The sequence below is a fragment of the Methylobacterium sp. TK31 genome, assembly GCF_055361545.1.
This window is the reverse complement of sequence record NZ_CM143964.1, coordinates 2,606,838-2,662,376: the sequence shown is the minus strand read 5'-3', so window position 1 is coordinate 2,662,376 and position 55,539 is coordinate 2,606,838. Positions and strand designations below refer to the sequence as shown.

At 70.8% G+C, this 55,539-nt stretch carries 53 protein-coding genes and 1 tRNA gene (2 of these 54 running past the window's edge); 27 read left to right on the top strand and 27 right to left on the bottom strand.

Going from position 1 to position 55,539, the window contains the following annotated elements:
• Both ACXJY8_RS12305 and ACXJY8_RS12300 read right to left on the bottom strand, forming a co-directional pair.
• Positions 1-923: the 5' portion of an alpha/beta fold hydrolase gene (locus tag ACXJY8_RS12305; protein WP_463769249.1), read on the bottom strand. 61 nt of this gene lie to the left of the window's left edge; 923 of the gene's 984 nt are visible here — the first part of the coding sequence; its start codon is at positions 921-923; its stop codon lies beyond the left edge, outside the window.
• A gap of 449 nt (positions 924-1,372) precedes the next feature.
• Positions 1,373-3,247, bottom strand: a complete 1,875-nt coding sequence (locus tag ACXJY8_RS12300) for an ABC-F family ATP-binding cassette domain-containing protein (protein ID WP_463769247.1) — start codon at positions 3,245-3,247, stop codon at positions 1,373-1,375.
• A gap of 183 nt (positions 3,248-3,430) precedes the next feature.
• On the opposite strand from ACXJY8_RS12300, the gene ACXJY8_RS12295 reads away from it, so the two are divergent.
• From ACXJY8_RS12295 to ACXJY8_RS12280, 4 genes are read left to right on the top strand one after another with little or no spacing between them, the layout of a single operon-like run.
• A complete protein-coding gene (locus tag ACXJY8_RS12295) occupies positions 3,431-4,123 on the top strand; it encodes a Crp/Fnr family transcriptional regulator (RefSeq protein ID WP_055952878.1) in 693 nt (230 codons plus the stop codon).
• Between the two features lie 16 nt (positions 4,124-4,139).
• The gene (locus tag ACXJY8_RS12290; protein ID WP_463769244.1) at positions 4,140-5,222 is read left to right on the top strand and encodes an ABC transporter ATP-binding protein; all 1,083 of its coding nucleotides are present in this window, start codon (positions 4,140-4,142) and stop codon (positions 5,220-5,222) included.
• A complete protein-coding gene (locus tag ACXJY8_RS12285) occupies positions 5,219-6,094 on the top strand; it encodes an ABC transporter permease (RefSeq protein WP_463769242.1) in 876 nt (291 codons plus the stop codon). Before ACXJY8_RS12290 ends, ACXJY8_RS12285 begins: the two co-directional genes overlap by 4 nt.
• The gene (locus ACXJY8_RS12280) at positions 6,091-6,864 is read left to right on the top strand and encodes an ABC transporter permease subunit (protein ID WP_463769240.1); all 774 of its coding nucleotides are present in this window, start codon (positions 6,091-6,093) and stop codon (positions 6,862-6,864) included. Before ACXJY8_RS12285 ends, ACXJY8_RS12280 begins: the two co-directional genes overlap by 4 nt.
• 10 nt (positions 6,865-6,874) lie before the next feature.
• Here ACXJY8_RS12280 and ACXJY8_RS12275 read toward each other — a convergent pair whose 3' ends face one another.
• The gene (locus ACXJY8_RS12275) at positions 6,875-8,749 is read right to left on the bottom strand and encodes an AsmA family protein (RefSeq protein WP_463769238.1); all 1,875 of its coding nucleotides are present in this window, start codon (positions 8,747-8,749) and stop codon (positions 6,875-6,877) included.
• Between the two features lie 366 nt (positions 8,750-9,115).
• Here ACXJY8_RS12275 and ACXJY8_RS12270 point away from each other — a divergent pair, with 366 nt between their 5' ends.
• The 4 genes from ACXJY8_RS12270 (at position 9,116) to ACXJY8_RS12255 (ending at position 11,377) form a co-directional block, all read left to right on the top strand.
• Positions 9,116-9,844 (top strand): CoA transferase subunit A, encoded by a 729-nt coding sequence (locus tag ACXJY8_RS12270; RefSeq protein ID WP_463769236.1) that lies wholly within the window; start codon positions 9,116-9,118, stop codon positions 9,842-9,844.
• Between the two features lie 23 nt (positions 9,845-9,867).
• A complete protein-coding gene (locus tag ACXJY8_RS12265) occupies positions 9,868-10,527 on the top strand; it encodes a 3-oxoacid CoA-transferase subunit B (protein WP_463769234.1) in 660 nt (219 codons plus the stop codon).
• A gap of 155 nt (positions 10,528-10,682) precedes the next feature.
• Positions 10,683-10,856, top strand: coding sequence for a hypothetical protein (locus ACXJY8_RS12260; RefSeq protein WP_181259557.1), 174 nt, complete (start codon positions 10,683-10,685; stop codon positions 10,854-10,856).
• Positions 10,857-11,089: 233 nt separating this feature from the next.
• A complete protein-coding gene (locus tag ACXJY8_RS12255; protein ID WP_463769232.1) occupies positions 11,090-11,377 on the top strand; it encodes a hypothetical protein in 288 nt (95 codons plus the stop codon).
• Between the two features lie 125 nt (positions 11,378-11,502).
• Here the strand turns inward: ACXJY8_RS12255 and ACXJY8_RS12250 are convergent, their stop codons facing one another.
• Positions 11,503-11,997, bottom strand: a complete 495-nt coding sequence (locus ACXJY8_RS12250) for an HD domain-containing protein (RefSeq protein ID WP_463769230.1) — start codon at positions 11,995-11,997, stop codon at positions 11,503-11,505.
• Between the two features lie 208 nt (positions 11,998-12,205).
• Between ACXJY8_RS12250 and ACXJY8_RS12245 the strand changes: the two genes are divergently transcribed.
• Entirely contained in the window at positions 12,206-12,619 is a 414-nt protein-coding gene (locus tag ACXJY8_RS12245) for a hypothetical protein (RefSeq protein WP_463769228.1), read from the top strand.
• Positions 12,620-12,952: 333 nt separating this feature from the next.
• Complete coding sequence (locus ACXJY8_RS12240) at positions 12,953-13,303, top strand: DUF3140 domain-containing protein (RefSeq protein ID WP_463769226.1); 351 nt, start codon at positions 12,953-12,955, stop codon at positions 13,301-13,303.
• Between the two features lie 79 nt (positions 13,304-13,382).
• Here the strand turns inward: ACXJY8_RS12240 and ACXJY8_RS12235 are convergent.
• Positions 13,383-13,458, bottom strand: a tRNA-Ala gene (locus tag ACXJY8_RS12235).
• A gap of 121 nt (positions 13,459-13,579) precedes the next feature.
• On the opposite strand from ACXJY8_RS12235, the gene ACXJY8_RS12230 reads away from it, so the two are divergent.
• Together ACXJY8_RS12230 and ACXJY8_RS12225 are read left to right on the top strand one after the other, a co-directional pair.
• Positions 13,580-13,882 (top strand): YggT family protein, encoded by a 303-nt coding sequence (locus tag ACXJY8_RS12230; RefSeq protein ID WP_463769224.1) that lies wholly within the window; start codon positions 13,580-13,582, stop codon positions 13,880-13,882.
• Between the two features lie 91 nt (positions 13,883-13,973).
• The gene (locus ACXJY8_RS12225) at positions 13,974-15,020 is read left to right on the top strand and encodes a MaoC family dehydratase (RefSeq protein ID WP_463769222.1); all 1,047 of its coding nucleotides are present in this window, start codon (positions 13,974-13,976) and stop codon (positions 15,018-15,020) included.
• A gap of 334 nt (positions 15,021-15,354) precedes the next feature.
• Here the strand turns inward: ACXJY8_RS12225 and ACXJY8_RS12220 are convergent, their stop codons facing one another.
• Complete coding sequence (locus ACXJY8_RS12220; protein ID WP_463769220.1) at positions 15,355-16,155, bottom strand: TSUP family transporter; 801 nt, start codon at positions 16,153-16,155, stop codon at positions 15,355-15,357.
• A 77-nt stretch (positions 16,156-16,232) separates the two neighbouring features.
• Positions 16,233-16,805 (bottom strand): L,D-transpeptidase, encoded by a 573-nt coding sequence (locus ACXJY8_RS12215; RefSeq protein WP_463769218.1) that lies wholly within the window; start codon positions 16,803-16,805, stop codon positions 16,233-16,235.
• A 265-nt stretch (positions 16,806-17,070) separates the two neighbouring features.
• On the opposite strand from ACXJY8_RS12215, the gene ACXJY8_RS12210 reads away from it, so the two are divergent.
• From ACXJY8_RS12210 to ACXJY8_RS12200, 3 genes are all read left to right on the top strand, one after another.
• The gene (locus ACXJY8_RS12210) at positions 17,071-17,502 is read left to right on the top strand and encodes a hypothetical protein (protein ID WP_463769216.1); all 432 of its coding nucleotides are present in this window, start codon (positions 17,071-17,073) and stop codon (positions 17,500-17,502) included.
• A gap of 344 nt (positions 17,503-17,846) precedes the next feature.
• On the top strand, positions 17,847-19,190 hold the full coding sequence (locus ACXJY8_RS12205; protein WP_463780571.1) for an efflux RND transporter periplasmic adaptor subunit: 1,344 nt from the start codon (positions 17,847-17,849) through the stop codon (positions 19,188-19,190).
• A gap of 3 nt (positions 19,191-19,193) precedes the next feature.
• Complete coding sequence (locus ACXJY8_RS12200; protein WP_463769214.1) at positions 19,194-22,358, top strand: multidrug efflux RND transporter permease subunit; 3,165 nt, start codon at positions 19,194-19,196, stop codon at positions 22,356-22,358.
• 153 nt (positions 22,359-22,511) lie between these two features.
• On the opposite strand, the gene ACXJY8_RS12195 is transcribed toward ACXJY8_RS12200, so the two are convergent.
• The 15 genes from ACXJY8_RS12195 to ACXJY8_RS12125 form a co-directional block, all read right to left on the bottom strand.
• Complete coding sequence (locus ACXJY8_RS12195) at positions 22,512-23,315, bottom strand: succinate dehydrogenase iron-sulfur subunit (RefSeq protein WP_055952937.1); 804 nt, start codon at positions 23,313-23,315, stop codon at positions 22,512-22,514.
• A gap of 62 nt (positions 23,316-23,377) precedes the next feature.
• Positions 23,378-25,198, bottom strand: coding sequence for a succinate dehydrogenase flavoprotein subunit (gene sdhA, locus ACXJY8_RS12190; protein ID WP_447675613.1), 1,821 nt, complete (start codon positions 25,196-25,198; stop codon positions 23,378-23,380).
• A gap of 29 nt (positions 25,199-25,227) precedes the next feature.
• Positions 25,228-25,641 carry a succinate dehydrogenase, hydrophobic membrane anchor protein gene (gene sdhD / locus ACXJY8_RS12185; RefSeq protein ID WP_463769211.1) on the bottom strand — a complete coding sequence of 138 codons (414 nt, stop codon included), beginning with the start codon at positions 25,639-25,641 and terminating at the stop codon, positions 25,228-25,230.
• A 12-nt stretch (positions 25,642-25,653) separates the two neighbouring features.
• Entirely contained in the window at positions 25,654-26,055 is a 402-nt protein-coding gene (sdhC, locus tag ACXJY8_RS12180) for a succinate dehydrogenase, cytochrome b556 subunit (RefSeq protein ID WP_056474844.1), read from the bottom strand.
• Positions 26,056-26,220: 165 nt separating this feature from the next.
• Positions 26,221-27,543 (bottom strand): SLC13 family permease, encoded by a 1,323-nt coding sequence (locus ACXJY8_RS12175; RefSeq protein WP_463769209.1) that lies wholly within the window; start codon positions 27,541-27,543, stop codon positions 26,221-26,223.
• 100 nt (positions 27,544-27,643) lie between these two features.
• On the bottom strand, positions 27,644-29,869 hold the full coding sequence (locus ACXJY8_RS12170) for a glycosyltransferase family 2 protein (RefSeq protein ID WP_463769207.1): 2,226 nt from the start codon (positions 29,867-29,869) through the stop codon (positions 27,644-27,646).
• A 120-nt stretch (positions 29,870-29,989) separates the two neighbouring features.
• Complete coding sequence (gene atzF / locus ACXJY8_RS12165) at positions 29,990-31,795, bottom strand: allophanate hydrolase (protein WP_463769205.1); 1,806 nt, start codon at positions 31,793-31,795, stop codon at positions 29,990-29,992.
• 4 nt (positions 31,796-31,799) lie between these two features.
• On the bottom strand, positions 31,800-35,474 hold the full coding sequence (locus tag ACXJY8_RS12160; RefSeq protein ID WP_463769203.1) for a 5-oxoprolinase/urea amidolyase family protein: 3,675 nt from the start codon (positions 35,472-35,474) through the stop codon (positions 31,800-31,802).
• A complete protein-coding gene (locus tag ACXJY8_RS12155) occupies positions 35,474-36,091 on the bottom strand; it encodes an urea amidolyase associated protein UAAP2 (protein WP_463769201.1) in 618 nt (205 codons plus the stop codon). Before ACXJY8_RS12155 ends, ACXJY8_RS12160 begins: the two co-directional genes overlap by 1 nt.
• A gap of 13 nt (positions 36,092-36,104) precedes the next feature.
• A complete protein-coding gene (locus ACXJY8_RS12150; protein ID WP_463769199.1) occupies positions 36,105-36,926 on the bottom strand; it encodes an urea amidolyase associated protein UAAP1 in 822 nt (273 codons plus the stop codon).
• 102 nt (positions 36,927-37,028) lie between these two features.
• On the bottom strand, positions 37,029-38,402 hold the full coding sequence (glnT, locus tag ACXJY8_RS12145) for a type III glutamate--ammonia ligase (protein WP_463769197.1): 1,374 nt from the start codon (positions 38,400-38,402) through the stop codon (positions 37,029-37,031).
• Positions 38,403-38,415: 13 nt separating this feature from the next.
• Positions 38,416-39,189, bottom strand: a complete 774-nt coding sequence (locus ACXJY8_RS12140) for a creatininase family protein (protein WP_463769195.1) — start codon at positions 39,187-39,189, stop codon at positions 38,416-38,418.
• Positions 39,189-40,142: an ABC transporter ATP-binding protein gene (locus ACXJY8_RS12135; RefSeq protein ID WP_463769193.1), complete on the bottom strand. Its 954-nt coding sequence runs from the start codon at positions 40,140-40,142 to the stop codon at positions 39,189-39,191. Before ACXJY8_RS12135 ends, ACXJY8_RS12140 begins: the two co-directional genes overlap by 1 nt.
• Positions 40,139-41,194, bottom strand: a complete 1,056-nt coding sequence (locus tag ACXJY8_RS12130) for an ABC transporter permease (RefSeq protein ID WP_463769191.1) — start codon at positions 41,192-41,194, stop codon at positions 40,139-40,141. The genes ACXJY8_RS12135 and ACXJY8_RS12130 overlap by 4 nt, the downstream gene beginning before the upstream one ends.
• 23 nt (positions 41,195-41,217) lie before the next feature.
• A complete protein-coding gene (locus ACXJY8_RS12125; RefSeq protein WP_463769189.1) occupies positions 41,218-42,231 on the bottom strand; it encodes an ABC transporter substrate-binding protein in 1,014 nt (337 codons plus the stop codon).
• Between the two features lie 154 nt (positions 42,232-42,385).
• On the opposite strand from ACXJY8_RS12125, the gene nikR reads away from it, so the two are divergent.
• Positions 42,386-42,835, top strand: a complete 450-nt coding sequence (nikR, locus tag ACXJY8_RS12120; RefSeq protein ID WP_463769187.1) for a nickel-responsive transcriptional regulator NikR — start codon at positions 42,386-42,388, stop codon at positions 42,833-42,835.
• A 6-nt stretch (positions 42,836-42,841) separates the two neighbouring features.
• On the opposite strand, the gene ACXJY8_RS12115 is transcribed toward nikR, so the two are convergent.
• Entirely contained in the window at positions 42,842-43,675 is an 834-nt protein-coding gene (locus ACXJY8_RS12115; protein ID WP_463769185.1) for an urease accessory protein UreD, read from the bottom strand.
• Between the two features lie 30 nt (positions 43,676-43,705).
• The gene (sseA, locus tag ACXJY8_RS12110; protein WP_463769183.1) at positions 43,706-44,554 is read right to left on the bottom strand and encodes a 3-mercaptopyruvate sulfurtransferase; all 849 of its coding nucleotides are present in this window, start codon (positions 44,552-44,554) and stop codon (positions 43,706-43,708) included.
• A 229-nt stretch (positions 44,555-44,783) separates the two neighbouring features.
• On the opposite strand from sseA, the gene ACXJY8_RS12105 reads away from it, so the two are divergent.
• The 5 genes from ACXJY8_RS12105 (at position 44,784) to ACXJY8_RS12085 (ending at position 47,225) form a co-directional block, all read left to right on the top strand.
• On the top strand, positions 44,784-45,065 hold the full coding sequence (locus ACXJY8_RS12105; protein WP_463769181.1) for a hypothetical protein: 282 nt from the start codon (positions 44,784-44,786) through the stop codon (positions 45,063-45,065).
• A 136-nt stretch (positions 45,066-45,201) separates the two neighbouring features.
• The gene (locus ACXJY8_RS12100) at positions 45,202-45,456 is read left to right on the top strand and encodes a hypothetical protein (RefSeq protein WP_245436051.1); all 255 of its coding nucleotides are present in this window, start codon (positions 45,202-45,204) and stop codon (positions 45,454-45,456) included.
• Between the two features lie 12 nt (positions 45,457-45,468).
• On the top strand, positions 45,469-45,822 hold the full coding sequence (locus tag ACXJY8_RS12095; RefSeq protein WP_463769179.1) for a hypothetical protein: 354 nt from the start codon (positions 45,469-45,471) through the stop codon (positions 45,820-45,822).
• A 34-nt stretch (positions 45,823-45,856) separates the two neighbouring features.
• Positions 45,857-46,246 (top strand): tautomerase family protein, encoded by a 390-nt coding sequence (locus ACXJY8_RS12090; protein ID WP_463769177.1) that lies wholly within the window; start codon positions 45,857-45,859, stop codon positions 46,244-46,246.
• 211 nt (positions 46,247-46,457) lie between these two features.
• Positions 46,458-47,225 (top strand): prephenate dehydrogenase/arogenate dehydrogenase family protein, encoded by a 768-nt coding sequence (locus tag ACXJY8_RS12085; protein WP_463769175.1) that lies wholly within the window; start codon positions 46,458-46,460, stop codon positions 47,223-47,225.
• Positions 47,226-47,242: 17 nt separating this feature from the next.
• Here the strand turns inward: ACXJY8_RS12085 and ACXJY8_RS12080 are convergent, their stop codons facing one another.
• Together ACXJY8_RS12080 and ACXJY8_RS12075 are read right to left on the bottom strand one after the other, a co-directional pair.
• The gene (locus ACXJY8_RS12080) at positions 47,243-48,469 is read right to left on the bottom strand and encodes a GNAT family N-acetyltransferase (RefSeq protein WP_463769173.1); all 1,227 of its coding nucleotides are present in this window, start codon (positions 48,467-48,469) and stop codon (positions 47,243-47,245) included.
• Positions 48,466-49,884, bottom strand: a complete 1,419-nt coding sequence (locus tag ACXJY8_RS12075; protein ID WP_463769171.1) for a lipopolysaccharide biosynthesis protein — start codon at positions 49,882-49,884, stop codon at positions 48,466-48,468. Before ACXJY8_RS12075 ends, ACXJY8_RS12080 begins: the two co-directional genes overlap by 4 nt.
• 413 nt (positions 49,885-50,297) lie before the next feature.
• On the opposite strand from ACXJY8_RS12075, the gene ACXJY8_RS12070 reads away from it, so the two are divergent.
• The 5 genes from ACXJY8_RS12070 to ACXJY8_RS12050 all read left to right on the top strand — a co-directional run bounded on the left by ACXJY8_RS12070 (position 50,298) and on the right by ACXJY8_RS12050 (position 53,470).
• Positions 50,298-51,788 (top strand): DEAD/DEAH box helicase, encoded by a 1,491-nt coding sequence (locus tag ACXJY8_RS12070; protein WP_463769169.1) that lies wholly within the window; start codon positions 50,298-50,300, stop codon positions 51,786-51,788.
• 243 nt (positions 51,789-52,031) lie between these two features.
• Positions 52,032-52,217, top strand: coding sequence for a YegP family protein (locus ACXJY8_RS12065; protein ID WP_463769167.1), 186 nt, complete (start codon positions 52,032-52,034; stop codon positions 52,215-52,217).
• A gap of 148 nt (positions 52,218-52,365) precedes the next feature.
• Positions 52,366-52,662 (top strand): hypothetical protein, encoded by a 297-nt coding sequence (locus ACXJY8_RS12060; RefSeq protein WP_463769165.1) that lies wholly within the window; start codon positions 52,366-52,368, stop codon positions 52,660-52,662.
• A 190-nt stretch (positions 52,663-52,852) separates the two neighbouring features.
• A complete protein-coding gene (locus ACXJY8_RS12055) occupies positions 52,853-52,978 on the top strand; it encodes a hypothetical protein (RefSeq protein WP_463769163.1) in 126 nt (41 codons plus the stop codon).
• A 96-nt stretch (positions 52,979-53,074) separates the two neighbouring features.
• Complete coding sequence (locus tag ACXJY8_RS12050; RefSeq protein ID WP_463769161.1) at positions 53,075-53,470, top strand: acyl-CoA thioesterase; 396 nt, start codon at positions 53,075-53,077, stop codon at positions 53,468-53,470.
• Positions 53,471-53,500: 30 nt separating this feature from the next.
• On the opposite strand, the gene ACXJY8_RS12045 is transcribed toward ACXJY8_RS12050, so the two are convergent.
• A complete protein-coding gene (locus ACXJY8_RS12045; protein ID WP_463769159.1) occupies positions 53,501-54,649 on the bottom strand; it encodes a zinc-binding metallopeptidase family protein in 1,149 nt (382 codons plus the stop codon).
• 434 nt (positions 54,650-55,083) lie between these two features.
• Here ACXJY8_RS12045 and ACXJY8_RS12040 point away from each other — a divergent pair, with 434 nt between their 5' ends.
• On the top strand, positions 55,084-55,539 hold the beginning of the coding sequence (locus ACXJY8_RS12040) for a transglutaminase family protein (RefSeq protein ID WP_463769157.1). 2,829 nt of this gene lie beyond the right edge of the window; 456 of the gene's 3,285 nt are visible here — the first part of the coding sequence; its start codon is at positions 55,084-55,086; its stop codon lies beyond the right edge, outside the window.

Sequence of the window (55,539 nt, the reverse complement as noted above, 5' to 3'; positions counted from 1 at the left end):
AAATGCGGGAAGGCGCCCGTCTCCAGCACGTCGACGGTCCAGTTCGGGTCGCCGCGAAAGCGGTCGGCGTGGCGGTAATTGACGAAGTCGCCCCGGGTGCCGTGGACCATCCAGACCGGACAGTCGAGGCGCGGATAGACCCGACCGGTCTCGGTGGCGAAGAGATGCCCGGCCAGGAACGAGAACGGCGCGAATTCCGCTCCGGGCTGGTGGGCCGAGATCTGGTCGTATTCCAGCAGGCCTTCGTCGATGTCGCGCGAGCCCCAGGTCTTTTCGAGGAAGAACCGCATGCTCGGGCGGCTGACGAGGAGGTCGAACAGCGCCCGGCCCCAGAGGGGATAGGCGGCGACCGTGCGGGCCCTGTCGCTGCCGGATGGGTTGCGGCGCTCGTAGCGCCTGTCGAACCCGGTCGGGCTGATCAGCCCGAGGCTGCGATAATCGCCCGGCCGGTCCAGGGCGGCCCGGGCCAGGAATTCGGCCGAGAGGGAGAGCGCCACCGCGTCGATGGCGGCGCCCCTGTGCCGGTGCCGGATCTCGGCCGTCATGACGCGGATCGCGGCCGTCATCAGTTCCGGCGTGTAGATCCGGTCGCTGCGCTCGGAGAAGCCGAAGCCCGGCAGGTCGAGGGCATAGACCGGGCGCGATCCCGCGTAGTGCCGGTAGAGCGGTCGGACCTCGTAGGCATTGGCGGCCGCGTTGACGGAATGGATCAGCAGCAGCGGCACGCCCTCGGCCGGCCCGTCGGCATAGAACGACAGCCCACCCGCCTCACCGCCGAGGCATTCCTGCCGCCCGGGGAGGGCGGGCGGCATCCGGCGATGATGGTCGATGCCGAGGCGGCTATAGGCGATCCAGGCCCCGGCGGCGCCGAGCGGCAGCAGCGCCAGCAGGGACCCGAGCCGGCGGCGGTGGGCATCGGGCATCGTCGTGGTCCCCTCGGATTGCGCGGTCGGAAACGCCCCGGGGCGGGGGATGTTTCCGGGTCGGGGATCGCGGGTTCGTCGACTCGTGACGCCGTCCGATAAGCGCTCCGGCTTTATCGAGACCACAACGCGTCCCTCTCCCCCTTACGGGGAGAGGTGAGGAGTGGGGGTGGTTCCGCCTGCCTCCGCCAGCCTCCGCCGGTCGTGGGGGGATGCGTGCGTAGCGCCCATCACCGGAAAGGCAGCCGACACCGCACCGTCATTCCGGGGCGCCGAAGGCGAGCCCGGAATCCAGAACCGCCGACAGCGTAAAGTCTTGCGCAACCTGCGTTTCTGGATCCCGGGTTCCGCTGCGCGGCCCCGGGATGACGCAGTGCTGGGCGCGGATTTTCCAACATGGGGCATTCGCGTGGACCATCGCTGGACCACGGGAAGCGGCTCGACCCCGCTCAGGCCGTCGCGCCCTCGATCTCGCCGCTGAGCTCCAGCCACTCCTCCTCGGCCGCTTCCAGGGCGGTGGCGGCGTCGGAGCGCATCTTCATCAGTTCGCCGGCCTTGGCCGGGTTGGCCTGGAAGGCGGTGCCGTCGGCGAGCGCGGCGTCGATCTTGGCCATGGCGTCGGTGAGCTTCTTCATGCGCGCCTCGACGGCCTCGAGCTTCTTGCGCAGCGGGGCGAGGGCGACGCGGCGGTCGGCGTTGGAGCGGCGCTCCACCGCCTTGGCCCCGCCGGTGGAATCGGCCGCACCCTTCTCGGCCTCGCGCTCCGGCCCGGCCAGGACGAAGCGGCGGTAATCGTCCATGTCGCCGTCGAAGGCCTTCACGCTGCCGTTCGAGACGAGCCAGAGCCGGTCGGCGCAGGCCTCCACCAGGAAGCGGTCGTGGCTCACCAGGATGACGGCGCCCTCGTAGTCGTTGATCGCCTCCACCAGGGCCTGCCGGCTCTCGATGTCGAGGTGGTTGGTCGGCTCGTCGAGGATCAGGAGGTGCGGGCCGCGGAAGGCCGCGAGCCCCATGAGCAGGCGCGCCTTCTCGCCGCCGGAGAGCTGCGAGACCGGCGTCTCCGACTTGGTGCCCGAGAAGCCGAGGCGCGCGGCCGCCGCGCGGGCCTTCGATTCCGGCACGTCCGGCATCAGGTCGCGGACATGGGCGTAGGCGCTCTCGGCCGGGCGCAGCTCGTCGAGCTGGTGCTGGGCGAAGTACGCGACCTCCATCTTCGAGGAGCGGCGCAAGTCCCCGCTCAAGGGCGGCAGCCGCCCGCCGATCAGCTTGCAGAAGGTCGACTTGCCGTTGCCGTTGGCGCCGAGGAGCGCCACCCGGTCGTCCGGGGCGAGGCTGAGGTTGAGGCCCGAGAGGACGATCCGGTCCGGGTAGCCGGCCTGCACCCGCTCCATGGCGACGATGGGGGGCGAGAGCGGCCGCTCCGGGCTCGGCAGGCGGAAGGCCGGCACGTCGTCCTCGATCACCGAGGCGATGATCTCCATCTTGGCGAGGCGCTTGACCCGGGACTGGGCCTGGCGCGCCTTCGTGGCCTTGGCCTTGAAGCGGTCGACGAAGCTCTGGAGATGCGCCCGCTCGGCGTCCTGCTTCTGCTTCGCCTTGGCCTGGAGCACGCGCTTCTCGGCCACCTGCCGGGCGAAGCTGGTGTAGCCGCCCCGGTAGATGCTGAGCTTGCCCCGGTCGAGGTGCAGGATGTGGTCGACGCACTCGTCGAGGAGGTCGCGGTCGTGGCTGATGATGACGGCCGTGCGGGGATAGCGCTCGAGATAGTCGTAGAGCCAGATGGTGCCCTCGATGTCGAGGTAGTTGGTCGGCTCGTCGAGGAGCAGCAGGTCGGGCTCGGAGAACAGCACCGCGGCGAGCGCCACGCGCATGCGCCAGCCGCCGGAGAAGTCGGAGCAGGGGCGGCCCTGCGCCTCGGCGTCGAAGCCGAGACCGTGCAGGATGGCCGCCGCGCGGGCCGGCGCCGAATGCGCCTCGATGTCCACGAGCCGGGTCTCGATCTCGGCCCGCCGGATGCCGTCCGCGTGCTCGGCCTCGGCCATCAGCCGGGCGCGCTCGGTGTCGGCGGCCAGCACCACCGCGTGCAGGGTCTCGGGGCCGGCCGGCGCCTCCTGGGCGACCGCGCCGATGCGCATGCCCTTGGGCATCGATACCGTGCCGCCCTCGGTGGGCAGTTCGCCGAGAATCGCCTTGAACAGGGTGGTCTTGCCGGCGCCGTTGCGCCCGACGAGGCCGACGCGGGCGCGGTCCGGGATGACGAAGGTGGCGCCGTCGAGGATCAGGCGCTCGCCGATGCGGTAGGTGAGGTCGTTGACGCGGAGCATGGCGCGCTTTTGCGGGGTCGGCGCCTCACTGGCAAGCGGCCGGTGCGGCCCGCGCCGCGCCAGGCACACCGGTTGGCGCGGACCTCGCATCCACGCCTATCGCAAGGCGGGACGGGCGGGACAGCTTGACCCAGGAATTGCACGGCGTATCGATCAGTTGCGAACGACGAGGGGGCAGGACGCGTGACCACAGGACGGCTGACGACCATCCCGTTCTTCAAGGAGCCGGGAATCGAGCTGTCCGTCTACGAGACGCGCTGCCACTGGCGCCGCTTCGACGAGAACGAGGTACTGGTCGATTACGACGACGTCTCCACCGACGTCTATTTCCTGGCCTCCGGCGAGGTGCGAATCCTCAACCGTTCGCAATCGGGCAAGGAAGTGATTCTGGGCGAGATGCGCGGCGGCGCCTTCTTCGGCGAGCTCGCGGCGCTGGACGGCATCGGCCGGTCGGCCAACGTCACCGCGCTGACCCGCGGCGAGGTCTGCGTCGTGCCCGCGCCCGTGTTCCGGCAGATCATCTTCGCCTCGGAGGCCATCGCCGACCGGCTGTTCCGGCTGTTGGCCAAGCGCGTGCGCGAGCTGAACACCCGCCTGATGGAGCACGCGCTCCTCGACCTGCGCCACCGGCTCTATGCCGAGCTGCTGCGCCTGTCCGTGCCCCGTGCCGGCGGCGACGGCGAGCGGGTGGTGACGCCGCCGCCCTATCACCACGTGCTGGCCGCCCGCATCGGCTGCCGCCGCGAGCAGGTGACGCGGGAATTCACCGTGATGGCCGCCGACGGGCTGATCGACCGCACCCGCGGCGCCCTGGTGATCCGCCGGCCCGACCTCCTCGAGGCCCGCGTGGCGGAAGCCCTGCGCGAGGACAGCTGAGGGCCCGGCATCCGCCATGGCGTCGACGCCCGTCCCAGACCCGGCCGGCCTGCTCACCTGCGCCGGCCTCGGCAAGCGCTTCGGCGCGCATGCGGCGGTGGCCGACCTCGACCTGACCCTGCAGCCCGGCGAGTTCGTCTGCCTGCTCGGCCCCTCGGGCTGCGGCAAGAGCACGCTGCTGCGCCTGATCGCCGGGTTCGAGACCCCGAGCGCGGGCACGATCCGCCTCGGCGGCGCCGACATCACCGCCGATCCGCCGCATCGCCGGCCGGTCAACATGATGTTCCAGTCCTACGCCCTGTTCCCGCACATGAGCGTGGCCGCCAACATCGCCTACGGCCTCGCCGGGCTCGGGCGCGCTGCCCGGACCGCGCGGGTGGAGGAACTCCTGCGCCTGGTGCGGCTCGACGGGTTCGGTCCGCGCCGGCCCGATACCCTGTCGGGCGGGCAGCGGCAGCGGGTGGCCCTGGCCCGGGCGCTGGCGCGGTCCCCGCAGGTACTCCTCCTCGACGAGCCGCTCGGCGCCCTCGACCGGGCCCTGCGCGAGGAGACGCAGGGCGAGCTGCGCGCCCTGCAGCGGCGCCTCGGCACGGGCTTCGTCGTGGTCACGCACGACCCGGCCGAGGCCCTGGCGCTGGCCGACCGCATCGGCGTGATGCAGGCCGGCCGCCTCGTGCAGATCGGCGACGGAGCGAGCCTCTACGAGCGCCCGGCCAACCGCTTCGTCGCCGGGCTCCTCGGCGACGTGAACCTGATCCCGGGCCGGGTCCTGGGGCGGAAGGCGGGCGGCCTCGCCGGCCTCGACACCGCCCTCGGGCCCCTGCGCGCCCTCGGCGCCGCGGACGGGGAAGGCGTCATCGCCCTGCGGCCCGAGCGGATCGCGCTGGCCCGCGCCCCGTCCGGGGACGGACCGGCCCTGCCCGGGCAGGTGGTCGAGACGACCTATCTGGGCGACCGCATACGGCTCCAGGTCCGCCTCGCCGACGGATCGGTCTGGCGGGTGAGCGCGCCCGCGGATGCGGGGAGCCCCGGCGCCGGGGAGACCGTCCACCTGTCCTATCCGCCGGAGCGGGCCTGGCTGATGCCGGCGGCGGCATGAGGCGGCTGCTCCCGGTCCTGCCGGCCCTCTGGCTCACGGCCTTCGTGCTGCTGCCGGTGATCCTGACCCTGAAGATCAGCCTGTCGACGCCGGCCACCGCCCAGCCGCCCTACCTGCCGGTGCTCGACTGGAGCGCGGGCATCGAGGGCTGGGGCAGCTTCCTCGAAGCCCTCGACTTCACCAATTTCGAGACGCTAGCGAACGACGCCCTCTACCGCGACGCCGCCCTGTCCTCCCTGACCCTGGCGGCCGTCGCCACCGCGATCCTGGCGCTGATCGGCACGCCGGTCGCGCTCGCCATGGCGCGCGCGCCGGAGCGCTGGCAGCCGTTGCTGGTGGCGCTCCTCATCGTGCCGTTCTGGACGAGCTTCCTCATTCGGATCTACGCCTGGATCGCGATCCTGAAGCCCGAGGGCCTGCTCAGCGCCGGGCTGATGAAGCTCGGGCTGATCGCGCAGCCCCTGGAGATCCTGAACACCCAAGGGGCGGTGCTGATCGGGCTGACCTACGCCTACCTGCCCTTCATGGTGCTGCCGCTCTACGCGGTGCTGGCCAAGGCGGATCCGCGCCTGCCCGAGGCCGCGGCCGATCTCGGCGCCGGACCCGCCCGGGTGTTCTGGACCGTGACGCTGCCGCTCGCCCGGCCGGGCCTCACCGCCGGAGCGCTGCTCTGCTTCGTGCCGATGGTCGGCGAATTCATCATCCCGGACCTGCTTGGCGGCTCGGACACGCTGATGCTCGGACGCGTGCTGTGGAGCGAGTTCTTCTCCAATCGCGACTGGCCGCTCGCCTCCGCGGTGGCGATCCTCGTCCTCGTGCTGGTGGTCGGCCCGCTGATCCTGTTCCGCGAGGACGGGGAGGCCGGCCGGTGAGGGCGCTCGACCGCGTCGCCCTGAGCCTCGGGCTCGGCTTCCTCTATGCGCCGATCCTGATCCTGGTGGTCTACTCCTTCAACGCCTCCGCCCTGGTCACGGTCTGGGGCGGGTTCTCGACCCGCTGGTACGGGGTGCTCCTGGCCGACGTGCCCCTGCGGGAGGCGGCCGGGGTTTCGCTCGTGGTGGCGCTGGCCTCGGCCGCGCTCGCCACATTGTTCGGGACCCTGGCGGCCCTCGCCCTCGACCGGGGCGGGCGCTTCGCCGGCCGCCGGGTCTTCACCGGGCTGATCTATGCGCCCCTGGTGATGCCGGAGGTGATCTCCGGCCTGTCGCTGCTGCTGCTCTTCGTGGGCTTCGGGCTCGATCGCGGCCTCCTCACCCTGATCGTCGCGCACGCCACCCTCGGGCTCGGCTTCGTGGCGGTGATCGTCGGGGCGCGCCTGCGCGGGCTCGACCGCTCGCTGGAGGAGGCGGCGGCCGATCTCGGCGCGCATCCGGGCCGGGTCTTCACCAGCATCACCCTGCCGCTGATCGCCCCCTCCCTGGCGGCGGCCTTCCTCCTCGCCTTCACCCTGTCGCTCGACGACCTCGTCATCGCGAGCTTCGTCTCGGGCCCGGGGGCGACGACCCTGCCGATGCGGCTCTACAGCCAGGTCCGGCTCGGGGTGAATCCGGAGATCAACGCCGCCTCGACGCTGCTGGTCGGCACCGTCACCGCCATCGTGCTCACGGCCTCGTGGCTGACCGGGCGGAAGGGCGTGGCGTGAGCCCCCGGCCTCACGGGGCGTAGGCGCGGACCCCAGCCGGAAGCGCCAGCCCGGCGGCGGGCCGGCGCAGGGGATTGGCCGGCGCCATCGCCCCGCCCCGCAGGTCCGGCGCCGCGTCCGGGGCGAGACCGGTCACGTCGAGGCTGCCGAACGGCCCCGCGATCAGGATGCGCATCGGCGGCCGCCGGTCCGGGGCGGCACCGCGGGCGGAGACCTCGGCGAGCGCGTCGCAGTGGCGGTCCGGCAGCGACACGGTCCCGCGCAGGGAGGCGGCGAGGAGGTTGCCCTCCATCGCGCCCTCGGTGATCTCGCCGACGCCGTCGCGGAAGCGCAGGCTCAGGGTCGCGCGCTCGAAGGCGGTGCGGCCGACGCGCCCGGCCGGCACGCGGCTGCGCAGGGCCGCCTCGGCGAGGTCGATGCCGACGAGGGTGCCGCCGTCCACCGACAGGGCCGCATGCCCGTCGAGGTGCTGCAGGAACCCCTGCAGGTCGGCCCCCGACCCCTCGGCCTGGAACTGGCCCTGGGCGCCGCCGAGGATCCAGTTCTCCGGCCGCAGCTCCACCGGGAGGGCGGCGAGGTCGAGCCGGTCGAAGGCACCCTGGACCTTGGCCTCGGTCACGGCCGCGTCCCCGGCCGCGGAGGCGAGGGCGAGCCGGCCCTTCAGGGTTCCGCCGCCGAGAGTGGCGCGGCCCAGGGACGCCTCGATGGCCCCGTCGCGCACCAGGACGCTGGCGGCGAGGTCCTCGGCCAGGATCGGGCCGAACCGGGCCGCGCCCGCCGAGATCCGCAGGTCAAGGTCGCCGCCCGTATAGGGCGCGAGGGCGAGGGCGCGGCGGCGCCAGTCCGGGGCGCCGGCCGGGGCGGCGGTGACGCCGAAGGTCCGCAGCAGGTCCGCCAGCAGGGGGGCGAGATTCAGCGACTCGGCGGCCAGGGTCGCCTGCACGGCGGGGCGGTCCGGCCCGAACGCGACCGCGCCGGCGCCCTCGAGCCGGTTGCCGCCGAAGGCGACGCGGACGTTGGGCAGCAGGAGTTGGCGCCCCCGGATCTCGAAATTGCCGGTCATCCCGAAGGCGCCGACGAAGGGCGACAGGGCGACGCTGCCGCCCGCCCAGGCCAGGGTCTCGGGCAGGGAGCGGGTGTCGAACTGGCCGAGGCCCGTGAGAATCAGGCCTTCGGCCCCGACGAGGCCGCTGCCCTCCGCCGTCAGGGTCCCGCCGGACCAGCTCGCGCTGAGCGAGAACGGCGTCGTGCCGCCGTCGAGGAGATCGACCACGCGCAGGCCGGACACCGCGAAGCGCGTCGGCATCGCGCTCCACTGGAAGCTGCCGAAGAGCTCGGCCTGGGCGCTCCAGAGCGGCCAGGACATGGTGAGGTCGAGGTCGCGCGCGGTCTGGGGCGAGCCGTCGCGGGGATCGAGCCCGATGGCGGTGGCCCGCGACAGGCTGATCCGGCGCGGATGCGCGGTGCCGTCGGCGCCGAGCCGCAGGTTGAGGAGGCGGACCGGCTCGGCCCAACGGGTGTCGTCCTCCCCGGACGGCAGGTGCAGGGTCGCGCCGTCGAGGCCGAGCGTGCTCACCTCGAAGCGCCCGGTGAGCAGGCCGAGGAGGTTGAGCTGCAGCGAGAGCGCGCCACCCTCGGCCAGCACCGGACCGTCGATGCGGCCGGCGGCGAGCCGGACGTCGCGGAAGCCGAGGCGGGGCAGGGGCAGCAGGGTGACCTCGGTCCGGCCGGCCGCGCTCATGGCGAGCCCGTAGGAGCGGACGAATTCCCGCGCCACGTAGGCCCGCAGGCGCGGCGTCGCCACCGACCAGGGCAGGCAGGCGGCCCAGACGACGGCGACGAAGGTCCCGAGGCTCAGGAGCGAGAGGAGGCGGCGCAGCGGCATTCCACTCCATCCGGTGGGTGGGACGCGCGGCGAAGCACGCGATCGACGATGGGATGGGCGCGTGCGGCCCCGGCAGCCGCGACGCGCGGGGGAACCGGCGACCTGTCCCTGATAGTCCTCGGCGCGGCGCTTGTCTCCCCGGGCCGGCCCGGGCGGCCCGCGCCATCCACGGTCGAGAAGAGCGCCGCGATCCGGGCGGCCGGGACGCGGCCGGCCCGAGGGCGGGGCGCAGGCCTCTCAGACCATGGGCCGGCCGTACCGTGCCATGCAAAATGTAACCACCGCATCGCCGCAAGGGCTTGGCAGGACGCCGCTTTCGCGTGACGGTCGCGCTGACCAAGAACAGAACCACACTGGAGGGCATCCATGAAGAAGGTTTATCCCGACGCCACGGCGGCGCTGGCCGGCGTGCTGAAGGACGACATGATGATCATGTGCGGCGGCTTCGGCCTCTGCGGCATTCCCGACGCCCTGATCGACGCGATCCGCGAGTCGGGCGTGAAGGGCCTCACCGTGGTGTCGAACAATGCCGGCATCGACGGCGTCGGCCTCGGCAAGCTCCTCGAGACCCGCCAGGTCGCCAAGATGATCTCGTCCTATGTGGGCGAGAACAAGGAATTCGCCCGGCAGTATCTCGGCGGCGAGCTCGCCATCGAGTTCAACCCCCAGGGCACCCTGGCCGAGCGCATCCGCGCCGGCGGCGCCGGCATCCCGGCCTTCTACACCAAGACCGGCGTCGGTACCCTGATCGCCGAGGGCAAGGACGTGCGCGAATTCGACGGCGAGGACTACGTGATGGAGCGCGGGCTGTTCGCGGACCTCGCCATCGTGCATGCCTGGAAGGGCGACACCGAGGGCAACCTGATCTACCGGAAGACCGCGCGGAACTTTAATCCGATGATGGCCACCGCCGCCAAGATCACCGTCGCACAGGTCGAGCACCTGGTGCAGCCCGGCGAGATCGATCCCGACACCATCGTCACCCCCGGCATCTTCGTGAAGCGCATCGTCCACGTGCCGGTGCGCGAGAAGCGCATCGAGCAGCGCACCACCCGCAAGCGCGGCGAGCCCGCCGTGCCCGCCGCCGCCGTCTGAGAGCCGAGCTAAGGAGAACCATCATGGCCTGGACCCGCGAACAGATGGCCGAGCGCGCGGCGCGAGAGCTGCAGGACGGCTTCTACGTGAACCTCGGCATCGGCATCCCGACCCTTGTGTCGAACTACATCCCGGACGGGATGTCGGTGCAGCTGCAATCCGAGAACGGCATGCTCGGCATGGGCCCCTTTCCCTACGAGGGCGAGGAGGATGCCGACCTGATCAATGCCGGCAAGCAGACGATCACCGCGCTGCCGACCACCAGCTACTTCTCGTCCTCAGATTCCTTCGGGATGATCCGCGGCGGGCACATCAACCTGTCGATCCTCGGCGCCATGCAGGTGGCCGAGAACGGCGACCTCGCCAATTGGATGATCCCCGGCAAGATGGTGAAGGGCATGGGCGGCGCCATGGACCTCGTGGCCGGCGTCAAGAAGGTGGTGGTGGTGATGGAGCACACCGCCAAGGGCAAGGACGGCTCGGAGAGCCCCAAGCTGCTGGCGGAGTGCGACCTGCCGCTCACCGGCACCCACGTGGTCGACATGGTCATCACCGATCTCGGCGTCTTCACCATCGACAAGAAGGGCGAGGGCGGCATGACCCTGGTCGAGCTCGCCGAGGGCGTCACCGAGGACGAGGTCCGCGCCAAGACCACCGCCCGCTTCACCACGAAGCTCGCCTGAGCGGCGGCGTCGGGCGGAGCCGATCCGCCCGGCCCCCGCGCGCGCCGAAAGCCCGTCCGGCCCCCGCCGCGGCGGGCTTTTTTGCGATTCCGGGAGTCCCCGCCGCCCCGCGGCGCCCTACGGTAAGGCTCAGGGTCCATACGGGAGCGAACGACATGGCAGTGGTTTCAAAGACGGTGATGGAGGAGGGCAAGGCGGCCAAGCAGGCCGGCCAGCCGGATTCCGCCAATCCCTATCCGGCCGGTTCGCAGAACAGCGCCGACTGGCTCGAGGGCTACACCTACGACGAGGCCGAGCAGAACACCGACCGGGCCGAGAGCGACACCTGAGCGCGCGACGGGGGCCGGCGGCGCCGGCTCCCGGGAGCGGCGCGGCTGACCGGAAGCGTCTGTCGACCGCGTCCTCGCACCCGGCGCGCAAGGACATCGGCGCCAGCGCGGGTCGCGAGCGAAGACATGGAAGATGAATCTCGATACCGATACGGTTTCGAGAAAGAAATTGAACAATGGATCATCGATCCGCGTTGGTCGACCAGAAAACGAAATCTGGGAGACACACCATCATGTCGATCAAGACCCTCGCCTTCGCCGGTTCCATCGCCCTGGCCCTCACCGGCACCGCCTTCGCGCAGACCGCGACCGGGTCCGAGCAGAACATGAACAACCCGGGCAGCGTGAAGAGCAACAGCGAGAAGTCGATGGAGCGGATGGGCGCGCCGGCCACGACCGGTTCAACCATGGCTCCGGCCGGCACCTCCGGCGGCCCGAGCACCGCCACGGTCGGCGCCCCCGGCGGCAGTACCGGCGGCAACGGCGAGACCGGCAGCGGCGCGGCCCCCAGCGGCAAGTGATCCTTGGCTGAGATGTGATCGTCGGCTGAGATGGTCGTCGGCACATAGGTCGACCGGGCGGGCGTCGATCCGGCGCCCGCTTCCCAGCCCCGCAGCCGCGCTGCGGGGCTTCGTCATGTCCGTCGCTAACCACCGGTATAGCCGAGGGCGGCGGCGGCCGCCTTCAGGCGTTCGAAGGCCTCGGCGTAGCGCGTGCGCCGGGCCTCGCCGTCGGCCAGGGTCCGGTCGGGACTGAGATTGTCCTCGGTGTCGGACATCTTGATCAGCAGTGCCCCGAGATGGTTTTTGGCGATGAGGGCCGAGATCCGGTCCGCGTAGGGCAGGGGCTCGGCCGGCTTCGTCAGCATCACCACCATGGCGATCACGGCGTCGGAGAAGCCCTCGGCCCGCAGGGCGACCGGCGTGGTCGGGGTATCCTCGAGGACGTCGTGCAGGATGGCGGCCTGCATCACCTCCATCGGCTCGATGGCGAGGCGGTCCACCGACTTGGCGTGGCCGGTCCGGCCGACCGCCGCGTTGGCGACCCGCTCCAGGTGGCGGATGTAGGGTTGCCCGCCCTTATCGATCTGGCCCGCATGCGCGATCATCGCGAAGCTGTGGGCCTCGAAGATGGATGCCATGCCGCGCGCTCCTCTCCGGGCTCTGCCAACCCCGTAGACCATCCTCCCGGGCGATCGACAAGCGCGGGGCGGGCGGTGCGCCGCGGCCCGGAAACGGGACGGGCCCGGCCGGTAACGTTAGCTGCCCGTTAAGCGGAACCGTCGAAATCAAGGGGATGTGCCGGGCTGTTCGCCCGGCCCTTCGAGTGCAGCGTGAGGACAGTGGCGTATGGGCAGCGTTCCGGCGACGATGGACAATGTGGTCCCCTTCCGACGCGCCCTCCGCCCGCAGCCGTCGGCCTCCGCCCCGTCGGCGCCGCGCGGCGGCCTCGCGGCCCGGCGCAGCGAGCAGCGCGCCCTGATGGATTCGGTCTATGCCACGGGCAGCCTCTCGGTGGCCGCGGGCGACCGCGAGACCAAGCTGATCGCGGCCCGGCTCCAGGTCTACGGCTTCGTGCTGATCGAGGAGATCGGGGCCGACGGCACGCCCCGGCGCCTGCGCCCCTCGGAGGCCATCCGCGCCCGGACCGAGGCGCCCTGGCGCCTGTCGAAGGCGAGCTACGGCGCGGGCGCGGGCCTCGCCGTCACCATCCCGGCCATCGACGACTTCCTGTTCGACCAGCCCGCCGACCGCCCTGCCTGACCCGGCCTACCCCGGCCCATGGGGCCCTCTGTGGCCGCCGGGAGACATCGGCAATTTCCTCGTCGAAGCCGTCGTTCCGATCATCGAATTCTTAGGCCGGGCGTGAGAAGAAGGATCTCGTTTCACTCCCGGCCAAACCGCCATGCTGTCCGCCTCAGAAAACATCGTCATCCAGCACCGTGAGATCGTCGCCGTCCTGGTGACGTACGGGATATTCCTGGCCGGCGTGATGGGCGTGGCCTGGCTCATCGCCTGAGGAGACGCGCCGTCGCGGGGTCGGAACCCCGCGGCCGGCGCCCCGGTTTTCCGCCCGAGATTTCGAGGGAGAACCGCATGGCAGCGAAGGCCGACGACCACGCCGAGACCTACAAGGCGTTCCACGACGCGGTGAACATGACGCCGGCCAAGCTGGAGGCGTTCCTGGAGAGCGACGAGAGCCAGTCGGTCGGCCAGAAGAAGGCGGGCGGCGAGGCGACGGGCCACCGCGAGGGGCGGCGCATCGTCGAACTCCTGCGCACCAAGAAGGCCGATCTCAGCGACGACGACTACGCGCACATGGCCAAGGTCGTCGGCTACGTCCACCGCCACCTGAAGCAGGGCGGACCGGACGACAAGGCCAAGGTGAAGGATTCGCCCTGGCGCCTGTCGCTGATGAACTGGGGCCACGACCCGCTCAAGGACTAGCGACGGCGGCCCGCGCAGGCACCGCATCCTCTCGGTCGTCTGGACGAAACCACCGGCGACCCCGCATGCTGGGGAAACCTGGTGGAGCTGAGCGGGATCGAACCGCTGACCTCCGCAGTGCGATTGCGGCGCTCTCCCATCTGAGCTACAGCCCCGTTCCGGGGTGGCGGCCTTTTAGGCTCGCGCACGCCGACCTGTCAATTCCAGAAATCCTGCTGCTTTGCGTGCGCGTGATGCGCCCCGCGGGCGCGGGTCACGAGGACATCGTTTCCGCGCATGAACGCCTTCATCTGGCTCTTCGACACCGTCGTGCAGCTCTACATCTACGTCCTCATCGCCAGCGCCGTCCTGAGCTGGCTCGTGGCGTTCAACGTCGTGAATGTCCGCAACCCGATCGTCTCGCAGATCGGCGAGGTGCTCTATCGCCTGACCGAGCCGGTGCTGCGCCCGATCCGCAACATCCTACCCAATCTCGGCGGCGTCGACCTGTCGCCGATCGTGCTGGTGCTGCTGCTGCTGTTCGCCAGCCGCCTACTGCACGAATTCGTGCCGACCCAGGCCACCATCTACACGCGCTGAGCCGGCACGCGCCCGAGGGGCGGGCCGCAACGACGGCCCGCCCGACATAAAAACCGACGCGCAACCGCGCCGCCCTGGGGACGAGACCGTCATGAAGACCAATCCCGGCCGCTTCTTCGAGGATTATCGCCTCGGGGAGACCATCCGCCACGCCACGCCCCGCACGGTCACCCTCGGCGACGTCGCGCTCTACACCGCGCTCTACGGCCCGCGCTTCGCCGTGCAGTCCTCGGACGCCTTCGCGCGCGCCATCGGCTATCCGCAGAGCCCGCTCGACGACCTGCTGACCTTCCACGTGGTCTTCGGCAAGACCGTGCCGGACATCTCGCTCAACGCCCTCGCCAATCTGGGCTATGCCGAGGGCGGGTTCCGCCGGCCGGTCTATCCGGGCGAGACGCTCTCGACCGTCTCCGAGGTGATCGGCCTGAAGGAAAGCTCGAACCGCCAGACCGGCGTGGTCTACGTGCGCTCCACGGGCTCGGACGCCAACGGCGAGACCGTGCTGAGCTATTGCCGCTGGGTGCTGGTGAAGAAGCGCGATCCGGAAGCGGTCATCGCCCAGGAGCACGTACCGACCTTCGCCAAGGTGGTGGACCCGGCCGACCTCGCCGGCGCCCTGCCGCCCCTGGATTCGGGCGCCTACGATTGCGAGCTCGCCGGCTCGCCCCACCGCTTCGGCGACTACGTCGTCGGCGAGCGCATCGACCATGTCGACGGCATGACCGTCGAGGAGGCCGAGCACCAGATCGCCACGCGCCTCTACCAGAACACCGCCAAGGTGCATTTCGACGGCTACGCCGCCAAGGACACCCGCTTCGGCCGCCGGCTGATCTATGGCGGCGTCGTCATCTCGCTGGCGCGGGCCCTGAGCTTCAACGGGCTCGGCAACGCCTTCGCGCTGGCGGGCATCAATGCCGGCCGCCACGTCGCGCCGCTGTTCGCCGGCGACACGGTCTATGCCTGGAGCGAGGTGCTGGAGACCGCAGAGCTCCCCGGCCGCAGCGACATCGGGGCGCTGCGCCTGCGCACGGTGGCCACCAAGAACCAGCCCTGCGGCGGCTATCCCGACAAGGTCGGCGACGCCTACGACCCGTCGGTGATCCTCGATCTCGACTACTGGGCCTTCATGCCGCGTTGATGCGACTGACCTAGAGCCCGGCGGCCGCGATCGGCCGTCGGCGCGGGGCGCGCGAATTCCGTGTCAGCGCCGGACGATTTCGCGCAGACCATCGGTCGGGATGCGGCCGCCGATCGCGCCGAAGCCGAGCCCGAACGGCCCCTCGGCAGCCCGCGCCAAGCGCACCGGGATTCGCCGCACCAGCCCGGTTGCGAACAGGAGCGCCCAGACACCGTCGACTCGACGATGTTCGGATCTTCGGCCTCGTCCGAGGCCTCGCGTCGCGGCTCCGAATGGTGATCCCGGGAAACCGGGAGCCCGATGGCGGGTCGTCACAGGCGGGCTCGGAGGGCGATCAGCCGCCGAACAGCCCCATCACCGCCCGGCGCAGCGGATTGGCCGGATCGGAGAGGAGGCGCAGGGCCATCAGGCAGGCGATGGTGACGAGAAGCGGGCGAATCAGCCGGGCGCCCATGCGGATCGCGAGGCGCGAGCCGATCTGGGCGCCGAGGAAGGCACCCACCGCCATCATCAGGCCGATCGCCCAGACCACATGCCCGCCCAGCGCGAACAGGGCGAGGCTGCCGAGGTTGCTGGCGGCGTTGGCGAGCTTGGTGTGGGCGGTGCCCTTCACCACGCCGAGGCCGAGCAGGGTGACGAAGCCGATCATGTAGAAGGCGCCGGCGCCGGGCCCGAAGACGCCGTCGTAGAAGCCCACCGCCGGGGCCCAGGTCAGGGCGAACCAGTTCGGGGTGATCCGCGCGGTGGCGTCCTCGTTGCTCATCCGCTTGGCGGTGGCGAAGTAGATCGCGATGGCCACCAGCAGGATCGGCACCGCGGCGTCGAGGACTGCGCGCGGCAGCAGGCTCACGCAGAGCGCGCCGGCGACCGAGGCGCAGCCGGCGCTGACCGCGATCTTCCAGGCGTCCGGCCAGTGGATCAGGCGGCGGCGGGCGAAGGCGAGGGTGGAGGAGACGGCGCCGGCGCTGCCCTGGAGCTTGTTCGTGGCGATCGCCGAGACGGGATCGAGGCCGGAGAGCAGCAGGGCCGGCAGGGTCAGGAGGCCGCCGCCGCCCGCGATCGCGTCGACGCAGCCGGCCGCGACCGCGACCGCGAACAGACCCGCGATCAGGCCGATATCCACCCCGAAGATCATCCCGTCCTCACGTCATGGTCCAGTGAGGACCGACTGGAGGCGGGATGGAGATCGGGAAGAGGCGCCGGAGCGGCGCCTCAGTTGCGGACGACGACCTTGGTGCCGACCTTGGCGCGGTCGTAGAGGTCGACCACGTCCTTGTTGGTCATGCGGATGCAGCCCGAGGAGACGGCGGCGCCCATGGTCTCCGGCTCATTCGAACCGTGGATCCGATAGAGCGAGGAGCCAAGATAGAGGGCGCGCGCGCCCAGCGGGTTGTCCTGGCCGCCGGCCATGAAGCGCGGCAGGTCGGGCCGGCGCGCCAGCATCTGCGACGGCGGACGCCAATCCGGCCATTCCTTCTTCATGGTCACGCGCTTCTCGCCGGACCAGGAGAAGCCCTGGCGGCCGACGCCGACGCCGTAGCGCACGGCCTGGCCGCCACCGAGCACGTAGTAGAGCCGGCGCTGGCTCGTGGAGACCACGATGGTGCCGGGCTTCTCCGCGCCCTTCCAGGCGACGGTCTCCCGCGGAATCGCCTGCTCCTTGAAGATGTTCATGAAGTCGGCGATCGGGCCGCTGTCGAACGGATTTCCGGCGAAGGCCGGTCCGGTCGATACGGTCAGGGCCGCCGCCAGGGCGGATGCGACGAGAACGCGGCGCGTCTGCATGGTCTATCCTCCAGCCGAGATCCGGCAAGGACGGGCACGGGGCCCGCCCTTCCCGCAGGCACATGGTCGGGGCGAGAGCCTTGGCGGGATGGGGGAGGGCGGTCAACCGAGCCGGGACCGAACGCGCCGGCCTGTGTGATCCCGGCAACGCCCGTCGGACCCTGCCCGCCGACAGCTTTCGCGAAGGCGCCGGAGGGGCTGTTGGACCCTGACACGATGCCGCAGGAACTTGCGGCCAAGCCCGCTCGCCCCCAGACTCGGAGCGGTGAAACTCGCAGATGGTCATATCGCAAGCGCCGCCGACAGGGCCCCACGCCTGCACGACACGGCCCCGCCCCACGCGGCGCGTCCGGTCCTGCATGCCGTCGGGGTCGTCGCGTCCGGCCTCCTGGCGCTGCTGCTCCTCGTCTGCGCCGTCCTGCCCCTGCTGCGAATGGCGGGCGACGTGCCGCACGGCTTCGAGCGCCAGCCCGTCCTGTCCCAGGCTGCGCTTCCCGAGAACCGGGACCCGAACCTGCGCGTCTCCACCGCGATGGTCGATCTCGACGACAGCTACGGCAGCGTCGCGGCCCTGCGCATCCCGCTGGTGACGAAGCTCCGGGCGGATCGCCTGGCGATGCCGCGCATCCTGACCGGGCTCGCCACACGCGCGCTCGCGCCCCTGGAACGTCCACCCAGGCTCAGCCGCCCGGCTTGAGGCCTCTGCCGCTGTCCGGCGGGCACGGGATTCGACGTCGCTTTCTCGCGTCGAATACAACCTGTGTCGTCGGAACGCCCAGATTTTCGGCCACCCAGGCGACTCGTCGGACGATTCGGGTCCGGACCTCCCACGCCGTCGCGGCGTGGGCCGAGCCGCCGCACCCGCCACCCTCACCCCCCGCGACCGGCCATCCGACATGGCCCGACGCTTGCCAAAGCCCCAACCGCGCGCGGTGACGAAGGGGCCGGGACCTTGAACGCGGCGATGCCGGCCCGTGACACGCGGGCCATCCGCCGGACATTCGCAGGAGCGACGCGATCGTGACGTCTTTCAACCACCGCCTGTTCGGGGCCCGGCCGACCGCGCTCGCCGCGGGCGTCGTCCTGGTCGCCCTCTCGGCCTGCAATCAGAAGCAGCAGGCCGCGGCGCCGGTCCCGGGACCGGTGCCCGAGGTCAACATCGTGACCGTGCGCGAACAGCCGATCCCCTACGTGCGGGACCTGCCCGGACGCGTCGCCCCGCTGCGGATCGCCGAGGTACGCTCGCGCGTGGCCGGGCTCGTGGTGAAGCGGACCTTCGAGCAAGGCAGCTTGGTCAAGGAGGGCGACCTTCTCTACAAGATCGACCCGGCCCCCTTCGAGGTCGAGCTGCAGAGCGCCGAGGCGGCGCTGGCCCGGACGGAAGCCGCGCAGGTCCTCGCGAACCAGCAAGCCGACCGCCTGGAGCAGCTGCTCTCGCGGCAGACCGCGAGCCAGGCCCAGTACGACAGCGCCTATGCGGGCCTGAAGCAGGCCGAGGCCGAGGTCGCCGGCGCCAAGGCCGCGCGGGACCGGGCCAAGCTCAACCTGAGCTGGACCGACGTCCGCGCTCCGATCTCGGGCCGCATCGGCCGGGCGCTCCTCACCGAGGGCACCCTGGTGGAGCAGGGGGGCACCGCCAACCTCGCCACCATCCAGCAGTTGGACCCGATCTACGTCGACATCACCCAGTCGGTGGGCGAGCTGACCAAGCTGCGCCGGGATCTGGCCAGCGGCGAGCTCTCGCGCCTCTCGGCCGACACCGCCAACGTGCACCTCATCATGGATGACGGCTCGCTCTACGGCTCGGCCGGCAAGCTGCTGTTCTCCGACGTCACCGCCGACCCCAGCACCGGTCAGGTGACCCTGCGCGTGCTGTTCCCGAATCCCCACGACGAGCTCTTCCCCGGCATGTATGTCCGCGCCCGCATCAAGCAGGGCATCGACACCGACGCCCTCGCGGTGCCGCAGCAGGCGATCCAGCGCACCAGCGACGGCAAGGCCGAGGTCTGGGTGGTGCGCGAGGACAGCAAGGTCATGCTTCAGCCCGTGGAGGTCGGCTCCGTGGTCGGCAACCAGTGGATCATCCGCTCCGGCCTGAAGGCTGGCGACCGCGTGGTGGTGGAGGGCGTGCAGAAGATCGTCGCCGGCCAGGAGGTGAAGACCGTCGAGATCAGGACGGCCGCCGACGACAGCGAGCCGAAGCCGCGCGACACCGACACCGCTGATGCCGATGCCGACCCCAAGGCCGGGCGGCCCAAAGCCGATCCCACCAAGGGCGATCCGACCAAGGCGGAGGCCGCCAAGTCCGACCCTGCCAAGTCCGCCCCTGCCAAGTCCGATCCCACTAAGGGCGACGGGGTCAAGCCCGTGTCGCAGGTGCGCTGACCCATGGCTCGCTTCTTCATCGACCGGCCGGTCTTCGCCTGGGTCGTCGCCCTCTTCATCATCCTGGGCGGCGTGCTCTCCCTGCCCCTGCTGCCGGTGGCGCAGTATCCCGTGATCGCGCCCCCCTCGATCGCCCTCTCCACCGCCTTCCCGGGCGCCTCGGTGGAGAGCCTCTACACCGGCACGACCCGGCTCATCGAGGATGAGCTGAACGGGGCGGCCAACATCATGAGCTTCGAGTCGACCACCGATTCCTTCGGCTCGATCAACATCACCGCGACCTTCCTGCCCGGTACCGATCCGGCGCTGGCCTCCGTCGAGGTGCAGAACCGCCTGAAGCGCGTCGAAGCCCGCCTGCCGGCGGAGGTGCGCCAGCAGGGCATCCTGGTCGAGGAGGCCTCGGCGGCGACGCTCAACATCATCACGCTGGTCTCCACCGACGGGAAGATGGACGAGATCGGGCTGGGCGACTTCCTGATCCGCAACGTCATCAACGAGATCCGCCGCGTGCCCGGCGTCGGCCGCGCGACCCTCTACTCGACCGAGCGCTCGCTGCGCGTCTGGGTCGATCCCGACAAGCTGCGCGGCCTGTCGCTGACCCCCGAGGACGTCACCGACGCGATCCGCAACCAGAACATCCAGATCGCGTCCGGCGCGGTCGGCGCCCAGCCGAGCCCGAGCAAGCATCCGGTCTTCGCGCCGATCATCGTCAAGGGCCAGCTCAACACCGTCGAGGATTTCGGTGCGATCGTGCTGCGGGCGAATTCCGACGGCTCGAACGTGCGCCTGCGCGACGTCTCCCGGATCGAGCTCGGCGGCGATGCCTACCAGTTCTCCACCCGCCTCAACGGCGGCGAGGCGGCGGGCATCTCCGTGACCCTGGCCCCCGACGGCAACGCCCTCGAGACCGCCCAGGCCATCCGCGCCAAGATGGAGGAGCTGTCGCAGTTCTTCCCGCCGGGCCTGAAGTGGGACATCCCCTACGACATCACCCCGGCGGTGCAGGCCTCGATCAAGAAGGTCCTGATGACCCTGGTCGAGGCGGTGGTGCTGGTCTTCGTCGTGATGTTCCTGTTCCTGCAGAACATCCGCTACACCCTGATCCCGACCATCGTCGTCCCGATCGCGCTCCTCGGCACCGTCACGGTGATGCTGCTGTCGGGGTTCTCGATCAACGTGCTCACCATGTTCGGCATGGTGCTGGCCATCGGCATCCTCGTCGACGACGCCATCGTGGTGGTGGAGAACGTCGAGCGCATCATGAACGAGGAAGGGCTCCCGCCGAAGGAGGCCACCCGCAAGGCAATGAGCCAGATCACCGGCGCCATCATCGGCATCACCCTGGTGCTCGTCGCGGTGTTCATCCCGATGGCGTTCTTCCCCGGCTCGGTGGGTATCATCTACCGGCAGTTCTCGATCGCGATGGTGACCTCGATCGGCTTCTCGGCCCTGCTCGCCCTGTCGCTGACCCCGGCGCTCTGCGCGACCTTGCTGAAGCCGATCGAGAAGGGCCACGGCCACTCGAAAGGCGGCTTCTTCGGCTGGTTCAACCGGATCGTCGACCGCGAGACGGCGCGCTACGGCCGCGGCGTCGCCGGGCTGATCAAGCGCTCCGGCAAGGTGATGATGGTCTACCTCGCCCTGCTGGTCGGGGTCGGCTTCGCCTTCCTGCGCCTACCCGAGGGCTTCCTGCCCGTGGAGGACCAGGGCTTCTTCACGGTCGACATCCAGACGCCGCCCGGCGCCTCGTTCAACCGCACCCAGGCAGCGGTGCGCGAGGTGGAGCAGTATCTCCTCGCCCGGCCCGGCGTCGCCACCGTGACGATGCTCAACGGCTTCTCGTTCTCGGGCCAAGGCCCGAACCTGAGCCAGGCCTTCGTCACCCTGAAGCCCTGGAGCGAGCGCGACGCGGCCAATTCCGCCAGCGCCCTGGTGGCCGACACCAACGCGGCCCTCGCCGGCTACCGCGACGCCATCATCGACGCGCAGGAGCCGCCGCCGGTGGACAACCTCGGCAACGCCGCCGGCTTCTCGTTCCGGCTCCAGGACCGCGCCCAGCGCGGCTACTCGGCCCTCACGGCGGCCGAGTCGCAGTTGCTGACCCTCGCGAAGAAGAGCCCCATCCTGCAGAAGATGAAGATCGAGGGCCTGTCCCCGACGCCGCAGGCGGAGCTGATCATCGACCGCGAGAAGGCCGCCGCCCTCGGGGTGAAGTTCGAGGACATCAACAGTACCATCCAGGTCAACCTCGGCTCGGTCTACACCAACGACTTCCCGAACCAGGGCAAGATGCAGCGCGTCTACGTCCAGGCCGAGCAGCTGCAGCGCATGCAGGCGCCCGACCTGCTGAACTACGGGGTGAAGAACGCCATGGGCACGATGGTGCCGATGTCGTCCTTCGCCGACCTGAAATGGGGCGTCGGCCCCTCGCAGATCGTCGGCTTCAACGGCTACCAGTCGGTCCGCTTCACCGGCGAGCCGGCCGCGGGCTACACTTCGGGCGACGCTATCGCGGAGATGGAGCGCCTGATGCAGCAGCTGCCGAAGGGCTTCGGCTATGCCTGGACCGGTCAGTCGCTGCAGGAGAAGCAGGCGGGCTCCCAGGCCTCGCTGCTCCTCGGCCTCTCGATCCTGATCGTGTTCCTGTGCCTCGCCGCCCTCTACGAGAGCTGGTCGATCCCGTTCTCGGTGCTGCTCGTCATTCCGCTCGGCATCATCGGCTCGGTGGCGGCGGTGTATCTCCGGGGGCTGCCCAACGACGTCTACTTCAAGATCGGCATCATCACGATCATCGGTCTCTCGGCCAAGAACGCGATCCTGATCGTGGAATTCGCCAAGGACCTGTGGAAGCCGGGCAAGTCCCTGGTCGACGCCACCATCGAGGCATCGGCCCTGCGCTTCCGCCCCATCGTGATGACCTCGCTCGCCTTCATCTTCGGCGTGGTGCCGCTGGCCATCGCCACCGGCGCCGCTTCGAAAAGCCAGCAGGCGATCGGCACCGGCGTGCTCGGCGGCATGATCTCGGCCACCATCCTGGCGGTGCTGTTCGTGCCGGTGTTCTTCGTGGTGGTGATGCGGATCTTCCGCCGCAAGGAGGCCAACGAAGGCATCCAGCCCGAGGCGGAGCCCGGCGCGGTGCACGTGCCCCACCACGCGCCGGCCGAGTAGGCCAGGGCACCGGGGCTCTCCCGCGGGGAGCCCCGACGCAGAGTGGCGCGGGGCATAAAGAAGGGGCGCGCGGTCCGATCGACCGCGCGCCCCTTCTTTCGTCCGGACCCGGCCGCGGAGGCCGAGGTCCGGTTCACCGAACCGAAGTCCGGCTCAGACCTCGCGGGCGATCATCATCTTCTTGATCTCGGCGATGGCCTTGGCCGGGTTCAGGCTCTTCGGGCAGGTGTTGGCGCAGTTCATGATCGTGTGGCAGCGATAGAGCCGGAAGGGATCGTGCAGGGCGTCGAGGCGCTCGCCGGTGTTCTCGTCGCGGCTGTCGATCAGCCAGCGATAGGCCTGGAGCAGGGCCGCCGGGCCGAGGAAGCGGTCGCCGTTCCACCAGTAGCTCGGGCAGGAGGTGGTGCAGCAGGCGCAGAGGATGCACTCGTAGAGGCCGTCGAGCTGAGCCCGGTCCTCCGGCGTCTGCTTCCACTCGCCCTCGGGGGCCGGCGTCTCGGTCTGGAGCCAGGGCTCGATCGAGGCGTGCTGGGCGAAGAAGTTCGTCAGGTCGGGGACGAGATCCTTCAGCACCGGCATGTGCGGCAGCGGGTAGATCCGCACCGCGCCGGTCTTCTTGCCCTTGGCGTGCTCCTGGCACTCGTCGATGCCCATGGTGCAGGCCAGCGCGTTCTGGCCCTCGATGTTCATGGCGCAGGAGCCGCAGATGCCCTCGCGGCAGGAGCGGCGGAACACCAGGGTCGAGTCGACCTTGCTCTTGATCCACAGCAGGGCGTCGAGGACCATCGGGCCGCAATCGTCGCGGTCGACCTGGTAGACGTCGACGCGCGGGTTCTTCCCGTCATCCGGATTCCAGCGATAGATCCGGAATTCCTGCAGGTTGTTGGCCCCCTGCGGCCGAGGCCAGGTCTTGCCCTCGGTGATCTGGGAGTTCTTGGGGAGATTGAACTGAGCCATGGTTTGGCGTGCCTAAATTCGTCTCGTGAGAACCAATCTGGGGAACGACGTGAGTCGTTGCCTCAGTACACGCGCGCCTTCGGCTCGATGTACTGGATCTCGTTCGACATCGTGTAGGTGTGGACCGGGCGGTAATCGATGCTGACCTGCTTGGAGGTGTCATCCATCCAGGCCAGCGTGTGCTTCATCCACTCCTTGTCGTCGCGATCCGGGAAGTCTTCGCGGGCGTGGGCGCCGCGGCTCTCCTTGCGGTTGGCGGCGGATTCCATGGTGACGACGGCCTGACCGATCAGGTTGTCGAATTCCAGGGTCTCGAGGAGATCGGTGTTCCAGATCAGCGAGCGGTCGTTGACGTGGATGTCCGGGATGCCGGCGGCGACCTTGTGGATGAGGGTCTTGCCCTCCTCCAGCACTTCGCCCGTGCGGAACACGGCGCAGTTGTTCTGCATCGTCTTCTGCATCTCGGCCCGCAGCTGCGCCGTCGGCGTGCCGCCGCTGGCGTAGCGGAAGCGGTCGAGGCGCCCGAGCGCCTTGTCGGCGGAATCCTTGGGCAGTTCCATCTGGCGGGCGCCCGCCTCGACGATCTCGGCGCAGCGCAGCCCGGCCGCGCGGCCGAAGACCACGAGGTCGATCAGCGAGTTCGAGCCGAGGCGGTTGGCCCCGTGCACCGAGACGCAGGCGGCCTCGCCGAGCGCCATCAGGCCCGGCACCACCGTGTCGGGGTTGCCGTTCTTCAGGGTCAGCACCTCGCCGTGATAGTTCGTCGGGATGCCGCCCATGTTGTAATGGACCGTCGGCAGCACCGGGATCGGCTCCTTGGTGACGTCGACGCCGGCGAAGATCTTGGCGGATTCCGAGATGCCCGGCAGGCGCTGGTGCAGGATCGCCGGGTCGAGGTGGTCGAGGTGCAGGTAGATGTGGTCGTTGGACTTGCCGACGCCGCGACCAGCCCGGATCTCCATGGTCATCGAGCGGGAGACCACGTCGCGCGAGGCGAGGTCCTTGGCGCTCGGGGCGTAGCGCTCCATGAAGCGCTCGCCCTCGGAATTGGTCAGGTAGCCGCCCTCGCCGCGGGCGCCCTCGGTGATCAGGCAGCCGGCGCCGTAGATGCCGGTGGGGTGGAACTGCACGAATTCCATGTCCTGCAGGGGCAGGCCGGCGCGCAGCACCATGGCGTTGCCGTCGCCGGTACAGGTATGGGCGGAGGTGGCCGAGAAGTACGAGCGCCCGTAGCCGCCGGTGGCCAGGATCGTCATCTGGGCGCGGAAGCGGTGGATCTCGCCGGAGGCCTGGTCGATGGCGATGACGCCGAGGCAGCGGCCCTCCTCGTCCATGATCAGGTCGAGGGCGAAGTATTCGATGAAGAAGTTGGTGTGGTTCTTCACCGCCTGCCCGTAGAGGGTGTGCAGCATGGCGTGGCCGGTGCGGTCGGCCGCCGCGCAGGTGCGCTGGGCGGTGCCCTTGCCGTAATCGGTGGTCATGCCGCCGAAGGGGCGCTGGTAGATCTTGCCCTCTTCCGTGCGGGAGAAGGGCACGCCCCAGTGCTCGAGCTCGTAGACCGCGGCCGGCGCGTTGCGCACGAGGTACTCGATCGCGTCCTGGTCGCCGAGCCAGTCCGATCCCTTCACGGTGTCGTACATGTGCCAGCGCCAATCGTCCGGGCCCATGTTGCCGAGCGAGGCCGAGATGCCGCCCTGCGCCGCCACGGTGTGCGAGCGGGTCGGGAACACCTTCGAGATGCAGGCGGTGCGCAGGCCGGCCTGGGAGCAGCCCACGGTGGCGCGCAGGCCCGCGCCGCCGGCGCCCACCACCACCACGTCGAAGGTGTGGTCGTTGATCGTGTAGGCGGGAGCGCCGTTGCCGTTGGTTCCGTTGGTGGCCATGGGCTGATCCTTCGGGTTCGGGGGGCGGGTCAGACGAGCTTGCCGAGGCTGACGCGCAGGATCGCGTACAGGCAGGCCACGGCGACGACGACCGCGTAGAAGTTGTTGGCGAGGAGGCTCAGGAGCTTGAGCGTCTTGTCATGGACGTAGTCCTCGATGATGACCTGCATCCCGATCCTCATATGGGCCGTCACCGAGATGACGGCGAGGATCAGGAGGAGGGCCACCACCGGGTGCGACATCAGCGCGATGGCCTCCGGGTAGGGCCGGTTCGCCATCAGCGCGACGATGACCACGAAGGCCAGCATCAGCGGCGCGTTGGCGGCGGCGGTCAGGCGCTGGGTCCAGAAATGGCCCGCGCCGTGGCCCGAGGCGCCGAGGCCCTTCACCCGGGCACGGGGGGTGCGCATGGTGGCGTTGGTGTTCTGGCGGTTGTCGACCATTGGTCGGTCTCCTCAGCGCAGGGTCAGGGCGAGGGCCCAGATCAGGACGGTCAGGATGACGGAGCCGATCAGGGTCGCGCGGGCGAGGCCCATGCGCTGGGCGCGGTCGAAGCCGTAGCCGAGGTCCCAGATGAAGTGGCGCAGGCCGCCCAGCATGTGGTGCATCAGGATCCAAGTGTAGACGAACAGCACCAGGCGGCCGACGATCGAGCCGAAGAACCAGGACACCGTGCCGTAGGCGGCCGGGCCCGAGGCGAGTGCCACGAGCCAGATCGCCACCAGGGCCGAGCCGCCGTAGAGCGCCGTGCCGGTGATGCGGTGGAACACCGACATCGCCATGGTCCAGGTCCAGCGGTAGATCTGGAGATGGGGCGAGAGCGGCTGGGCGACCGTGGGGCGGACGGTTGGAGCCATCGTGCTGAAGGTCCTCGACTGGGCGACGCACCCGTTTTTGACAGGGCGCCAAGAAAAATTTGGATCGTCTCTAAAGTGCTACCGGGCACGCGCCAATGCGCAACCCCGCTTTGCCGCAGCGCACATGCGACACAGGCGCCAAATCGTCATTCGGTCGGTCCGGTCTCATGGCAGCCATCCGAGCGCGCGCCACCAGAGATAATCCAGGGGTGCGACGACGAGGAGGGAGGCGAGCCCGGTCGCGAGGGTCAGTCTGGTCGCCGCCCGCAGAGGCACCTTGCCTAGGTCGAGCGCGAGGACGATCGGTGGGGCCTGATAGGGCAGGAACAGGGTCGAGTAACCCACCACCTGGATCATCACCACAGCCATGAGGTCGAGCCCGCTCGCCCGCGCCATCTCGCCGGCGAGCGCCGTATAGAGGGCCGGGGCGCCGTTGGCGGTGACGGCGACCGTGAGGATCGCCGCCAGCCCTGTCAGAATCCCGAAATTGTAGCCCGGCGCGTCCGGGGTCAGCGGTGCCACGTGGAGGAGGGCGTGGCCCAGGCTGGCGCCGAGGCCGGTCTCGTTCACCGTGGCGACGAGGCCCAGCAGGGCGGCGACGTAGAAGCAGGTGCGCAGGTTCACCGCACCGAAGGCCTCGGCCGGCAGCACGCCGATCCGCGGCATCAGACAGAGGATGGCGGCGACGAGGCCGACCCAGGCCGGGGCGATGTGGTGCAGGCTGTCCGTGACCCAGAGGGCGAGGGTGCCGGCCAGGATCACGGCGAGGCGTCGGGCTTCGGGCCGCAGGGGTTCCTTCGCCAGGGCCGCCCCGTTCTCGCCGTGGTCGAGCCGGTCGGGGAACAGCCACAGGATCGCCAGCACGAGCAGGGCGCCCTTCACCAGGGCCAGCACCGGTGCGTGCAGCAACAGGTAGGGTAGGTAGGCGATGTGGAGGCCGTACTGGGTCTCGGCGGTGCCGGCCATCACGAGGTTCGGCACGTTGGCGGGCAGGATCGCGGCCGAGAGGATTGGGGTGGCGAGCCCCACCGCCAGCACGGCCCCGTGCCGGCCCGGGCGCCCGCTTTCGAGGCCGAAGGCGTCGCAGAGGGCGAGCACCACGGGGACGAGGAGGGCGATGCGGCCGAGATTGGACGGCATCACGAAGGCGACGGCGAAGGAGAGGGCGACGATGCCGGCGATGAAGGCCGGGTAGGAGGCCGAGAGGTGGCCCGACAGGCTTCGCGCCAGGCGGTCGCCGAGGCCCGAGCGCGTCATGGCGAGGCCCACCACCATCCCGCTGAGGACGAGCCAGAAGGCCGAGGAGGCGAAGCCCGAGAACACCGTCGCGGGGGGCGCGAGGCGAAACAGCATCGCCCCGGCGAAAAACAGCATCGCGGTGATGATCTCGGCGATGAGCCCGCTGGCCCAGAGGCCCATGCACAGGACGAGCAGGATCGCGGTCAGCACGACCGTCGCCTCCCCACCCATGAACGCCCCTGCCGGCATCGACCGATTCCGCCCCGTTCGCGAGCCGGGACAATGATCCTACCTTGGAGCCGTTCGCAATTCGGAGTTTTCCGATCCAGCCTTCGTCAGACGCGAAGGATCAGAAGCGCGCCGGGTCGAGTTCGAAGGTCGGGGGCAGGGCCTCGAACCACTCGCCGTAATAGGGGTCGCGGGGCAGCTTCGCCGCCCAGCGATCGCGGAAGCGCTGGTGCTCGGCCGGGTCGACCGTGCGGGCCCGGTTGCGGCTCTCGTAGTGGTAGAGGCTGGCCTGGGCGCAGTAGACGCTGCGCAGGCCGCGCTCGCGCAGTCGGAGACACAGATCGACGTCGTTGTAATTGACCGCGAAGCCCGCATCGAAGCCGCCGATGGACTCGAAGTCCGCCCGGCGCACCATCACGCAGGCGCCCGTCACCGCGAGATAGTTGCGGCTGCCCACCGTGGAGAAGTAGTGCCCGGGATCGTCGCCCGGATAGCCGCGGCGGACATGGTCGGGGGTCGCGTCGACGATCGAGACGCCGGCATGCTGGATCTCGCCGGTCTCGAACAGGAGCTTGGGGCCGACGGCGCCGACGCCGGGGATCTGCAGCTGGGCCAGCATCGCCTCGATCCAGTCGGGGGTGATGACGGCGATGTCGTCGTTGAGGAAGACCAGCACGGCGCCGCTGGCCGCCGCCGCGCCGAGGTTCATCTTGGCGGCCACGTTGAAGACCGGCTCGGACCAAGTCACCCGCCGGGCGCCGTGGCGGGCCAGGGCGGCCTCGGTGGCGGGGCGCAGGTCGCCGTTGTCGACCACCACAAACTCGATCTCGGGATAGGTGCTGCGGGCGGCCACGCTGTCGAGGCAGGCGGCCAGGAGATCCACGGTCCGGCCGCCGACGGTGCTGTCGCGCCCGGCGGTGGGGATCACGAGGGAGACGTGGGGGCGCTCGGTCAGCTTGCGCCGCATCTCGAAGCAGCCCTTGAAGGGGCTCGAGCGGGCGAAGTCGAGTTCGCCGGTGCGCCGGGCCCGGTCCTCGAGGCCGCGGATCGCGGCGGCGACGACGTAGTCCTTGTTGTCCATGGTCTGGGCGGTGGAGCCGGGAATCGCGCGCCAGTGGTAGAGCACCTTCGGCACATGGACGACGTTGCGGACGTGCTCGGTGTAGCGCAGGGCGAAGTCGTAATCCTGCGCCCCGTTGCATTCGTCGCGAAAGCCGCCGATCCGCGCTACGATGTCCATGCGGTAGAGCGCCAGGTGGGCGGTGTACATGCAGGCCTCGAGGGCCTCGGGCGACCAGTCCGGCTTGAAGAACGGCTCGTAGCGCACCCCGTCGACGGAGATCTTGTCCTCGTCGGAATAGATGAAGTCGACGGTCTCGTCGGCGTTCAGCACGCGGACGAACTCGTAGAGCGCGTTGTCCGGGATGGCGTCGTCGTGGTCCATCAGGGTCATGTAGCGGCCGGTCGCCAGCGCCATGGCGTCGTTCGAGGCGGCCGAGATGCGCCCGTTGACGGTGCGACGGTGCAGCTTGATGCGCGGGTCCTGGGCTGCGAAGGCCTGTAGCAGCGGCCAGATCCGCGGGTCGGGCGAGTTGTCGTCGCAGAGGCAAAGTTCCCAGTCGGGATAGGCCTGGGCCTGCACCGAGGCGATGGCGGCCTTCAGCCAGCGAAGGGGCGTGTCGTAGACCGGCATGACGATCGAGATGCGCGGGCGCAGGCGAAAGCCCTCGATCTCGGCGCGCATGGCCGCCACATCGAGGCGGCCGGGCGTCTCGACCTTGTCGATCCAGGCCGTGTAGGAGGCCGGGACCGGGCGCGGCCGGGCACTCGCCCGGAAATCCCGCCAGAGCTCGGCGGCACCCTTCGCACGCCAGGCGGCGCGGATGCGGGCGATGAGGCGGGCCGGCGCGCGCTCCGCCTCGGGCAGCGTGTCCAGGAGGCGGCGGGCGGTCTCGGCCAGGGCGCCGACCGGGCCGAGATAGGTCAGCGAGACGTCGCCGAGGCGGAAGCGCCCGGCACCGCTCATCGGGTCGAGGCGCAGGCCCCGGACCCGGCGGGGCAGGTGCACGAGGTTGTCGATGCCGGCGGCGTCGGTCTCCAGGGGAATGGTCAGCGTTTCGCGAAACCCCTTACCGTCGTCGACGTAGAGGATCGGGACGAGCTTGCTCCGGTCGAGCGCCGTGAGGTCGGCGCGCAGGCGCACCCAGCCGCCGCGATGGCGCCGGCGCCCCTGCGGCGGCCAGAGCCGGAAATGCGGGTCGGACCCGGTCGCGCGCCACGTGTCCGGGGTCCCGTCCGCCTCGATCTGGCTGAAGGCGTCGAGGCGACAGCGTAGGGTGCGCGGCAAACCCGGATCCTCTTCGATGCGGGCTCGGGGCCTGCCGAGCCGGCCGGCCGGTCGCCGGACCCGCCGCGCCCGGGGTTTAGGGCAAGCCCGCCGGCGCTCGCAAGGGCGGCCGGGTCCACCTCAGGCGCGGCCGGCGGCGAGGTAGGCGCGCCACCCCCCGTGGTGCGTGATCTCCGGCGCGCCCGCGACCGCATGGGCCTCGCACAGGAAGCCCGAGACGGGCTCGCCGTCGGCGAGCGCGATCTTGCCGATGCCGAGGGGTGCGGGGATCGCGGCGGTGAAGCGCCCGAAGGCCGCGGGGTCGAGGCCCCAGACCTCCACCTCCAGGCCGGGCCCCTCGAATCCAGGCTCGCGCACGAGACCGGGCTTCGGCGGCACCGTGCCGGGCAGGGCGTAGAGCCGGTAACCCGGGGCCGTCCGGGTCGCGCGCAAAAAGGTCGCCCCGAGGTCATGGAGCTGGTGGTTGAGAGGCAGACCGGTGAGATGGGCGCCGACCACTACCAGGGGGATCTGCCCGGAGGTCGCGGGGGCGACCCGGCTCTCCTCCGGCAGGGCGCGGTCGCGGTCGACGCCCATGCCTGCGCCGAGGGCGCGATGCAGGGCATCGGCCCAGGGCGCCAGGGCCTCGTCGCTGAAGCCGGGGCCGACCAGCATCACGCCGGCCGGCAGGCCGTCCCGGCGGAACCCGGCCGGGACCGCGATGGCGGCCATCCCGAGCAGGTTGGCGAAGTTGGTGTAGCGGCCGAAATGGCTGTTCCGGACGATGGGCTCCGCCGCCATCTCGGCGACCGAGTAGGTGGTCGGCGCGGTCGGTAGCAGCAGGACGTCGATCTCGGCCAGGATCGTGTCGGTCCGGCGCTTCAAGGCCTCGAAGGCGTAGCGGCCCCGGAAGGCATCGACGGCGCTGTAGCCGCGCGCCGATTCGGTGATGGCGCGCACGCTCGGGTCCATCGCGGCGGCGTGGTCGGCATGGAACGCCTCGATGGCCGCCAGCCGCTCGGCGACCCAGGGGCCGTCGTAGAGCAGGGCGGCGATCTCGCGGAAGGGCGCGTAGTCGAACGGCACCGCGACGCCGCCGAGGCGCTCCAGCCGGGCGATGGCAGCGTCGTAGAGCGCCGCCGTCTCGGCGTCGCCGTAGAATTCGCGCTCGGCCGGGGCGAGCACGCCGAAGCGCAGGCCGGCCGCCGGCAGCGGGTGTGGGACCACCGGGCGCGAATAGGGATCGGCCGGGTCGAAGCCCTCGGCGATCCGGCGCACGGCGATGCCGTCACCGACCGTGCTCGCGAAGAGCGTGATGCAGTCGAGGCTGCGGCAGGCCGGGACGAGGCCGGTGGTGCTCAGCGCCCCCGGCGTCGGCTTGATCCCGACGAGGTTGTTGAAGGCCGCCGGCACGCGGCCGGAGCCGGCGGTGTCGGTGCCGAGGCTGAAGCAGGCGAGCCCGGCCGCCACGGCGACAGCCGAGCCGGAACTCGACCCGCCGGAGACGTAGTCTGCGTTGAACACGCTGCGCGGGGCGCCGTAGGGCGAACGGGTGCCGTTGAGGCCGGTGGCGAACTGGTCGAGGTTGGTCTTGCCGGTCACGAGCGCGCCCGCCGCCTTGAGGCGGGCCACCACCTCGGCGTCCCGCTCCGGCGTATAGGCGAAGGCCGGGCAGGCGGCGGTGGTGGGCAGGCCCGCCACGTCGATGTTGTCCTTCACGGCGAAGGGCAGGCCCCAGAGGGGCAGGGAGTTCGGCTCCGGATGCGCGGCCATCAGGGCGCGGGCCGCGGCGACGAGGTCGGCGCGCGACACCGGCGTGATGAAGATCGCCGGGTCCGGGGAGGCCGCCATCCGTTCGGCGATGATCTCGGCGAGGCCGACCGGGTCGAGGCTGCCGTCGGCGAAGGCCGCGCGCAGGCTCGCGATGTCCAGGATCGTGGGCAGCATGGGTTCAGGTCTCCTCGATCACCGCCACAAGGTCGCCACCGCGCAGGGTCCGGCCGGGCTGGGCGCGGATCTCCCGCACCACACCCGCCGCCGGGGCGGCGACGGCGATTTCCATCTTCATCGATTCCAGGATCGCCACGGTCTCCCCCGCGGCGACCCGGTCGCCCGGGGCGACCAGCAGCTTCCAGACGTTGCCCGGCACCGTCGTCGGCACGCCGACGCAGCCGGCCGGCACTGCATCCTCCGTGCCGTCCGCGACGGCCTCCTCGGCCACGAAGCTGTCGAGGCCCTCCGCCTTCCAGCGCTGGCGCTCGGCCTCGTAGGCCGCCTGCTGGCGCGCCTTGGCCGCCCGGATCTCCGGGGCGTGCGCCGCGAGTTCCGCGCGATGGGCGGCGTAGGAGAAGGTCCCGTCCTCGATCCGCACCGGATAGGCTCCGTGCGGGAAGGCGGCGCGCGCCTCCGTCAGCTCGGCCGGATCGACGGGAAAGAACCGGATGCGGTCGAAGGGGCGCAGGAGCCAGGGATGGCCGGGCGCGAATTCGCGGGTCGTGCGCCAGGTGTTCCACATCTGGATGGTGCGCCCGAAGAGCTGGTACCCGCCCGGCCCCTCCATCCCGTAGATGCACATGTAGGCGCCGCCGATGCCGACGGCGTTCTCCGGCGTCCAGGTGCGGGCGGGGTTGTACTTCGTCGTCACGAGGCGATGGCGCGGGTCCACCGGCGTCGCCACCGGCGCCCCGAGATAGACGTCGCCGAGGCCCATGACGAGGTACTGGGCGTCGAAGATGATGTCCCGCACGGCCTGCTCGTCGTCGAGCCCGTTGATCCGGCGGATGAACTCGATGTTCGAGGGGCACCAGGGCGCGTTCGGGCGGACCAGCTCCTGGTACTTGCGCATGGCGAGGGCTGCCTGCGGGTCGTTCCAGGACAGGGGCAGGTGGACGGTCCGGCTCGCGACCGTGACGTCCTCGGCGCGGGGCAGGCCGGCCTCGATCTCCCGCAGGGTGCCGAGGAGGCGGCTCCGGCGCAGGGTCGCGCCGTCGTAGTGGATCTGCAGCGAGCGGATGCCGGGCGTGAGGTCGATGAGGCCGGCGAGCCGCGCTTCGGTCACCGCCTGCGCGAGCAGGTGGACGCGCATCCGGATGCCGATGTCGAGCGCCATCGGGCCGTACTCGACCAGGAGGTTGTCGTCGCCCTGGCGGCGATAGGCCACCGAGACGGGACCGGATTCGTCGCGGGCCAGGATCGGCGAGCCCCGCAGCGCGGCGGCGCCATGCCGATCGGCAGGTGGAACGGACTCCCTCTCCTGGAAGGAGAGGGTTGGGGTGAGGTGCGTGACCTCTCCGGATGCGGCACCCACCTCACCCTGTCCCCCTCCTTCCAGGAGAGGGGACCCGCGCTTTCCAGGCTGCACGAGACGATGGTCAGCGCCGGCATCGTCCTCGGGGCGTGCCACGGCCTCGAACCGCACCCGGTCGCCCGGGCGCAGCTGGCCCATCTTCCAGAGTTCGTCGCGCGCGATCACCGCCGGGCAGACGAAGCCGCCGAGACTGGGGCCGTCGGGCCCGAGCAGGATCGGCATGTCGCCGGTGAAGTCGATGGCGCCGATGGCGTAGGCGTTGTCGTGCAGGTTCGACGGGTGCAGTCCGGCCTCGCCGCCATCGGCCCGCGCCCAGCGCGGCGTCGGCCCCATCAGGCGCACGCCGGTGCGGGCGGAGTTAAAATGCACCTCGTAGGTGGCCGAGAACAGGTCGGCGATGTCCGCCTCCTGGAAGAAGTCCGGCGCCCCGTGCGGGCCGTAGACGACGCCGAGGGTCCAGTCGTGGGTCAGGGGCGCCGGTTCCGGTGTCTCGGCCGGCACCGCGCCCGCGTCGCCGAGATGCAGCACGTCGCCCGCCTTCAGCACGCCGGTGGCGTGGCCGCCGAAGGCACCGAGGGCGAAGGTGGCGCGCGAGCCGAGGACGACGGGCGCCGCGAACCCGCCGCGCAGGGCGAGGTAGCTGCGCTGGCCGGGGCCGGCGATCGCCCCGAGGCTCAGGGTCTGGCCGGCCCGTACCGGAAAGGCAGCGCCGTGGGGCTGCTCGGCGCCGTCGAGTTTCGCCGGCATCCGCGCCCCGCAGACCGCCACGGTGGTGGCGGCGTGGAAGCGCAGGGTCGGGCCGGACACCGTGAGTTCGAGGGCACAGGTGTCGGGCGGGTTGCCGACCCGGGCATTGGCCTCGCGGAAGCCGCGCGCATCCATCGGGCCGCTCGGGGGCACGCCGACGTGCCATAGGCCGATGCGGCCGGGCAGCTCCTGCAGGCTCGACTGAGCGCCGGGCAGCAGCACCTCGACGCTGCGGGGATGGAAGGCGAAGTCGCGCAGGGCCGTGGTGGCGACCCGGCCCTCGGCGAAGAGCTCGGAGCCCGCGATGGCGCGGAGATAGTCGCGGTTGGTCTCGATCCCTGAGACCGCCGTGCCGTCGAGGGCCGCACACAGGGCCGCCAGGGCGGCCGGACGGTCGGCCCCGGTGACGATGATCTTGGCGAGCATCGGATCGTAGAACGGCGTCACCTCGGTGCCGGTCTCGATCCAGCCGTCGATCCGGGCGCCTTCGGGGAAGCGCACCTCGGTGAGGAGGCCCGCGCTCGGGGCGAAGTTCGCGTGCGGGATCTCGGCGTAGAGCCGCGCCTCCATGGCAGCGCCCTTCGGAACGAGGGGCCCCGCGGCGCCGATGACGTCCTCGCCGGCGGCCTGGCGGATCATCCATTCGACGAGGTCGATGCCGAAGACCGCCTCGGTGACCGGATGCTCGACCTGGAGCCGGGTGTTGACTTCGAGGAAGGCGAAATCCTCGCGCCCCGGATCGTAGATGAACTCCACGGTGCCGGCCGAGGCGTAGGCGACGCTGGTCCCGAGCGCCACGGCCGCCGCGTGCAGGCGCGCGCGGACCACGTCCGGAAGGTTCGGGGCCGGGGTCTCCTCGATGACCTTCTGGTTGCGCCGCTGGAGCGAGCAGTCGCGCTCGCCCAGGGCCACGACGCGGCCCCGTCCGTCGCCGAAGATCTGCACCTCCACGTGCCGCGCTTCGCCGACGAAGCGCTCGAGGTAGACGCGCGCATCGCCGAAGCTGGCGCGCGCCGTCCGCTCCACCGCGGCGTAGTGCTCGGCCAGGTCCTCGGCGGACGCGCAGAGGCGCATGCCGATGCCGCCGCCACCGGCCGTGCTCTTGAGCATCACCGGGTAGCCGATGGCCTCGGCCGCCGCGAGGGCCGCCGCGCGATCGGGCAGGAGGTCGGTCCCGGGCAGGAGCGGGACCCCGCTCGCCCGGGCGAGTTCGCGGGCGGTGTGCTTCAACCCGAAGGCGGAGAGATGTTCCGGTTTCGGCCCGATGAAGACGAGGCCCTCGGCCGCCAGCCGCTCGGCGAAGGCGACGTTCTCGGAGAGAAAGCCGTAGCCCGGATGCACGGCCTGCGCGCCGGTCGCCCGGCAGGCGGCGATCACCGCCTCGACGTCGAGATAGCTCTCGGCGGCGGGGGCGGGGCCGAGGCGCACGGCCTCGTCGGCCTCCAGCACGCCGCGGGTGAAGCGGTCGGCATCGGAATAGACCGCCACCGAGGCGATGCCCATGCGCCGGCAGGTGCGCCCGATGCGGCGCGCGATCTCGCCCCGGTTGGCGATGAGGACCTTCTGGAACATCAGCCCGCGTCCCGGATCGTGACTCGGATCGGCGTCGGGTTGAAGCCGTTGCAGGGATTGTTGATCTGCGGGCAGTTCGAGATCACGCAGATCACGTCCATCTCCGCCGTGATCTCGACGTAGTCGCCCGGCGCCGAGACGCCGTCGACGATGGCGAGATCGCCGTTCTGCTCGATCGGCACGTTCATGAAGAAGTTGATGTTCGGCGGGATGTCGCGCTTCGTGAGGCCGTACTTGGCCACCTCCAGGGCGAAGTTCTCGCGGCAGGCATGCAAGTACCTGGTGGCGTGCCCGAAGCGGACGGTGTTGCTCTCGCAGGAGCAGGCCCCGGCCGAGGTGTCGTGGCGTCCGCAGGAATCGGCCGTGACCCGGGCCATCACCCGGCCCTCGCTGGAGACGAGGGGCGTGCCGACGGTGACGTAGGCCGCCCCCTGCATCCGCACGGTGTCCTGGGAGGAGTAGCGCTCGCCGAGGTCGTCGGCGCGGTAGAACAGGGTGTCGACCGCCTGGCAGCCTTCCGTGTCGGTGATGCGCAGAGTCTGGCCCCGGCGCACGAGGCCGGACCAGGGGGCCTGGGCCGGGACGGTGACGTCGAGGATCGGGTTCGCGTCGGTCATGCTGCGTCCTCCCTCACTGCCCGGCCAGGGCGTTGTTCTCGAAGCCGCGCGACGCCTCGGGCGTCGCCGTGCGGCAGAGGTCGTCCGCGGCCGCGGGCGGCGCCCGGAAGCGGGTGAGCGCCACGGGGTTCGGCGCATAGTCGGGCGCCGGGTCGAGGGGATGGGGACAGTTCGAGACGGTGACGGTGAGGTCCATCTCGGCGCGCAGGTCGACGAAGTCGCCGCTGCGCCGGCCGGCCTCGTTCCAGGCCAGGCGCCCTTCCGGGCCGACGCTGACCGGGGCGAAGAAGCTGACGAGGGCGGGGATGTCGCGCCGGTCGAGCCCGGCCTTCAGGGCGGCGAGGACGAGGTTGTCCCGGGTGTTGCGGTGGGGGCCGCCCGGATAGCGCGCGGCGTTCGCGGCGGCGTTGGAGCCGCCGGCCAGGGAATCGTGCGCCCCGCAGGAATCCTCGGTCAGCGACAGCATCACCCGGCCCATATCGGAGAACAGCACCCGGCCCTTCTGCAGGGCGGTGGTCCACTGCACCTTCACGGTGTCGGCGGTGTTCAGCCGCTCGGAGGGATCGGCCGCGCTCCAGGCGACCAGGGCGACGCTCGCGGGGCCGTGGTCGAGGGCGATGCGCAGGCCCTCGCCGCGGGCGAGATGCGTCGTCCAGTACCAGCCGCCCGGGAGGGTCTCGGCGTGCAGGACCGCGCCGGAGAGTGGCAGGCCGTGGGGCGAAGGCGGCGGCAGGGCGCGGGGCGCCTGGTCCTGCCCGGCGCGCTTCAGCGCCTCGTAGCGCCGTCGGTTCTCGGCGATGGTCTCTTCGGTGGTGTTCGGTGACGCCGTGGTCATGCCCGTTCCTCAATCGTCCGCCGGGTCGTCCCGGCCGATGGTGAGCCCTGTTCACGAGGCCGGGTCGTCCCGGCCGGGCAGATGAGGGGGTCGGAGGGCCGCCTAGAACAGGTGGCTGTAGCGCTCGATCTCCCACGCGCTGACCGTGAGATGATAATCCTGCCACTCGGCGGTCTTGTAGCGGATGAACTCGTCGCGCAGTCCCTTGCCGAGGGTGCGCTCCACCAGGGGATCGGCCGCGAAGGCCTCCACCGCCTCCATCAGGGTCTGCGGCAGGAAGGCGATGCCCCGGGCTTCGCGCTCGGCATCGCTGAGGTCGTAGAGGTTGTCCTCGTTCGGCGCGCCGGGATCGATCCGCTCGCGCACGCCCTCCAGGCCGGCGGCGAGAACCAGGGCGGCGGCGAGGTAGGGGTTCACCGCCCCGTCCGCGTTGCGGCTCTCGCAGCGCCCGCCGCCGGCCGGCACCCGCACCGAGTTGGTGCGGTTGTTGGAGCCGTAGGAGTTGAACACCGGCGCCCAGGAGAAGCCCGCCATCGCGCCCTGGCGCACGAGGCGCTTGTAGCTGTTCACCGTGGGGGCGAAGGCGGCGCAGAGGGCGCGGCCGTGCTTCAGCACGCCGCCGATGAAGTGGTAGCCGGTCTCGGTCAGGCCGAGGCCGCGCGGGTCGTCCGAGGGGTGGCAGGCGAAGACGTTGCGGCCGGTCTCGCGGTCGAACAGCGACATGTTGAAGTGTGCGCCGTTGCCGGTGCGGTCGGCGAAGGGCTTGGGCATCATCGTGGCGACCAGCCCTTCCTCCTTGGCGTAGTGCTTCGCCATCATGCGGAAGAAGGTCAGCCGGTCGCACATGGTCAGGGCGTCAGCGTAGTTGAAGTCGAACTCGAACTGGCCGTTCGCATCCTCGTGGTCGAACGAATACAGGTCCCAGCCGAGATCGTTGATCGTGGTCGCGACCTTGTCGAGCCAGGCGAAGTTGTCTGTAAAGCCGCGCACGTCGTAGCAGGGCTTGACGAGTTTATCGTCCGCGACCGGCGTGTGCAGAGAGCCGTCGGCGGCTTGGCGCAGAAGAAAAATCTCGCATTCGATGCCGAGGTTGAAGCCGAAGCCCATCGCGTCGGCCTCGGCGAGCACCGATTTCAGCGCCACGCGGGTGGAGAGCGGGTAGGGCCGGCCCTGGAAGGTCAGGTCGGCCGGGGTCCAGGCGAGCTTCGGCTCCCAGGGCAGCTGGACCACCTGGGACAGGTCCGGCACCGAGGCGAGTTCGTCCTCGTTCGGGGCCTGGCCGAGGCCGTCGAGGGCGTAGCCGGTGTAGCGCTCGGAGCCGGCGGCCATCTGGGGCAGGTGGTCGATCGGCACCACCTTGGCCTTCTGGGCGCCGTGGATGTCGACATAAGCGCCGATGACGTATTTCACGCCCTTGGCGCGCAGGTCGGCCTGCAGCGCGGCGATGGCGGGATCGATGTCTGTCGTATGAGCCACGGGCTCGCTCCTCTTACGCGGAAACGTCGTAGGGATGGGGGAGGGGCGGGGTCTCGGCGAGGCCGCGCCGGACGCAGTCGGACAGGTCCTCGACCATCCAGCCGAACAGGCGCTCGCCCTCGGCGCGGCTCGCCGCCGACGGACGGCCGGTGACGCCGTTCCGACTGGTCCGGTTGACCGGATGGGCGAAGACCAGGCCCTCGGTCCGGTCGGGATCGTCCGCCGCGGCGATCCGGTCCGGGCGCACGAGCGCGGGCGCCGTCGCCATCATCAGCGCGGTCTCGGCGGCGTTGGCGTGCCAGTCCGCGGCATCGGCGAAGTGGGCCGCGCGCACCCGCTCGCTGACGGTCGCCGAATTCACGAGCGCCACCATGAGGTCGTCATGGGCGGCGCGCAGCATCTCCAGGGCGCAGCGCAGGGGCGCGGCGTTGGTGACGTGGGCGTTGACCAGGAACAGCCGCCGCACGCCCGAATGATAGGCGGACGTCCCGATCTGCGTGACGAGCTGGGTCATCACGAGGGGATCCAGGGTGATCGTGCCCGGCCACCGCCGGCTGTGGCCGAGGGAACAGCCATAGGGCAGCGTCGGCAGCACCGGCACGCGGGTCCGCACCGACACCGCGTGGGCGAGGCGTTCGGCCAGCACGAAATCCATGCCGCAGCCGAGATGCGGGCCGTGCTGCTCGGTGGCGCCCACTGGCAGGATCGCGGCCCGCGATACCGCCGCGAGGTCGCCGGGAATTTCCTCCCAGGTGCGCTCGGCCCAGAGCAGGGGGGCGACGGCCATCACTCGACCTCGTCGCCGGCCGGCGCCATGCGGGTGACGAGGGCCGTGGCGGCGGGCTCGTCGGCCTCGGCCTCGTCCCGGGGTGGGTGGATCAGCGCGTCGAGCCGGGCGCGGGTGGCGCGGAATTCCGGCCCCAGCATCTGGTCCGGGCTGCGCGGACGGGGCACCGGCACCTCGATGAGCTCGGCCACCTCGCCCGGATGCGCCTTCAGCACCAGGATGCGGTCGGCGAGGTACACCGCCTCGTCGAGGTCGTGGGTGATGAACACGATGGTGATGTCGATCTTGCGCCAGATCTCGATGAGGTAGGCCTGCATCCGCGCCCGCGACTGGGTGTCGAGGGCCGAGAACGGCTCGTCCATGAGCAGGATGCGCGGGCGGGTCGCCAGCGCCCGCGCGATGGCGACCCGCTGCTTCATGCCCCCCGAGAGCTGGTGCGGGTAGGCCTCGGCGAAGGCCTCGAGCCCGATCAGCGCCAGCCATTGCCGGGCCTCGCGCTCGGCCTCGCGCCGGGGCGTTCCGTTCTCCTCCAGGCCGAAGGCGACGTTGCGCAGGACGCTGAGCCAGGGGAACAGCGTGTAGCCCTGGAAGACCATGCCGCGGTCCGCGCCGGGCCCCGAGACCGGCACGCCGCCGACCCGGACCACGCCGGAACTCGCCGTCTCCAGACCGGCGAGGATGCGCACGAAGGTGGACTTGCCGCAGCCGGAGGGGCCGACGACGCAGAGGAATTCACGCCGGTGGGTGACGAGATCGATGCCGCGCAGGGCCGTCGTCTGGCCGCCGCCGGAGGCGCGGAAGACCTTGCCGAGCCTCTCGACGCTGAGAGCGACTTCGCGGCTCTTGAGCTCGGCGAAGCGTGCCCGCACCGGCTCGGACAGGGTGCGGTAGTCGCAGGGCTCCACCGGCAGGGGGATGGGCGCGGGTGGGGGGAGGGCGTCGGCGCGCGTCATGCCTCGCTCCGGTCGTAGGGAAAGAGGCGGCGCCCGATCCAGGCCAGTGCGAGGTCGGTGGCCGAGCCGACGAGGCCGATGATGAGGATCGCGGCGTAGACGTTCTCGAAGTGCTGGTAGCGGGCCTGCTGGGTGATGAAGAAGGTGATGCCCGAGGAGGTGCCGATCAGCTCGGCGACGATGAGGTAGGTCCAGGCCCAGCCGAGGAGGATGCGCTGGTCGCGGTAGAGCTGCGGCAGCATCGCCGGCACGATGACCCGGCGGATCAGGCGCAGGTTGCGCGCCCCGAGGGTGAGGGCGGCCTCGATCAGCAGCGGCTCGATCCGCCGCGTCGTGTTGGCGATGACCAGGACCTGCTGGAAGAAGGTCCCGATGACGATGATCGCGATCTTGGGTCCGTCGTAGATGCCGAGGATCGCCACCATCAGCGCCCCGAAGGCGGGGGCCGGCATGTAGCGCACGAACTCGATGACGGGCTCGGTGAGGCGCGCCAGGGTCGGCTGCGCCCCGCAGAGGATGCCCAGCGGCACCCCGACCACGGAGGAGAGCAGGAAGCCCCAGACAATGATCTGGATCGAGTGCCACAGGCTCAGGGGCAGGCGGATCGCGTCGCGCTGGGTCGGCGTCGCGGTGAGCGACGTCCAGAGCGCCACCGCGACTTCGTGCGGCGCGGGCAGGTAGACCGGGTTGGCGGGATTGCCGGTCGGCACCGCGCCGTTGGCCGCCCGCGCGCCCGCGACCTCGTCGGCGAAGACGGCCTTCGGCACCCGCATCCCGGGTTCCATCCAGGCGACGTCGCCGGGTTCCGTCACCTCCACCAGGGGATGCCAGAGGAACGGCACGTAGGAGACCGCCGCCCAGGCCAGCACCGGCAGCAGGAAGGAGAGCACCGCGAGCACGCTCCGGCGCCGGGACGAGAGCGGCCGGGCGACGCCCACCCAGGAACGCCGCCGCGCAGCCGCCTTCGCCGGCGCCGCGACAGGCGGCATCGGCAGCGCGCCGGCCGGCGCCGGCTCCCCCGGCGCGCCGCCCGCGGGCAGGGGGCGGCGCATCGCATCGCTCCGCGGCTCGGCGCTCATTTGCCGTCCGTTAGCGCCGGATCGATGTAGCCCTTCACGTCCTGCGGGGTCTTGTAAACCTCGTACTTGACGTTGAAGGCGTCGGCGTAGCGGCTCGATCCGTAGAGGGAGCCGAAGCCCTCGGCATCGGCCAGCACCTTGCGGCCGTCGGTCAGGGTCAGGAGCTTCGTGCCCTTGAGGAAGCGGGTGAAGACCGGCGGCTCGATGCCGACCTTGGCGGCCATGATGGCGACGGCGTCCGCCTGGGTCTTCGGATCCTGGATGTAGGCGACCACCTTGTCCCAGACGGCCACGAACTTGATCCAGTCGGCGCGGCGGGCGGCCAGGCTCGCCGGCGTCACCGTCACCACGTCGTAGATCAGGCCCGGCTCGTCGGCGGAGGTGTAGAGCGGCCGGGCCCCGGCAGCGCCCTTCATCGCCTGGCCGGCGATGGGCTGCCAGGCGCCCACCGCCGAGACGTCGCCGGAGGCGAGAACCTGGGGCGTCTCGTTGGTCTTCACGTTGACGAGGGAGACGTCGGTCTCCTTCAGTCCGAGCTTCGCCAGACCGTTGATCAGCAGCAGGTGTTCGACCAGCCCGACCTCGAGCCCGACCTTCTTGCCCTTCAGCTCGGCCAGCGCCTTCACGCCCGGCTTGCCGACGATCATGTCATTGCCGTTCGAGTAGTCGGTCAGCATGATCATGACGTTCTTGGCGCCATTGCCGCCCATCACGAGGGCATCGCCGTTGGTGCAGGTCACTGCATCGAGCTTGCCCGCCGAGAAGGCATCCATCGAGGCCGAGTAGTCGAACCACTCGAACTTCGCGTCGATGCCGGCTTCCTTGAGCCAGCCCTTCTCGATGGCGACCTGCCAGGCGACCCAGCCGGGCCAGTCGCTATAGCCGATGCGCAGCGGCTCGTCGGCCCGAGCCGGCGCGACCGTGGCGGGCACGACCGCGAGGAGACCGAGGGCGAGCAGCCCGCCGGCGACGTTCCTGCGGGTGGCGGCGAGGACCGAGGACATGAGCATCTGTGATCTCCGGACGCGTAGTACGATCTGACGAAATCGTAATACCGACGGGATTTCACGGATACAAAAGCCGTGCCAAGGTGAGCGAGCCGGTGGGAGATTTGTGATGGCGGACGACGTGACGGCTTCGACGGTTCCCGAGGACGCGGATGGCATGCGCAGAAGGCCGGTGAGCCGGATCAGCCTGTCGCTGTCCGAGGATCTCCTGGGCGAACTCGACGCCATGGTGGGCGAGCGCGGCTTCGCGAGTCGCTCGCAGGCGGTGGCGACGATCCTCCACCGCTCCCTGGTCGAGCATCGGCACCAGGTCGGCGACCGCGTGATGGTGGGCACCATCACCCTCTGCTACGACCACCTCGCCAATGGGCTTCAGCAACGGCTGGCCGACCTTCAGCGCCGCTACATCGCCGAGGTGATCTCCTCGCTGCACGTGCATCTGATGCACAACCAGACCTTGGAGGTCGTGCTGGTGCAGGGTCCGGCGGACACGCTCCAGACTATCGCGGACGCGATGATCACCGAGCGGGGCGTCATCTCGGGGCGCCTCGAACTCGTGGCCGCCCTGATCCCGCCGATCCACCCGTTCCCGGGCGAACCCGCCTGAGGCCGGTCAGGTCTGCCAGACGCGGGGCAGGGGCCGCTCGCGATAGCCGGTGAGGACGCGCTGGGCCACGGCCCGCAGGGCGTCCGGGTCGCGGCCGAGGAGCCGGAGGACGAGGTGGCCGTTCCAGGCGCTGGCGGCCGCCGAGACGCCCTCCGCGCCGTTCGCGTCGAGGAGGGCGCGAGCCTCCTCCAGCCGGCCCTCCGCCGCGGGCGAGACGTCGAGCATCGTCGCCATGGCGCGGGCGCCGTTGCCGATGGCCGTGCGGGCGAGCTGGTCCGACAGGGCACCGTCGAGGCGCAGGGTGTCGGCATAAGCGAGGCGCCCGTCGCGCCGGATGCGCCAGGTGTCGGTGAGATGGCCTCGCGTCATCGGCTCGTCGCGGGCGGTGCGCCCGAAGGTGACGGCTTCGAAGGCGAGAAGATGGGCGCCCGGTGCCAGATCCGCCTCGAAGCGTCGCGCCAGGGCGGCCCGGTCGAACAGGATCGTCTCCTGCGGCAGGTGCGCGAGGCGACCGCCGGGCCCCACCGTCACGGCGGTGGAGACGCGGCTCACCGGGCCGTCCGACCGATAGACCTTCTCGGCAGCCGTGGTGGTCAGGGTGAGGTCGGCGCCCGGGCCGACATCGAGGGTGACGCGGAACGCATCACCGCAGGCGATGCCGCCGGCGGTGTTCAGCAGCACCGCCTCGCAGGGGCCCTTCGGCCGACGCGGCAGGCGCAGGCGCAGGGGGCCGCCCTCGCCGATGTCGCGGATGCGGGTGTCGTGCCCATCCGCGCAGGAAACGCTCAGGTGGATCCGCCCCTGCGAGCGCTGGCGCTCCGGCGCAGCGACGGGGAGCACCGGAGGATCGGGATTCCGCAAGGCCGCGCGTCAGGCCGGGCCGGTGGCGACGGGACGCTCGGGGTCGGACCCCCATTCCGACCAGGAACCATCGTAGAGGGCGCGGGGCGGACGCCCGAGAGTCTCGAGCGCCAAGCCGACGATGGCGGCGGTGACGCCCGAGCCGCAGGTGGTGACCACCGGCTTGCCGACATCGACGCCGTTCTCGGCGAAGGCGGCGCGGAGGGCCGCCTCGTCCTTCAGGCGGCCCTCGCTCTGGAGTGCGGCGTAGTGGACGTTGCGGGCGCCGGGCATGTGGCCGGGCCGGACGCCGGGACGCGGCTCCGCCTCCTCGCCGCGGAAGCGCGCACCGGAGCGGGCATCGACCACCTGCGCGCTGCCCGATTCCAGGGCACGGGCGATGTCGCCGGCATCCGCCACGGCGCCGTGGTCGAGGCGGGCGGTGAAGTGGCGCCGGGCGCGCGGCCGGCCCTCGCCGTCCTCGACGGGATAGCCCGCGGCGACCCAGGCCGGAAATCCGCCCTCCAGGATCTCGACATCGCGCACGCCGTAGGTCTTCAGCATCCAGCGCACCCGCGGCGCCGAGAACAGGCCCATGCCGTCATAGACCACGATGTGGGCACCATCGCCGATGCCCAAAGCCCGCATGCGGGAGGCGAACACCTCCGGCCGCGGCAGCATGTGGGGCAGGGACGAGGTCTCGTCGCTCATCGTGTCGATGTCGAACCGGATCGCGCCGGGAATGTGCCCGGCCAGATATTCGGCCCGGGCGTCGCGCCCCTGGGCCGGCAGGTACCAGGATCCGTCGAGGATCACGATGTCGGGCGCACCGAGCCGGGCATGGAGCCATTCGGCCGTGACAAAGGGCGTCGTCGCCATGGTTTTCTCTGTTCGATGGGCCGGAGGTCGTCCGGCCGGGAGTCGCGTTCGAATGTTCAGGTGCGCCCACCAAACCACATCCCGCCGCCGGTTGCACCCTGCCCGGGCGGGCTTTGCGATCTGAACCGGCTCCGCGCGAGCGGCGTTGAACCGGGAAGACAACCGTCGGCGATGCAAGACTGCATCGATCCGAACCAGCATCGATCCCTAGACCGAGGAAACCCCGCCCATGCGCATTTCGACCCTTCTCCTTGCCGGCGCCTTCGGCCTCGCCCTGGCGGGGGCCGCCCAGGCCCAGTCATCCGTGACCGGCGCCGGCCAGAGCACGATCAACCGCTCCGGCAGTAGCATCGGCAGCAGCACCTCGGGCTCGCCGGCCACCACCGGGACGGCCCCGGGGGCCGGCGCCGTCCGCAGCCCGAACGCCGCCCCGCTGCCCAGTGCCGGGCGGGTGATCACCCCGGGCGCGAATGCCCCGAGCCCGGCCCCCTCGGCCGCACCGGCGCGCTGAGGCCCGACTCCGCAGTCTCGATCAAGGCCGGGCCGCCATGCCCGGCCTTTTTCGTCGCAACCACCGTCGCCGTGGTGCCAAGGCGCGCCGCCTGCCGCTATGGATGGTCCGGCCCTGCCAGCGTGATGGAGCCGTCGTGAACCCGCGCGAGACCTACCACATCGAAGTTCTCGCCTCGGAGGACGAGGCCGGCGCGCGCGGAGAGGATCCCGTGAGCCAGCGCATTTCCGTGCGCACCTACACCGTCGAGGCCGCCAAGGAGCGCGCCCTGACGCTGTTCGCCCGCGCCCGGGCGCCGCAGCGCAGCGGCGCACCGGCGGAGGCCGTGCGGGTGATCGACGGCGCCGGCACGGAGGTGTTCCGCTGGAGCCGGTTCGACGAACCGGCCTGACGGCACCGTCCCATGCGCGCCCTGATCCTGCCCGGCTTCGTCCTGCTGTTCGCCGCCCTCTTCGTGCGCAGCTACACGGTGCCCCCGGCACCGGACCGGCGCGGCGGCACCACGGTGTCGCTCGCCTGGCCGAACCGGCCGCTCTTCGGCAGTCCGCGGGCCGACTGCATCGGCCTGGCGGCGGGGGAATCCGTGATCGCCTGCCTGATCGGCTCGGTCTCGCGAGCCCGGGCCGACGGCATTCCGCTGATGCAGGCCGGATTCTGCGCGACGTGCTATTCTCTCTCGCAGCGCACCGCCGCCCTCGGGCGCGACGAGGCCGCCGTGCAGGCGCGCCTCGGTGAGATCGCCCGCTTCGGCTGGTGAGAACGGCCGGGCCGACGCAAGCCGGGAGACCACCATGCCCCTCGTCCGCATAGACCTGAACCGCTCGGCTCCGCCGGACCGCGCCCGGATCGTCGGCGACGTGGTCTATGCCGCGATGCGCGCCGTCGCGAACGTGCCCGAGAACGACAAATTCCAGATCGTCACCCGGCACGAGGCGGGGGAGATCGTGGCGCCGGAAGCCGGCTACCTCGGCGTGACCTATACGGACGACCTCGTCATCATCCAGATCACCTGGAACGCTGGGCGCTCGGTCGAGGTCAAGCGCGCGCTCTACCGGCAGATCGCCGACGGCATCGCCGAACGGGCCGGCATCCGGCGCGAGGACGTCTTCATCAACCTCGTCGAAGTGGTGAAGGAGAACTGGTCCTTCGGCAACGGCGAGATGCAGTACGCGCCGGCCTGACGAACCGCCCGCATTGACGTCGCGCCGGTGACGCCCTTAGACGGGCGTCACCATGACGACCGCGCTTCGCCCCACCTCGTATCCGGCGCCGCATCCTTAGCGGCGCGGGGCTCGTCATGTCTCAACCGCTGCGTCGTCGGCGGTTGACCTTTCTCCAGGACCATACCTCGACGGCCCGGCTTCCACCGAGGTCACGTCCGTGCTGTCCCATATGTGTGAAAGATCCCGTCCCCGCCTCGGCCTGATCGGCTACGGCGCCTTCGGCCGCCTCGTGGCGCGCCATCTCGCGCCGTTCTTCGCCGTTCATGCCTACGATCCTGCGATGCCGGCCGAGCCGGAAGCCGGCGTGGTCGCGGACTCCCTGCCCGCCGTCGCCGGCTGCCCAGTGGTGATCCTGGCGGCGCCCGTCCCGGCACTCCCCGGCATCGTCTCGGAGATCGGCCCGCATCTCGCTCCGGGCGCACTCGTCCTCGATGTCGGCTCGGTGAAGGCGGTCACCGCGGCGGCGATGCGCGACGGCCTGCCGGAGCACGTCGCCATCGTCGCGACCCATCCGCTGTTCGGGCCGCAGAGCGCCCGCGACGGGATTCGAGGCCTGAAGATCGCGCTCTGCGAGGTCCGCGGCGGCCGGACCCGGGAGGTCGCCGCTTTCCTTCGCCGAGGCCTCGGTCTCGACGTCATCCTGACGACGCCGGAGGAGCATGACCGGGACGCGGCGGCGGTCCAGGGCCTGACACACCTGATCGCCCGGGTGATGGTGCGGATGGAGCCGCTGCCCACGCGCATGACCACCCGAAGCTTCGACCTCCTGATGCAGGCGGTGGAGATGGTGCGCCACGACGCTCCGGAGGTCTTCGACGCCATCGAGCGATCGAATCCCCATGCGGGCTCGGTCCGCCGGCGGTTCGTCGGCGAAGCGGCCCGGCTCGCCCACGACCTGTCGGAGGAGGGGAGCGGTTCGGCCATGCAGGCGGCCTGAGGCGGGGTATGGCGCCGTCAGGCGTCCGGATCGGGCACCCGCTCCGCGGCCTTGCCCGCGCGGCGGGCGCGTAGGCGGTCGCGCCAGGCCTTCGCGCGCAGACTGCCCTCGGCCCGCCAACGCTCCAGGCGGGCCGCGAGGGGAAACAACCGGTCGCCGCCCGGCGTTTCCACCAGGATGTGGGCGAGGGCCAGCCGCTCGGTCCAGAACGTCTCCGGCAGGGGATAGTGCGGCGGCGCGCAGGAATCGGCGCTGGTCAGGGCCGGATCGGCGACGATGGCCTGGGTCAGGCGGTGAAAGGCCAGCGCCCCGGGGGAGTGCCGGGCGACGGCGGAATCGTAGGAGATCTTCAGGCTCCAGAGCTGTCCGCGCGTCGTGAAGCTGACCACGGCGGCCAGGGTAAGGTCGTTGCGGCGCAGCCGGTCGACGCGCACGGCGCCGCGGGCGCCGAGGCGGACGGCGAAGGCCCGCATCATCCGGGTCTGGACCGCGTCGCCCGCGATGGCGGTGCCGCGATCGCCCTTCCAGCCGGCGCCCTCCAGGGCGATGTAGTCGTCGATGGCCGCCGGCAGCGCGGCGGGATCGCGGATCGTCTCGAAGGTCACCGGTCCCTCCGCGCTTAGGCGGTCCCAGGCTTGGCGCAGCTTGCGCTGCTTGCGGGCGGAGAGATGACCGAGATAGGCCGCACGGCCGTCCGCATCCCGACCGGTCAGGTCCAGGAAGGCGCGCTCATGCGCCCAGAAGCGGGCGTGGCGCAGGCGGTGGCGGTCGAGCCAGTCCGATAGCAGGGCCGCGAAGGGACCGGCGGTCGGGACATGCGTCAGCATCAGGCGGGGGCCGACGAGGCGGCGCAGCCCGAAGGCCAGGGCGTCGAGGGCGCGGCCCGGCTCGGCGCCGTCGAGCAGCGGCGCGCCGAAGATGCCGAAATCATGCATCCAGCCCACGGCCAGGAGGAGGGGCAGGCCCCAGCGCCAGCGCTTGACCCGCACCGGCCAGGCGCCGAGCAGGCGCAGGCCCGGCTCTTCCGGAGCGCGATCGCCCACCAGGGCCACCTGCACGCCGCGCCCGTAGGCACCGGCGGCCGCGAGCGCGTAGTCGGGATCGTAGAACAGGTTGTCGACGAGGGGTCGGCGGCCGAGGTCGTGCCAGGCGGGAATCCAGGGGGCGTCGCTGTCCAGGGTGCGCAGGGCGACGACGAGGCCGTCGGGGGTGGTGACGATGCTGCGCGTCGAGGTCCGGTTCACGAGGCGGCTCGCTTGAAGCGGCGGGTCGCGAGGTCGGCCACACCGAGGATGTTGAACGCCCAGGCGGTGCCGGCCGAGACGGCGGCGAGGCAGGCGAGACGAAGGCCCAGCACGAGGCCGGGATCCAGGGGCAGCCGGTCGAGCCCGGCGAGTGCGGCGGCGCAGCCCAGGGCCAAGCCGCCGATCGCCGCGAGGTCGCGCAGGGGCACGGGCATGCGGAAGCGCTCGCGGGAGCCGAGGATGAAGACGAGGCAGGCCAGGGCCTGGCCGGTCGCCATGGCGATGGCCGCACCCTCGACGCCGTAGCGGGGAACGAGCACCGTCGAGAGTCCGCCGATCGCCGCGAGGAGCGTCACCGACGCGACCGCGTCGAGGTGGCTCTTCTGGGTGAAGTAGATGACCTGCCCGAAATAATACGACCGGAACATCTGCAGGATGCTGGCCGCCACCAGCAGCGGTGCCACCCGCAGGGCGGTCTCGCGATAATCGGGCCCCAGCAGAAGGGTGACGAGGAGGCCGTCGAAGGCGAGGAAGAACACCGCGCCGAAGGCCGCGATCACCGTGAGCAGGCGGATGGCGTCCTCCAGCACCGGCCCGGCGGCGGCGATGCCGCCGTCGCGGGCGTCGCGCTTGGCGATCGAGATCAGCGCCAGGGCGACGCTGTCGCCGAAGACGACGAAGCTCTGGCGCAGGAAGTCGGCGAAGGCGCCGTAGGCGCCGAGTTCGGAGACGCCGATGCTGGCGCCGATGATCAGGCGGTCGGCGGTCTGCGCCAGGGCGGCCGCGCCGAAGGACAGTACGAGGGGCCAACCATAGGCGAGGAGCCGGCGCGCCTCGGCCCAGCTGCCGCCGCCCCGCAGCAGGCCGCGGATGACGTAGAGCGTCGGCAGGGCCGCGATGATGTTGGCGCCGGCGGTGGCCAGGAGCAGCGGAATCGCGCCGCCGCCGAGGAGGAGGGCGCTGCTGCCGAGGGCCAGGACCAGGACCGCCCGCAGCACCACCGAGAGGGCGACCGCGCCGACCTCCAGGCGCGTGCGCGCGATTTCGGCGGCGCCCTCGAACGCCATCATGCCGAAGACCGCGGTGAAGATCGCGAGCGCCGCGTGCGGCTCGAGGAGCCCGAACCCCGCCGCGCCGGCCGCGATCAGGGCGGCCAGCACCACCATGGCGCCGAGGAGACGCACCACGGTGCCGACCTGGAGGATGGCCCGGTCCTCCGCGTAGAGGGCGAAGAACGAGAATTTCGGCCATTGGCAGGTGGCGCTGTAGAGCACCAGCGCCCAGGACAGGATGAGCAGGTAGAGCCCGAACACGTCCGTCGGGGCGAGGCGGGTGAACACCGCGAGGGCGCCCATGTTGAGGCCTGCGGCGACGCCCCGCGAACCGACATAGGTGAGGGTGTGGCGCGCGATCATCCGGACCCGTGAGGCGCCGGGCGGCCCGGCTCATGGGACGAGGTAACACGCCAGTGTTGCTCCGACGTCAATCCATTGCGGACGACCGCTTCGCGCTCCGGCGGCGGACCCGGATGCGGGTCCTCGGCCAGGAACCCTGGCTGGGGTCGCCGGCCATTGACTTCGCAGGCGCGAACGCTCATATCGCAGGTGCAGCGTCAGCGGCCGTCATGGTTCCGCTTGAGAGGGCTGCGTGACGGATTGCCGGATCGCTTCTGCGGGCCCCGCGCGACCTGAGCCCCTCTCTTCAACGTGCATGCACCCGGACTGCCCCCGCACGCGGGCGGCTCCAGCTCAACGGACCGACCAATCCTTCGACGATTCCCCTCGCCACGAGGGCGTCCGGCGCGGTCCCGCTGCCTGAAAGTTACTCCTTGACCCAATTCACCGATTTCGGCCTCGCCCAGCCCGTGCTGCGCGCCCTGGAAGAGGCCGGCTACAAGAGCCCGACCCCGATCCAGGCCCAGGCCATCGCCCCCGCCATGCAGGGCCGCGACCTCTGCGGCATCGCCCAGACGGGCACCGGCAAGACGGCGGCCTTCGCGCTGCCGATCCTGCACCGCCTTGCCGAAACCCCGCGCCGGCCGATCCGCCGCGGCTGTCGCGTGCTGGTGCTCTCGCCGACCCGCGAGCTCGCTAACCAGATCGCCGAGAATTTCTCCGATTATGGGAAATACCTGTCGTTCACCAACACGGTGGTGTTCGGTGGCGTCACCATCTCCCGCCAGGAGAAGGCGCTCGCCAACGGCGTCGACATCCTGGTCGCGACCCCCGGCCGCCTGATGGACCTGATCGAGCGTCGCTCGCTGACCCTCGAGGCCGTCGAGATCCTCGTCCTCGACGAGGCCGACCAGATGCTCGACCTCGGCTTCATCCATGCGCTCAAGCGCATCGTGAAGATGCTGCCGCGCGAGCGCCAGAGCCTGTTCTTCTCGGCCACCATGCCGAAGAACATCGCCAGCCTCGCCGACCAGTACCTGCGTGATCCGGTCCAGGTTGCCGTCACCCCCGTGGCCACGACGGCCGAGCGGGTGACCCAGGAGGTCATCTTCGCCCATACCGGCGCGAAGCAGGCTCTGCTGAACCACATCCTGCGCGATCCGGCGATCGAGCGCGTGCTCGTCTTCACCCGGACCAAGCACGGCGCCGACCGCGTGGTGCGCGGCCTGGAGAAGGTCTCCATCAACGCATCGGCCATCCACGGCAACAAGTCCCAGCCGCAGCGCGAGCGGGCGCTGGCCGCCTTCAAGGACGGTTCCTGCCGGGTGCTCGTCGCCACCGACATCGCCGCCCGCGGCATCGACGTCGAGGCGGTGAGCCACGTCATCAACTACGACCTGCCGAACGTGCCGGAGAGCTACGTCCACCGCATCGGCCGCACCGCGCGCGCCGGGGCGAACGGGCTCGCGATCTCGTTCTGCAACGACGAGGAGAAGGCCTACCTGCGGGATATCGAGCGCACTACGCGTCAGAAGATCCCCGTGGCGGGCTTCCCCGAGGGCTTCAGCCCGCCGTCCCGCCAGGAAGCGGCCGACAACGCCCAGGCCGAGGAGCGCCGCCCGGCGCCGAACGGCCAGCGTCCCGGTCAGCGCCAGGGCCAGCGTCCGAGCAGCCGCCCCGGCGGCCGTCCCGGCCAGGGCCGCGGCTTCGAGGGTCGCGGCGGTGAGAACCGCGGCGGTCCCGGTCGCCCCAGCCGTCCCGACGGCGCCGCCCGTCCGCAGGAAGGCCGTGGCGACCGCCGCCCCTCCGGCCAGGGCGAGAACCGCGCCGAGCCGCGCGGCGAGCAGCGCCCCCGCGCGCCGCGCCCGCAGGGCGGCGGCGAAGGTCGCGCGATCGGCTGGCTGGATCGCGGCCCGCGCTCCTGATCCGATCCTGAGTCTCTGAGTTTCGCGCCGCCCCGGGCAACCGGGGCGGCGTTTGCATGTCCGGCTGCCATACATGTCCGGCTGCCATGCTTGTCCGGCTTCCTCGCAAGTCCCGGTTCCTGGCGCGTCCCGCCTGCTGGCCTCTCCGACGCTCGGGTGACGGCGAGGCATTGCCAAGCCGGCGCGCGGGGCCATCTCAGAATATTCTGGGTGTCTAGTCCGGTAGCTTCGGAGGCGAAGGCGATGCGGTTTGAACTCTATCGGGATTCCGCGGGGGGCTGGCGCTGGCGCCTGCGGTCTCAGAACGGCAACGTCGTCGCCGATTCCGCCGAGGCCTATGTCCGCCGCGAGGATTGCGAGCACGGCATCGACCTCGTGAAGGGCAGCGCTACGGCGCCCACCGTCGACATGACCCTGAAGATCGCCTGATCGCCGCCGCAGGGATTCGTTGACCATCCCGGCGAAGCTTGGCCGGTCCGGGGAAACGCTTTCGGCCTTCGTGCGTTTGCAGCATCCGGGCCTCGCGACGAGGGATGCCGGTGTGTCGTGACTCGACAGATTTCAGGGAGTTGAGAACGTGCTGAGGAAACTCGTGCTGGCCGCGCTGCTGGCCCTAGGCTTCGCCGCCACGGCGCCACAGGGCGCTTCGGCCGCCCCCGTCGGCCCCGCCCTGGCCCTCCAGAGCGAGGCTGCCCCGGCCGCCGTGCAGACGGTGCAGTATTATGGCTACGGTCGCCGCTACTATGGCCCGCGCCGCTTCTACGGCCCGCGCCCCTTCTACGGTCGCCGCTACTACGGTCCGCGCCGCTTCTATGGCCCCCGTCGTTTCTATGGTCCGCGCCGCTTCTACGGCCCGCGCCGGTTCTACTACTAAGCGTCCGGTAGCGTCCTTCGGGGGCGCGTCGATTCGAGACCGGCCCGGTCCTCGTCGCAACGAGGGCCGGGCCGTTCGCGTTTAACGGCACTAAAATGCGCTTATGTGACTGGGAAGCCGAGGTCTCATGCGATAAGTTGCAGGACAGGAGAGGGTCCGCGTCAGATCGGACTGCTCCGGAGGACATGCCATGGACCCCCTTGCCCCCGATGCGCCCTCGCGCGCGCTCTGGGAAGCGATCCCGCTCGAAGCCTTCCTGTCCGCCTTCGCGGTCATGCTGGCCGGGGCGCTGAAATATGCCGGCGCGATGCCCTGACGACGGCGCCGTGGCTCAGCGCGAGACCATGTCTCGGCAGAGGGCCCGGTATCGTCCTAGAGTGGTGTCGGTTGGGGACAGGAGATGAGCGGAACGATGGCGGAGACGGACGAGGCGCGGCGCCCGAGCGGCGACCTGACGGTGCGCACCATCGCGATGCCGGCCGATACGAACGCCAACGGCGACATCTTCGGCGGCTGGGTGATGTCGCAGATGGATCAGGCCGGTGGCATCGCGGCAGTGGAACGCTCGCAGGGGCGGGCGGTCACCGTCGCGGTCGATGCGATGACGTTCATCCGCCCCGTCCGGGTCGGCGACGTCCTCTGCGTCTACACGCGGATCGAGCGGGTCGGGCGCAGTTCGATGAAGATCGAGGTCGAGGCCTGGGCCCGGCGCTTCCGTACCCAGTTGCGCGAGCAGGTGACGGAGGCGACCTTCACCTTCGTGGCCATCGACGACGATGGGCGCCCGCGCACCATCGAACCTCTCTGAAAGTCCCGGCCTCGCGGCCGGAAAATCCGCTCAGGCGTTGGGCGCCGCCACCTTCTGGCGCAGGCCGGTGATGACCGCCTTGAGGATGTCGGCGTCGGCGTCGGGGCTGGCCATGCTGCGGACCGACTCGATCCGCTCGTGCACGAAGGACAGCTTGGCGATCACCGCCGGCGTCAGCTTGAACGGGAACAGGGCGGGCTGGCCCATGCTGCGGCTCAGCGAGTTCACCGCGTAGGTGAGGGGCAGCCAAGCTTCCACGATCCGGCTGAAATCGGTCATCCGGTAGGGGTCGAAGTCGATCACCACCGGTTCGGCCGGTCCGTGGCGCAGGCGGGGGCGCACATGCATCTCGAAGGTGCTGGCGGTCTCCAGCGTGTCGACGATGTGGAGGTACTGCGCCCAGGTCTCGGCGAAATCCTCCCACGGATGCGCCGTGGCGTAGGCGCTGACGTAGCTCTCCTCCCAGTCCGGAGGCGCCCCTTGCGCGTAGTGGCGCTGCAGGGCGCCCGCATAGTTCAGCCGCTCGTCGCCGAACAGGGACCGGAAGGTCCACAGGCTCTGGTCGAAGCGCACCAGCACGTTCCAGAAATAATGCCCGATCTCATGGCGGAAATGGCCGAGCAGCGTGCGGTAATACTCGCCGAACAGCATCCGGCGTCGTTCGCGCTCGACGTCGTCGGCCTCGGCGATGTTCAAGGTGATCAGGCCGCTGCGATGTCCCGTCAGGACGGGCGGGCCGATCTGGTAGCTCTCGGAGGGATCGACCAGGAAATCGAAGGCGAGGCCGGTGGTCGGGTTCTCGTCCCGGGTCATCAAGGGCAGGTCGAGGCGCAGCAGGGAGTAGAACAGCCGGTGCTTGGCCGCCTCGATCTGGCGCCAGCGGGTCAGGTTCCAGGCGATCGACAGGTCGGGCACCACGTGGTTGTGCCGACAGGTGACGCAGTAGCGGTTCGGCGAATCCTCGGGCACCAGCCAGTTGCAGGCGTCATGATCGGCATTGGCGCAGAAACGATACTTGCGCCCGGGATTGGCGTAGGCGTGCCAGAGGCCGCCCACCGGTTCCACGGCCGACATCTCGTGGACGTCGCAGACATAGCCCAGCCGGCGCTCGCAGCTCTCGCAATGGGTGCTCTCGAAGCTGATCGGCTGGTCGCAAGCCTGGCACTGGAAGATTTTCATGGGTCCGTCGCGGGACGCCTTTCCTGTCTGTCCACCAAGCGTCGCATGCCGCCCGTGAAGGAACCGTCATAGCCTATCCGGCCGCCATCAGGTGGCAAAGCATGGGGCGCGGCCGAAGTTCCGGGTGCCGTCGTGCAGGACCGCACCGAGGGGGGCCGTTCGGATCGGAGGACCGGTTCCGCGACCGGGAGCATGGAACTTGCACGTGCGGCCGGGCCGTTCACGGCCTGGCTGCCCTCCGGCGCGAGGACGTGCGGCACCGGGCGGACGCCCTTCCGGGCCGCCGCCCGCAAGGGCATCGCTTGCGGGTCTCCGTTGGCGTATGTCTGTGGTGAAGCTTTCCCGGGGCACCGCAGGGTGGTGCCCCGTCCTCCGCCGCCGGCGCGTGCCAAACCGCGCGAACGGCGCCCTGTCCAGTTACAGCGGGAGCCCCCGTGTCGATCAAAGCCGCCCTGCACCACGTCACGCACTACACCTACGACCGGGCGATCACGCTCGGTCCGCAGGTGATCCGTCTGCGTCCCGCGCCGCACACGCGTACGGCCGTCCCGGCCTACTCGCTGAAGGTTCTGCCCGAGAACCACTTCATCAACTGGCAGCAGGACCCGAACGGCAACTGGCTCGCCCGGCTGGTGTTTCCGGAGAAAACCACCGAGTTGAAGATCGAGGTCGACCTCACCGCCGACATGTCGGTGATCAATCCGTTCGACTTCTTCGTCGAGGATTACGCCCAGACGCGCGGCTTCACCTACGCGGACGATCTCACGGCCGAGCTGAAGCCCTACCTCGTCCTCGACGACGCCATGGCGCCGGAGGTGGACGCGTTCCTGGAGCGCCTGCCGGAAGAGCAGAACACCGTGCTGTTCCTGGTAGCGCTGAACGCCCAGGTG

Bases quoted from the DNA above. Each gene is read 5' to 3' on its own strand.
- sseA (WP_463769183.1), bottom strand. From the start codon at position 44,554: ATGGCGACGACGCCCTTTGTCACGGCCGAATGGCTCCATGCCCGGCTC.
- ACXJY8_RS12130 (WP_463769191.1), bottom strand. From the start codon at position 41,194: ATGCGCCGCCCCCTGCCCGCGGGCGGCGCGCCGGGGGAGCCGGCGCCG.
- ACXJY8_RS12090 (WP_463769177.1), top strand. From the start codon at position 45,857: ATGCCCCTCGTCCGCATAGACCTGAACCGCTCGGCTCCGCCGGACCGC.
- nikR (WP_463769187.1), top strand. From the start codon at position 42,386: ATGCGCAGAAGGCCGGTGAGCCGGATCAGCCTGTCGCTGTCCGAGGAT.
- ACXJY8_RS12255 (WP_463769232.1), top strand. From the start codon at position 11,090: ATGTCGATCAAGACCCTCGCCTTCGCCGGTTCCATCGCCCTGGCCCTC.
- ACXJY8_RS12075 (WP_463769171.1), bottom strand. From the start codon at position 49,884: ATGATCGCGCGCCACACCCTCACCTATGTCGGTTCGCGGGGCGTCGCC.
- ACXJY8_RS12105 (WP_463769181.1), top strand. From the start codon at position 44,784: ATGCGCATTTCGACCCTTCTCCTTGCCGGCGCCTTCGGCCTCGCCCTG.
- ACXJY8_RS12260 (WP_181259557.1), top strand. From the start codon at position 10,683: ATGGCAGTGGTTTCAAAGACGGTGATGGAGGAGGGCAAGGCGGCCAAG.
- ACXJY8_RS12175 (WP_463769209.1), bottom strand. From the start codon at position 27,543: ATGCCGGCAGGGGCGTTCATGGGTGGGGAGGCGACGGTCGTGCTGACC.
- sdhC (WP_056474844.1), bottom strand. From the start codon at position 26,055: ATGGCTCCAACCGTCCGCCCCACGGTCGCCCAGCCGCTCTCGCCCCAT.
- ACXJY8_RS12265 (WP_463769234.1), top strand. From the start codon at position 9,868: ATGGCCTGGACCCGCGAACAGATGGCCGAGCGCGCGGCGCGAGAGCTG.
- ACXJY8_RS12065 (WP_463769167.1), top strand. From the start codon at position 52,032: ATGCGGTTTGAACTCTATCGGGATTCCGCGGGGGGCTGGCGCTGGCGC.
- ACXJY8_RS12240 (WP_463769226.1), top strand. From the start codon at position 12,953: ATGGCAGCGAAGGCCGACGACCACGCCGAGACCTACAAGGCGTTCCAC.
- sdhD (WP_463769211.1), bottom strand. From the start codon at position 25,641: ATGGTCGACAACCGCCAGAACACCAACGCCACCATGCGCACCCCCCGT.
- ACXJY8_RS12135 (WP_463769193.1), bottom strand. From the start codon at position 40,142: ATGACGCGCGCCGACGCCCTCCCCCCACCCGCGCCCATCCCCCTGCCG.
- ACXJY8_RS12300 (WP_463769247.1), bottom strand. From the start codon at position 3,247: ATGCTCCGCGTCAACGACCTCACCTACCGCATCGGCGAGCGCCTGATC.
- ACXJY8_RS12275 (WP_463769238.1), bottom strand. From the start codon at position 8,749: ATGCCGCTGCGCCGCCTCCTCTCGCTCCTGAGCCTCGGGACCTTCGTC.
- ACXJY8_RS12285 (WP_463769242.1), top strand. From the start codon at position 5,219: ATGAGGCGGCTGCTCCCGGTCCTGCCGGCCCTCTGGCTCACGGCCTTC.
- ACXJY8_RS12245 (WP_463769228.1), top strand. From the start codon at position 12,206: ATGGGCAGCGTTCCGGCGACGATGGACAATGTGGTCCCCTTCCGACGC.
- ACXJY8_RS12160 (WP_463769203.1), bottom strand. From the start codon at position 35,474: ATGTTCCAGAAGGTCCTCATCGCCAACCGGGGCGAGATCGCGCGCCGC.
- ACXJY8_RS12050 (WP_463769161.1), top strand. From the start codon at position 53,075: ATGGCGGAGACGGACGAGGCGCGGCGCCCGAGCGGCGACCTGACGGTG.
- ACXJY8_RS12230 (WP_463769224.1), top strand. From the start codon at position 13,580: ATGAACGCCTTCATCTGGCTCTTCGACACCGTCGTGCAGCTCTACATC.
- ACXJY8_RS12225 (WP_463769222.1), top strand. From the start codon at position 13,974: ATGAAGACCAATCCCGGCCGCTTCTTCGAGGATTATCGCCTCGGGGAG.
- ACXJY8_RS12195 (WP_055952937.1), bottom strand. From the start codon at position 23,315: ATGGCTCAGTTCAATCTCCCCAAGAACTCCCAGATCACCGAGGGCAAG.
- sdhA (WP_447675613.1), bottom strand. From the start codon at position 25,198: ATGGCCACCAACGGAACCAACGGCAACGGCGCTCCCGCCTACACGATC.
- atzF (WP_463769205.1), bottom strand. From the start codon at position 31,795: ATGCTGCCCACGATCCTGGACATCGCGAGCCTGCGCGCGGCCTTCGCC.
- ACXJY8_RS12270 (WP_463769236.1), top strand. From the start codon at position 9,116: ATGAAGAAGGTTTATCCCGACGCCACGGCGGCGCTGGCCGGCGTGCTG.
- ACXJY8_RS12290 (WP_463769244.1), top strand. From the start codon at position 4,140: ATGGCGTCGACGCCCGTCCCAGACCCGGCCGGCCTGCTCACCTGCGCC.
- ACXJY8_RS12045 (WP_463769159.1), bottom strand. From the start codon at position 54,649: ATGAAAATCTTCCAGTGCCAGGCTTGCGACCAGCCGATCAGCTTCGAG.
- ACXJY8_RS12220 (WP_463769220.1), bottom strand. From the start codon at position 16,155: ATGATCTTCGGGGTGGATATCGGCCTGATCGCGGGTCTGTTCGCGGTC.
- ACXJY8_RS12095 (WP_463769179.1), top strand. From the start codon at position 45,469: ATGCGCGCCCTGATCCTGCCCGGCTTCGTCCTGCTGTTCGCCGCCCTC.
- ACXJY8_RS12055 (WP_463769163.1), top strand. From the start codon at position 52,853: ATGGACCCCCTTGCCCCCGATGCGCCCTCGCGCGCGCTCTGGGAAGCG.
- ACXJY8_RS12250 (WP_463769230.1), bottom strand. From the start codon at position 11,997: ATGGCATCCATCTTCGAGGCCCACAGCTTCGCGATGATCGCGCATGCG.
- ACXJY8_RS12140 (WP_463769195.1), bottom strand. From the start codon at position 39,189: ATGGCCGTCGCCCCCCTGCTCTGGGCCGAGCGCACCTGGGAGGAAATT.
- ACXJY8_RS12125 (WP_463769189.1), bottom strand. From the start codon at position 42,231: ATGCTCATGTCCTCGGTCCTCGCCGCCACCCGCAGGAACGTCGCCGGC.
- ACXJY8_RS12155 (WP_463769201.1), bottom strand. From the start codon at position 36,091: ATGACCGACGCGAACCCGATCCTCGACGTCACCGTCCCGGCCCAGGCC.
- ACXJY8_RS12150 (WP_463769199.1), bottom strand. From the start codon at position 36,926: ATGACCACGGCGTCACCGAACACCACCGAAGAGACCATCGCCGAGAAC.
- ACXJY8_RS12215 (WP_463769218.1), bottom strand. From the start codon at position 16,805: ATGCAGACGCGCCGCGTTCTCGTCGCATCCGCCCTGGCGGCGGCCCTG.
- ACXJY8_RS12200 (WP_463769214.1), top strand. From the start codon at position 19,194: ATGGCTCGCTTCTTCATCGACCGGCCGGTCTTCGCCTGGGTCGTCGCC.
- ACXJY8_RS12085 (WP_463769175.1), top strand. From the start codon at position 46,458: ATGTGTGAAAGATCCCGTCCCCGCCTCGGCCTGATCGGCTACGGCGCC.